Source organism: Enterococcus sp. DIV1279b (assembly GCF_050531515.1).
GTDB classification, from domain to species: domain Bacteria; phylum Bacillota; class Bacilli; order Lactobacillales; family Enterococcaceae; genus Enterococcus_D; species Enterococcus_D casseliflavus.
Map to the genome: position 1 here is coordinate 288358 of NZ_CP172891.1, position 57671 is coordinate 346028.

Sequence of the window (57671 nt, forward strand, 5' to 3'; positions counted from 1 at the left end):
ATTTAAGCCGACCAGCGTGCGCTCTTTGATGAGTGAGCGTTCCATGATCGCAAGTCCTTCCATTAAATTGAAGTAAACCTGTCCCATCGGACCGCGGGTATCGATTTGTTCTGCCAGTGAAACCAGATGAAGCTCTCGCTGTTTTAATAGATCAGTGAGATCGGTCAGCTGTCTGGTGGTTTTCCCTAAACGATGCAGTTCCGTAACGACTAAGGTGTCGCCGGGCTGCATTTGTGCCACCACTGACTCCAATGAATGATTTTCTTCACTTTCTTCCACGCTAAATGTCTCATGGAAAAATTCATGACACCCAAATTCTTCGAGCTTGTTTAATTGTTCACTTGTTGAGTTGTCGGTGATCGTTGAACGAGCATAGCCTATGATTTTCATAAACCCTCCTACCTTTCCCTTTTTATTGAATGTATCATAATTATTTCTTAAATGATAGGGTAATTTGCACAAAAAATAATAAAAATTAAGTCGATTGAAGAAAAATAACGAAAAAAAAGAGAAGCATTATTGCTCCTCTTTTTTGTTTCCTTTATCTAACGTGCTTGGTACTCGGGCCTTCAGGCAATCCGACAATGATCGTATGGACCATATCCAAAAACAGACCGTGTTCAACCACGCCCACTGTAGTATCTAATTCCTGTGCCAACTCAGTAGGAGCGGTGATCGTTTCTAGATGAAGATCGATGATGTAATTGCTACAATCGGTTTTTAACGGTTCGCCTTCTTCATTCAGACGCAGTTTTGGATGGTAGTTTTTCTTCTCGAACAGACGCAACAGCTGTTGGCTGCCGTAAGGGATCACTTCCACTGGCAACGGGAAGGCACCAAGTGTTTCGACCATTTTCGATTCATCAACGATCCACAAGACTTTTTTGGAGTTAGACGCCACAATTTTTTCGAATAAAAGGGCTGCACCGCCGCCTTTGATGCCATGATAATCCTGGCTGATCTCATCTGCACCGTCGATCGTTAGATCCACAGCGTCCACTTCATCGATGGTGCGAATCGGGATACCTAATCCTTCTGCTTGTTTTTTCGATGCCCAAGAAGTTGGGACACCCGTGATCGATAGACCTTCTTCTTTTACACGTCGACCCAGTTCTTCAATCATGTAGTAGGCTGTTGAGCCAGTGCCCAAGCCAACGACCATGCCATCTTTTACATAACTAGCCGCTTCAATGCCGACCATTTCTTTTAGGTTCATTTTCATCCCGCCTTTTTTAAATAAATGCTTTGTCTCTATTATATAGGAAGAAGCGCAAAATTTGCGGATTTTTTCGTAACAGATTTCTTTTGAAAAAAGCTTAGGAGGATACTTGACAGGTAAGAATAAGCATGATATTCTATCAAAGGTGCTTTATCTACAGGTCTCTCGTTGGAGACGTGCTGACTGTCTATCAAAGCATAGTTGATATGAATGCAGAGAATGCATTATTTTTTATCGCAAAAAAAGAACCACCTGGATGTGTGGGACTATAAAGCGAATCAAGGAAGGAGGACAACTAGGGATGCCTACAATTAATCAATTAGTACGTAAACCTCGTAAATCCAAGGTTGAAAAATCAAATTCACCAGCATTGAACAAAGGATATAACAGTTTCAAGAAAGCTCAAACGAATGTTAACTCACCTCAAAAGCGTGGGGTAGCTACTCGTGTGGGAACTATGACACCGAAAAAACCGAACTCAGCTCTACGTAAATATGCGCGTGTTCGTTTGTCAAACTTGATTGAAGTGACAGCTTATATTCCAGGTATCGGACACAACTTACAAGAACACAGCGTGGTCTTGTTACGTGGTGGACGTGTAAAAGACTTACCAGGGGTACGTTACCATATCGTTCGTGGTGCATTGGATACTGCCGGTGTTAACGATCGTAAACAATCTCGTTCTAAATATGGTACAAAACGTCCTAAAGCTTAATCTTTAAGACAAACAGATCAAATGAATCTTATTTAAATCAGAACTGATATCTCGGAAGGAGGAGTTACGGATGCCTCGTAAAGGTCCTGTTGCAAAACGTGATGTTTTACCAGATCCTATTTATAACTCAAAATTAGTAACTCGTTTGATCAACCGTGTAATGGTTGATGGTAAACGCGGTGTTGCTGCAAATATTATCTACAATGCTTTTGGCATTATCAAAGAATCTACAGGAAATGATCCATTGGAAGTTTTCGAACAAGCAATGAAAAACATTATGCCTGTATTGGAAGTTAAAGCTCGCCGTGTCGGTGGTTCTAACTACCAAGTACCAGTAGAAGTACGTCCTGAACGTCGTACAACTCTAGGTCTTCGTTGGGTGGTAAACTACGCTCGTTTGCGTGGCGAACACACAATGGAAGAACGTCTTGCAAAAGAAATCATGGATGCAGCGAACAACACTGGTGCTTCTGTGAAAAAACGCGAAGACACACACAAAATGGCGGAAGCCAACCGCGCATTTGCTCACTATCGTTGGTAAGATCCTCACTGCTTTTTATTGGAAGGTACTGAGACAACCTTAGCTTAAGTTAAGTAAGAATGAGAGGGGAACAACCTAGAATGGCAAGAGAATTTTCGCTAGAAAAAACTCGTAATATCGGGATCATGGCCCACGTTGACGCTGGTAAAACAACGACAACTGAACGTATCCTTTATTACACAGGTAAAATCCATAAAATTGGTGAAACACATGAAGGTGCTTCTCAAATGGACTGGATGGAACAAGAACAAGAACGTGGGATCACAATCACTTCTGCTGCGACAACTGCGCAATGGAAAGAAAACCGCGTAAATATCATCGACACACCAGGACACGTGGACTTCACAATCGAAGTGCAACGTTCATTGCGTGTACTTGATGGTGCTGTAACTGTGTTGGACTCACAATCAGGTGTAGAACCTCAAACAGAAACAGTTTGGCGTCAAGCGACAGATTACCGCGTACCGCGTGTTGTATTCTGTAACAAAATGGACAAAATTGGTGCAGACTTCTTATACTCTGTATCAACTTTACATGATCGTTTACAAGCAAATGCTCACCCAATCCAATTACCAATTGGTGCGGAAGATGACTTTACTGGTATTATCGACTTAGTAAAAATGAAAGCTGAAATCTACACAAATGACTTAGGAACTGAAATCCAAGAGACTGAAATTCCTGAAGAATACGTAGAATTAGCTGAAGAATGGCGCGAAAAATTAATCGAAGCTGTTGCTGATACTGATGAAGAACTAATGATGAAATTCTTGGAAGGTGAAGAAATCACTGAAGAAGAATTGAAAGCTGGTATTCGTCAAGCAACATTGACTGTTGACTTTTTCCCTGTTCTTTGCGGATCTGCCTTTAAAAACAAAGGGGTTCAATTGATGTTGGATGCAGTCATCGACTACTTGCCTTCACCACTTGATGTTCCTGCGATTAAAGGGATCAATCCTAAAACAGACGAAGAAACTGATCGTCCGGCTGACGATGAAGCACCATTTGCTTCATTAGCATTTAAAGTAATGACTGACCCATTCGTAGGCCGTTTGACATTCTTCCGTGTGTATTCAGGTATCTTGAACTCTGGATCATACGTATTGAATGCTTCAAAAGGCAAACGCGAACGTATCGGTCGTATCCTACAAATGCACGCCAACACTCGTGCTGAAATCCAAACAGTATACTCAGGCGATATCGCCGCTGCTGTTGGTTTGAAAGACACAACAACTGGGGATACACTATGTGATGAAAAATCACCAGTAATCCTTGAATCAATCGAATTCCCAGAACCAGTTATCGAAGTCGCTGTTGAGCCTAAATCAAAAGCTGACCAAGATAAAATGGGGGTTGCTTTACAAAAACTTGCTGAAGAAGATCCATCATTCCGTGTGGAAACAAACGCTGAAACAGGCGAAACTGTTATCGCTGGTATGGGAGAACTTCACTTGGACGTCTTAGTTGACCGTATGCGTCGCGAATTTAAAGTTGAAGCAAACGTAGGTGCGCCTCAAGTTTCTTATCGTGAAACATTCCGTGCAGCAACACAAGCGGAAGGTAAATTTGTACGTCAGTCTGGTGGTAAAGGTCAATACGGTCACGTATGGGTCGAATTTACACCAAACGAAGAAGGTAAAGGCTTCGAATTCGAAAACGCGATTGTCGGTGGTGTGGTTCCTCGTGAATACATCCCAGCAGTTGAAAAAGGACTTGAAGACTCAATGGCGAACGGTGTCTTAGCCGGTTACCCATTAGTAGACATCAAAGCAAAACTTTATGATGGTTCATACCATGATGTCGATTCAAGTGAAACTGCCTTCCGTGTTGCAGCTTCTATGGCTTTACGTGCTGCAGCGAAGAAAGCAAACCCAGTAATTCTTGAACCAATGATGAAAGTAGTTATCACTGTACCAGAAGATTACTTAGGTGATGTTATGGGTCACGTAACTGCTCGTCGTGGACGCGTAGAAGGAATGGAAGCACACGGTAACTCACAAATCGTGAACGCAATCGTGCCATTAGCTGAAATGTTCGGTTACGCAACAACACTTCGTTCATCAACACAAGGTCGCGGTACGTTCATGATGACATTTGATCACTATGAAGATGTACCTAAATCTGTTCAAGAAGAAATCATCAAGAAAAACGGCGGCAAAGCTGAATAATTGATGGAAGTATAGGAAATTAAGTAAAAAGCTATATTTTTTTCTGAGTTTCGTGTACAATATTATCGATGATAAGGGATGGGGAGCTGCGGCTCCCTACCTATCAAATATAAAAAATAAACTGCATTTTTAGGAGGAACATTTTAAAATGGCAAAAGAAAAATTTGACCGTTCTAAACCCCACGTAAACATTGGTACGATCGGACACGTTGACCATGGTAAAACTACACTTACAGCTGCTATCACAACTGTATTATCTAAAAAAGGTTTGGCTCAAGCTTCAGCTTACGACCAAATCGATGGCGCTCCAGAAGAACGCGAACGCGGAATCACTATCTCAACTGCTCACGTTGAGTACGAAACTGAAGCACGTCACTATGCTCACGTTGACTGCCCAGGACACGCGGACTACGTTAAAAACATGATCACTGGTGCTGCTCAAATGGACGGCGCGATCTTAGTAGTATCTGCTGCTGATGGTCCTATGCCTCAAACACGTGAACACATCTTGTTATCACGTAACGTTGGTGTACCATACATCGTTGTTTTCTTAAACAAAATGGATATGGTTGATGACGAAGAATTACTAGAATTAGTTGAAATGGAAGTTCGTGACTTATTGTCAGAATATGACTTCCCAGGCGACGATGTTCCTGTAATCGCTGGTTCTGCTTTGAAAGCTCTTGAAGGCGATGCTTCATACGAAGAAAAAATCATGGAATTAATGGCTGCAGTTGACGAATACGTTCCAACTCCAGAACGTGACACTGACAAACCATTCATGATGCCAGTCGAAGACGTATTCTCAATCACTGGACGTGGTACTGTTGCTACAGGCCGTGTTGAACGTGGACAAGTTCGCGTTGGTGACGAAGTTGAAATCGTTGGTATTGCTGAAGAAACTGCTAAAACAACTGTAACTGGTGTTGAAATGTTCCGTAAATTGTTAGACTATGCTGAAGCAGGGGATAACATTGGTGCATTGCTACGTGGTGTTGCTCGTGAAGACATCCAACGTGGACAAGTATTGGCTAAAGCTGGTACAATCACACCTCATACAAAATTTAAAGCTGAAGTTTACGTTTTAACAAAAGAAGAAGGTGGACGTCACACACCATTCTTCACTAACTACCGTCCTCAGTTCTACTTCCGTACAACTGACGTAACTGGTGTTGTTGAATTACCAGAAGGAACTGAAATGGTTATGCCTGGTGATAACGTAACAATCGACGTTGAATTGATCCACCCAATCGCTATCGAAGACGGAACTCGTTTCTCAATTCGTGAAGGCGGACGTACTGTTGGTTCAGGCGTTGTAACTTCAATCCAAGCTTAATTTGATTGATCGAAGAGCAAAAGCGTACGCGCTTTTGCTCTTTTTTTGACTCTTGTAGAAAAAAAGCCGCTCTCTCTAGCGTGGATGAATCCGTTACGGTTCATCGAAGCTAAAGAGAGCGGTGCTTTTTATTTTATTAGATTTTGCTTCTTCAAGAAGGCGTCAAATCCTTGGTCAGGACGATTGCTGTAAAAGCCAGCGAATTTTTCTGACCATGGTTTGGTCTCGCGGGCTTCTCCAAAAGCAGTCATCGTTTGATCGTACGCTTCGATCGCCTCATAAGAATAGTCCTGATAATGGTTGTAATGAATGACCGCTTCTTCTGGCAAGCGAGGTTTGACCTTCATTTCTACGATTGGTTTACCGATGCTCAAGCCAGCCACAGGATAGACATATTCTGGTAAGTACAACAATTCAGCGATTTTGGCGCTGTCTTTGCGGACACTGCCAGAAATGACGGTGCCTAAGCCCAGTGATTCAGCAGCGATCGCACCAGATTGCAAAGCGATGCTGGCATCAGTTGTGGCGATCAATAGTGGCTGATAGCCCTCATCGATTGGATAGGGAGTCTGTTTTTCGTCAGCAACTTTTTTGGTTCGATTTAAATCAGCTAAAAATAGCAGAAAGAGTGAACTTGCTGCGATATGAGGATTGCCAGGATTCCAATCGACCATTTGTTGGCGAATCTGCGGGTCGTCGATCACTAAGATCGAATAGGCTTGCCCGTTCATCCAGCTAGGTGCTTGACGAGCCGCAGTCAAAATCGCGGTTACTTGCTCTTGGCTCAAGCGGTAGTCAGGATCAAATTGTCGGTAAGTGCGGTGGTTGTGTAAAAGCTCAATGGTTTCGTTCATAGGTTTGCTCCTTTAACTGTTGGGTGATTTTTGTGAATCGTTCTTGAAATCGCGGTAAATCATCTTTGGCTAAGCGGGTATAGTTCAAACGCAAGCCATTCGTATCGTTACTGAAAAGAAACGCAGGTGCTACTAAGCAATCGTTCGCCAAAAAGAGTGACCAATCTTTGCGAGTCAATGTGCGGTGACGCCAAGTCAACCACAGGTAAAGACCACCTTTCGTCGACTGCCATTGCCAATCCTCCTGAAATGCCTGCAAGAGTTGGAGTAAGTCTTGCTGGCGCTGGGCCATTTCTGCAAGCAGTGTCCGCTGCTGCTGGTGGTAATCAGAGGAGCGTAAGGCGATGTTGGCAAGGACTTGCGGGAAGATCGTGGTATCGATCGCCATCCGTTTTTTCGCTTGGGCAAATTGGTCGGCTAACGCTTCTGGCACCAAAAGCCAGCCGATTTTGATGGATGATCCTAGTAATTTTGAAAGCGAGCCTAAATAAATGACGGTTTCGGGAGCCATGGATTTTAGCTTGGGCGGTACTTTATCAAAAGCCAACTCGCTAAAAACATCGTCTTCTATGATCGGTACTTGGTAGGTCTGGCAAAGGCGGATGATCGCTTGGCGCCGATGGTCACTCATAGTATGACCCGTTGGATTTTGGAAGGTGGGATTCAGATAAACAAATTTGATCTTCTTTTCCTTCAACACTTTTTCCAATGCCGCAGGCCGCATCCCTTCGCTATCTTGCTTGATCCCGATCAGCTGGACATTCATCGTGGAAAACAAGGGGAGAGAGAACAAGAAAGAAGGGTCCTCTGTCGCGATACAATCCCCCGCATGCAATAAGACTTGCATTAGCAAGGTGATTCCTTGTGTCGATCCAGCAGTGATCACTAGTTTTTGTCCGTTGGTGGGCAAATTGAAGGAATCAGTAAGGTGCTGCAATAAGATTTCTTGCAAAGGTTCATAACCCGTCGGTAATACTTTGGTGCTTTCCTTGCGAATCTCTTCCCAGGTAAAGGCAGGAAACGTGAAATCGGGGATCAGATCGGCAGGTAGATCACCTGTGTACAGATCCAGCACATCCTTCTCGGTGCGCAAATGCTGAATCTGTTGAACGTAAGGGTCTTGCTGCAGATAAGGGCTGCTTAAAGACGAGCGCAAATAAGAAAGTGGCGTTTGGCGGTTCCCCCAACGACCTTCCAATACACGAGAGCCGCTGCCTTGTTTTCGTTCGATCCATCCTAAGCTTTTCAATTCATCTAACGCTTTGACGACGGTGGAACGATTGACGCCAAAAGTCTGGGCGAGGCTGCGCTCTGGCGGCAAACGATCCCCAGGTCCATAGGTTCCCGCTTGGATCTCTTCGATAAAATGAGTCACGATCTGCTGGTAAATCGGTTGTTTCTTCTGTTTGTCGATACTTGATGAAGCCATCCTGCACCACCTTTTTCAATTGGATGGTTTAAAAATAAGCCAAATGGCTCTTTTCGTCAAGGGGAAGATTGACTATACTTAGCAAAAAGCACAAGGAGATGAGGAAGATGGAAAAAGTCCTATCAATTGCTGGGTCAGATTCAACCGGGGGTGCCGGTATCGAAGCAGATTTAAAAACATTTCAGGAATATGGTGTCTTTGGTTTTGCCACGATCGCTTCGATCGTCACGATGGACCCGCAAGCAGGTTGGAGCCATGAAGTAACGGCGATGGAAACAGCGCTTGTCGAAAAACAATTGATCGCTGCTTTTGCAGGTGATCCGATGGATGCTCTAAAAACGGGCATGTTAGGCAATGAAGACAATATTGTCCAAGCTGCGCAGATGATCCAACAGCAGCAAGTCAAAAATGTGGTGATCGATCCTGTCATTGCTTGCAAAGGGACTGCAGAAATCTTACAGCCAAAAAGCGTCGATGCCATCATCACGCATTTGTTGCCGTTAGCAGATGTTGTCACCCCTAATTTAGTAGAAGCGGGGATTCTTTCAGGTTTGGGTGATTTGACGAGTGTGGAGGCCATGAAGCAAGCTGCTGAAAAAATCCATGAATTAGGTGCTAAATACGTCGTGATCAAAGGGGGGCATCGCTTGCCAGGAGCAAAAGCCGTTGACCTCGTTTATGATGGGCACTCCTTCCTCTTGTTAGAAAGTGAAAAAATCGCTACCGATTTCAATCACGGGGCAGGCTGCACCTTTTCAGCTGCGATCGCTGCGGGTCTTGCAAAAGGCAAACCCGTCGTGGAAAGCGTTCGGTTAGCGAAAGCCTTTGTCACAGCGGCAATCAAAGAAGGAGTGGTCATCAATCCTTATGTGGGTCATGTGTGGCATGGTGCCTATACCCACGCCCAAGACCGTATGCAGGAGGAAGCGCCGCAATAGCAGGTTTTCTTCTATAATAAATAGGAAATGAAGAAGTGCTTAAAAGAAGCGATCAACGCTTCTTTTTTTGTGTTACGAAACCAAAAAAAAATTTTCTGAAAGAAATGCAAAAGAATCCCGGTTTTTCCATAAAAAAAGCTTGCAATCAATGTTTATCCGTAATATAATCATAAAGGTGCTGTTTACGTAAATACGTAAGTCACACTGGCAGCAAAGAAATTTTCTGCCGGCTACGAAACGAGAGGTTGCGACACGCCCGGACGCTTTGCCATGGACGAGCGTGACGGAAAATTTTCGTGGAGCTATGTCTACTTTTCAAAATAGGCGAAGGAGGGAAAACAATGGCAAAACAAAAAATTCGTATCCGTTTAAAAGCGTATGAACATCGTATTTTAGATCAATCAGCGGATAAAATCGTAGAAACTGCAAAGAGAACTGGAGCTGGCGTATCTGGTCCAATTCCATTACCAACTGAACGCAGCTTGTACACGATCATCCGTGCGACGCACAAATACAAAGATTCACGCGAACAATTCGAAATGCGTACACACAAACGTCTAATCGACATTGTGAATCCAACACCAAAAACTGTTGATGCTTTAATGAAGCTAGACTTGCCAAGCGGTGTTAATATCGAAATCAAACTATAATAATTAAGATGGAGGTGTAATCATGACCAAAGGAATCTTAGGGAAAAAAGTGGGAATGACTCAAATCTTCACTGAATCTGGCGAATTGATTCCAGTAACTGTAGTAGAAGCTACACCAAACGTAGTGCTACAAGTGAAAACAATCGAAAATGACGGCTACGAAGCAATTCAAGTCGGCTACCAAGATATGCGTGAAGTTTTGTCTAACAAACCTGCGAAAGGTCATGTTGCAAAAGCAAACACGGCTCCTAAGCGCTTCATTCGCGAATTCAAGAATGTAGAGCTAGAGGGCTTAGAAGTAGGATCAGAAATCAAAGTTGATATTTTTGAAGCAGGAGACATCATCGATGTAACCGGCACTTCGAAAGGTAAAGGATTCCAAGGCGTTATCAAACGTCACGGACAAAGCCGCGGACCAATGGCTCACGGTTCTCGTTACCACCGTCGTCCTGGATCAATGGGTCCAGTTGCACCTAACCGTGTATTCAAAAACAAACGTCTTGCTGGACGTATGGGCGGAAATCGCATCACGATCCAAAACTTGGAAATCGTACGCGTAGACGCAGAACGCAACGTTATCTTGATCAAAGGTAATGTACCTGGCGCGAAAAAATCATTGATTACAATCAAATCAGCTGTGAAAGCTAAATAAGTAGATAGGAAGAAAGGAGGAACTAAGGAATGCCGAATGTAGCATTATTCAAACAAGATGGAAGCCAAAATGGCGAAATTACATTGAACGAAGAAATCTTCGGAATCGAACCAAATGAATCAGTTGTCTATGATGCAATCATCATGCAACGCGCTTCATTAAGACAAGGAACACACGCTGTGAAAAACCGCAGTGCCGTTCGTGGCGGTGGCCGTAAACCATGGCGCCAAAAAGGAACTGGACGTGCCCGTCAAGGTTCAATCCGTTCACCACAATGGCGTGGAGGTGGCGTAGTCTTCGGACCAACACCACGTTCATATAGCTACAAACTTCCTAAAAAAGTTCGTCGCTTAGCAATGAAATCTGTATTGTCAGAAAAAGTTGCTTCAAATAACTTGGTAGCAGTAGAAGGGTTAAGCTTTGATGCTCCAAAAACAAAAGAATTCAAACAAGTTTTAGCTAACTTGACAATTGACTCTAAAGTATTGGTAGTTTTAGAATCTGAAAACGACTTTGCCGCTTTATCTGCGCGCAACTTGCCAAAAGTTTCTGTAGTTACTGCTGATAACATTAGTGTTTTAGACATCGTTTCTAACGACAAAATGTTAGTGACACAAACTGCTCTTACTCAGATCGAGGAGGTGCTTGCATAATGAACTTACTAGACGTTATTAAACGCCCAGTGATCACTGAAAAATCAATGCTTGCCATGGATGACAAGAAATACACTTTTGAAGTGGACACAAAAGCTAACAAAACTTTAGTAAAACAAGCTGTAGAAGCTGCCTTTGACGGAGTGAAAGTGGCAAACGTGAACATCATCAACGTTCGTCCGAAATTCAAACGCATGGGTAAATATGCAGGATATACAAAAAAACGTCGCAAAGCTGTTGTGACTTTAACTGAAGATTCTAAAGAAATCCAAATTTTCGAAGCTGCTGAATAAGCAACTCACGCATAAACTTTACATGGGAGGGAAAAAGACGTGGCGATTAAAAAGTACAAACCTACCACGAACGGCCGTCGTAATATGACAAGTTCTGATTTCGCTGAAATCACAACTTCAACACCAGAAAAAACATTGTTAGCTCCTTTGAAAAACAATGCTGGTCGTAACAACAACGGACGTATCACGGTTCGTCATCAAGGTGGCGGTCACAAACGTCAATACCGTTTGATCGATTTCAAACGTAACAAAGACAACGTCGTTGCTACGGTTAAAACGATTGAATATGATCCAAACCGTTCTGCTAACATTGCGTTAGTACATTACGAGGATGGAGTAAAAGCATACATCTTAGCACCTAAAGGATTAGAAGTTGGCATGACTGTCGTTTCTGGTCCAGATGCAGATATTAAAGTAGGGAATGCATTACCACTAGAAAACATTCCAGTCGGTACTGTTATCCACAACATCGAAATGAAACCTGGTAAAGGTGGACAATTGATTCGTTCAGCTGGAACAAGTGCTCAAGTACTTGGTAAAGAAGGCAAATACGTATTGATCCGCTTGAACTCTGGTGAAGTACGGATGATCTTAGCATCATGTCGTGCAACAATCGGTTCTGTTGGTAATGAACAACACGAATTGATCAACATCGGTAAAGCCGGTCGTTCTCGTTGGATGCGCAAACGCCCAACTGTACGTGGTAGCGTAATGAACCCTAATGATCACCCACACGGTGGTGGTGAAGGTAAAGCACCAATCGGACGTAAAGCACCAGTTTCTCCTTGGGGACAACCTGCACTTGGTTACAAAACACGTAACAAAAAAGCAAAATCAGACAAACTTATCGTTCGTCGTCGTAAAACTAAGTAATATACTTGACCGTGTGTCGCACATTTTGAGAGGAGGTACACCATGGGTCGTAGTTTGAAAAAAGGACCTTTTGTCGATGACCATTTGATGAAAAAGGTCGAAGCACAAGAAGGCGCTGAAAAGAAAAAAGTGATCAAAACTTGGTCACGTCGTTCTACAATTTTCCCTAATTTTATCGGATTTACAATTGCTGTGTATGATGGACGGAAACATGTACCAGTTTACATCCAAGAAGACATGGTAGGACACAAATTAGGTGAATTTGCACCAACAAGAACTTATCGCGGACATGCTGCCGATGATAAGAAAACAAGACGCTAATTTTGAGGGGAGGATATCCAAAAATGGCAGAACAAATCACATCAGCGAAAGCAACTGCTAAAACAGTCCGCGTTTCTCCTCGTAAATCTCGTCTAGTTATTGACTTAATCAGAGGGAAAAGCGTTGCTGAAGCAATCGCGATCTTAAAGTTCACACCAAATAAAGCAGCTGGAATCATCGAGAAAGTCTTGATGTCAGCTATTGCCAATGCAGAAAATAATTTTGACTTAGATGTTGAAAACTTGATTGTTTCTGAAGCATTCGTAAACGAAGGACCAACGATGAAACGTTTCCGTCCACGTGCGAAAGGTTCAGCTTCACCGATCAACAAACGTACAAGTCATATTACTGTAGTCGTATCAGAAAAATAAGGAGGGACAATCAGTGGGTCAAAAAGTACATCCAATTGGAATGCGTGTAGGCATCATCCGTGACTGGGATGCTAAATGGTATGCTGAAAAAGAGTATGCTGAATTTCTACATGAAGATTTGAAAATCCGTAAATTTATCGCATCTAAACTTGCTGATGCCGCTGTGTCTACAGTTGAGATCGAGCGTGCAGCAAACCGCGTGAATATTTCAATCCACACAGCTAAACCAGGTATGGTTATCGGTAAAGGCGGATCTGAAGTCGAAAACCTAAGAAAAGAATTAAATAGCCTAACTGGCAAACGAGTTCACATCAACATCGTTGAAATCAAAAAACCAGATTTAGATGCTAAATTAGTAGGCGAAGGAATCGCACGTCAATTAGAAAACCGTGTTGCTTTCCGTCGTGCTCAAAAACAAGCGATCCAACGCACAATGCGTTCTGGCGCTAAAGGAATCAAAACACAAGTTTCTGGCCGTCTAAATGGTGCGGATATCGCTCGTTCAGAAGGTTACTCAGAAGGAACCGTTCCACTTCATACATTACGTGCGGACATTGATTACGCATGGGAAGAAGCAGATACAACATACGGAAAACTAGGAGTTAAAGTGTGGATTTATCGTGGAGAAGTTCTTCCAACTAAAAAGAACACTGAGAAAGGAGGGAAATAAACATGTTAGTACCTAAACGTGTAAAACACCGTCGTGAGTTCCGCGGAAAAATGCGTGGCGAAGCGAAAGGCGGAAAAGAAGTAGCATTCGGTGAATACGGCTTACAAGCTGTTGAATCACACTGGATCACAAACCGTCAAATCGAAGCTGCCCGTATCGCAATGACTCGTTATATGAAACGTGGCGGGAAAGTATGGATCAAAATTTTCCCTCACAAATCTTATACTGCCAAAGCTATCGGGGTACGTATGGGTTCTGGTAAAGGGGCTCCTGAAGGATGGGTATCACCAGTTAAACGTGGTAAAATCATGTTTGAAATTGCCGGTGTACCTGAAGAAGTTGCGCGCGAAGCGCTACGTCTTGCTTCTCACAAATTACCAGTGAAAACGAAGATCGTAAAACGTGAGGAAATGGGTGGTGAATCGAATGAAGGTTAAAGAAATCAGAGAATTAACCACTGCCGAAATGCTAGATCAAGAAAAACAATTGAAAGAAGAATTGTTCAATCTTAGATTCCAATTAGCAACAGGTCAATTAGAAAACACTGCACGTATCAAAGAAGTACGTAAATCGATTGCACGCATTAAAACAGTATTGCGTGAACAAGCTAAGTAATAGTGGAAGGAGGCCATTTAGCGTATGACTGAAGAAAGAAATCAACGCAAAGTTTACCAAGGTCGCGTGGTATCAGACAAAATGGATAAAACTATCACTGTTGTCGTTGAAACAAAGAAAAACCACCCTATCTACGGCAAACGTCTGAACTATTCTAAGAAATACAAAGCACACGATGAAAACAACGAAGCAAAAGTTGGCGATATCGTGAAAATTATGGAAACTCGTCCATTATCAGCTACGAAACGTTTCCGTCTAGTAGAGATTGTTGAAAAGGCAGTGATTATCTAATCACACGAGATTTTCCTATATAGATTGTGAATTGCAAAATCTGAAAGGAGGATACACATCGTGATCCAAGCAGAAAGCCGATTAAGAGTGGCGGACAACTCAGGTGCCCGTGAAATTCTAACGATCAAAGTCCTTGGCGGATCTGGTCGTAAAACTGCCAATATTGGTGACGTGATTGTTGCTACGGTTAAACAAGCAACGCCAGGTGGGGTTGTCAAAAAAGGTGACGTCGTTAAAGCCGTTATCGTTCGTACTAAATCAGGAGCTCGTCGTACAGACGGTTCATACATCAAATTCGATGAAAATGCTGCGGTTATTATCCGTGACGATAAGAGCCCTCGTGGAACTCGTATCTTTGGCCCAGTTGCCCGCGAATTGCGTGAAGGCAACTTTATGAAGATCGTTTCCCTAGCACCAGAAGTATTGTAATAGTGATTCTTATCTAAAGGAGGTGCGAAACAAACATGTTTGTTAAAAAAGGCGATAAAGTTAAAGTTATCACTGGTAAAGACAAAAACAAAGAAGGCGTTGTGCTAGCAGCGTTTCCTAAAAAAGACAAAGTCGTTGTTGAAGGTGTCAATGTTGTCAAAAAACACCAAAAACCTTCTCAAACTGCTCCTCAAGGCGGAATCGTTGAAATGGAAGCACCAATTCATGTTTCTAACGTGATGGTGGTTGATCCATCGAACGGTGAAGCTACGCGTGTCGGTTACAAAGAAGTTGACGGCAAAAAAGTCCGCGTTTCTAAGAAAACCGGAGAAGTTCTTGATAAATAATCTGATGAAGGAAGGAGGGGCTAACAGATGAACCGCCTTAAAGAAAAATATTCAAAAGAAGTTGTCCCATCATTAATGGACAAATTTAACTACAGCTCAATCATGGAAGCACCAAAAGTTGATAAAATCGTTATCAACATGGGTGTCGGTGACGCTGTTTCTAATGCTAAAAACTTAGACAAAGCTGTTGAAGAATTACAATTGATCTCAGGTCAAAAACCATTGATCACAAAAGCGAAAAAATCTATCGCAGGATTCCGTTTACGTGAAGGAATGCCAATCGGTGCGAAAGTAACACTACGCGGCGAAAGAATGTATGAATTCTTAGATAAACTAGTAAGTGTGTCATTGCCACGTGTCCGTGACTTCCACGGTGTGAGCAAAAAAGCGTTCGACGGACGCGGAAACTACACTTTAGGTATCAAAGAACAATTGATTTTCCCTGAAGTAGATTATGATTTGATCGACAAAGTACGTGGTATGGATATCGTGATTGTAACAACAGCAAACACAGATGAAGAATCTCGTGAATTGTTGACACAATTAGGCATGCCATTCCAAAAATAAAAAAAGGAGGCGAACTACGTGGCTAAAAAATCAATGATTGCTAAAAACAAACGCCCTGCTAAATTCTCAACGCAAGAATACACTCGTTGTGAACGTTGCGGACGTCCACATTCAGTTTATCGTAAATTTCATCTTTGCCGTATTTGCTTCCGCGAACTTGCCTATAAAGGACAAATTCCCGGCGTGAAGAAAGCTAGCTGGTAAACTATACTCGCATAAAGGAGGTAAATTATCCCATGGTCATGACAGATCCAATTGCAGATTTTCTAACGCGCGTGCGTAACGCAAACATGGTTAAACACGAAAGCCTAGAAGTACCTGCTTCAAAAATCAAACGTGATATCGCTGAAATCTTGAAACGTGAAGGTTTCGTCCGCGATGTTGAATACATTGAAGATGACAAACAAGGCGTGATCCGCGTATTTCTTAAATACGGTAAAAACGGTGAACGTGTTATCACAAACTTAAAACGTATCTCTAAACCAGGCTTGCGTGCTTATGTCAAAGCTGACGAAGTACCAAAAGTATTGAATGGTCTAGGAATCGCGATTATCTCAACTTCTGACGGTGTAATCACTGACAAAGAAGCTAGAGCAAAAAATGTTGGCGGCGAAGTAGTCGCTTATGTATGGTAATTTAAAATATTCCACAAGGAGGTGCCTCTAAGTGAGTCGTATCGGTAATAAGATCGTCGTTCTTCCTGCTGGTGTTGAAATCAAGCAAAACGGAAACGACATTACAGTTAAAGGACCTAAAGGTGAATTAACACGTACTTTCTCTTCTGATATCACAATGAATATCGAAGGAAACGAAGTAACATTCACTCGTCCAAATGATAGTAAAGAAATGAAAACTATCCACGGAACTACCCGTGCAAACTTCAACAACATGGTTGTTGGTGTTTCTGAAGGTTTCCAAAAAGCGTTAGAATTAATCGGGGTTGGGTACCGTGCTCAATTACAAGGGAAAAAACTTGTATTGAACGTTGGTTACTCTCATCCAGTTGAAATCGAAGCGCCAGCTGGAATCGAAATCGAAGTTCCTTCAAATACTTCTGTGATCGTTAAAGGATCAGATAAAGAAGTCGTAGGCGAATTGGCTGCCAATATCCGTGGCGTTCGTCCTCCAGAACCTTACAAAGGCAAAGGAATTCGTTATGTTGGCGAATTTGTACGCCGTAAAGAAGGTAAAACTGGTAAATAGTCGTAATTCTTTACGACTAGCAGCTTAGGCTAGCAAAATTAAAAGAGGTGACAAATTGTGATTACAAAACCAGATAAAAACAAGACACGTCAGAAAAGACATCGTCGTGTACGTAACAAAATCTCTGGTACTGCTGAGTGCCCACGCTTAAACGTGTTCCGTTCGAACAAAAACATCTACGCACAAGTAATTGATGACGTAGCGGGTGTGACGCTAGCAAGTGCCTCTGCCTTAGACAAAGAAGTTTCAGGTGCAACAAAAACTGAACAAGCACAAGCTGTCGGTAAATTAGTCGCAGAACGTGCAGCAGCAAAAGGTATTAAAGTAGTAGTCTTTGACCGTGGTGGATACCTTTACCATGGCCGTGTAGCAGCTTTAGCTGAAGCAGCTCGCGAAAATGGACTGGAATTTTAAGAGAAGGAGGAACACCATTCATGGTTTATATTGATCCAAAACATTTGGAATTAGAAGACCGCGTTGTTGCGATCAACCGTGTAACTAAAGTTGTTAAAGGTGGACGTCGTCTACGTTTTGCTGCATTAGTTGTTGTCGGTGACAAAAACGGACACGTAGGTTTCGGTACTGGTAAAGCACAAGAAGTACCAGAAGCAATCCGTAAAGCAATCGAAGACGCGAAGAAAAACTTGGTGGAAGTACCAATGGTTGGTTCTACAATCCCTCACGAAGTTATCGGTGTATTCGGCGGCGGACGCATCCTTATGAAACCTGCTGTAGAAGGTTCTGGGGTAGCTGCTGGTGGACCAGTTCGTGCCGTATTGGAATTAGCTGGGGTAGCTGATATCACATCTAAATCTTTAGGTTCTAACACACCAATCAACGTTGTTCGCGCAACAGTTGAAGGTTTAAAACAATTAAAACGCGCTGAAGAAGTGGCAGCACTTCGCGGCAAATCAGTAGAAGAATTAATCGGTTAAGGAGGACACTATAATGGCTGAATTGAAAATTACTTTAAAACGCAGTATTATCGGACGTCCCCAAAACCAACGTGATACTGTAAAAGCGTTAGGTCTTACAAAGTTGAATTCAACAGTTGTAAAACCTGCTAATGATGCAATCAAAGGCATGGTTAACACTGTTTCTCACTTAGTGGACGTTGAAGAGGTCTAAGGATCAGCAGATCTAGTTTGATTAAGGAGGTGCCAAACCTATGAAACTTCATGAATTAAAACCATCAGAAGGCTCACGCCAAGTACGTAACCGTGTCGGTCGAGGAACTTCATCTGGTAACGGTAAAACAGCTGGACGTGGACAAAAAGGTCAAAAAGCTCGTTCAGGCGGCGGAGTACGTCTAGGATTCGAAGGTGGACAAACACCATTGTTCCGTCGTTTACCAAAACGTGGCTTTACAAATGTGAACCGCAAAGAATATGCAGTCATCAATCTTGATGTCTTGAACCGCTTTGAAGACGGTGCTGAAGTAACACCTGTTGCTTTACACGAAGCTGGAATCGTCAAAGACGAAAAAGCAGGAATCAAAGTATTAGCTAACGGAGAATTAACGAAGAAATTGACTGTGAAAGCAGCTAAATTCTCAAAAGCAGCTGAAGAAGCAATCGTTGCTGCTGGTGGATCAATCGAGGTGATCTAATGATCAGACTATTGAAGGATGCCTTTAAGGTTAAGGATATTAGATCCAGAATATTGTTCACCGTCTTAATCTTGTTTGTCTTTCGTCTGGGAACACATATTACTGTGCCAGGCGTAGACGCAAGTCGCCTAAACACCATCGCAGATCTACCATTTTTAAACATGTTAAACTTGGTAAGTGGTGGCGCCATGCAACAATTTTCGATTTTCTCGATGGGGGTTTCGCCTTACATCACTGCCTCAATTGTTATTCAGTTGTTGCAGATGGATATCGTCCCTAAATTTGTTGAATGGTCGAAGCAAGGTGAAGTGGGTCGTAAGAAACTAAATCAGGCAACACGTTACTTGACGTTGGTATTGGGCTTTGTCCAATCCATGACATTAACGGCTGGATTTAACTATTACACTCAACTCGGGTTTGTAAACAATCCTAATATGGCAACCTATATCGTGATCGGTCTGATTTTAACAGCCGGAACGATGTTAGTCACTTGGTTAGGAGAGCAGATCACCGAGCGTGGTATCGGAAACGGTGTGTCAATGATCATCTTTGCAGGGATCATTTCACGCTTACCAGCAAGCATCAAAGAATTGATTGAAGATTACTTCATTAACGTGGATCAATCGGATATCTGGCTAAATGCTATCTTTATGGCGCTGCTTGTGATCGCTGTGTTGATCGTCATTACTTTAGTAACGTATGTTCAACAAGCAGAACGCAAGATTCCGATCCAATATACAAAACGGGTAGCAGGAGCGCCTACCAGCAGTTACCTTCCTTTGAAAGTAAATGCTGCCGGGGTTATCCCAGTTATCTTTGCCAGTTCTTTTATTACAACACCAAATGCGATCATTCAAGCATTAGGTAGTTCATATAGAGGAGAAACTTGGTACGAAGTGGTGCAAACGATCTTTAGTTACAACACTGTACCGGGTGCGATCATCTATACTGTCTTGATCGTTGCGTTTACTTTCTTCTACGCATTTGTTCAAGTGAACCCTGAGAAATTAGCGGAAAACTTGCAAAAACAAGGAAGTTACATTCCGAGTGTGCGTCCTGGTAAAGGAACCGAAGAATATGTATCACGTTTGTTGATGCGATTAAGCACGGTTGGATCGATCTTTTTAGGATTGGTTGCTTTACTTCCAATCATCGCTCAGATGGCTTGGAATCTACCGCAATCGATCGGTCTAGGTGGAACGAGTCTATTGATCATTATCGGTGTGGCACTTGATACTGCCAAGCAGTTAGAAGGGCTTATGCTGAAACGGAAATATACTGGTTTCATCAATTAAAGTTATTGAAGTGTTGAGGATTTCCTCAACACTATTCAAAAACTTACAGGAGGAATTAGAATGAACTTCATTTTAATGGGATTACCTGGTGCTGGAAAAGGTACTCAGGCAGAACGTATCGTTGCTGAATACGGTCTTCCTCATATTTCAACAGGCGATATGTTTCGGGCTGCGATGGCGAACGAAACAGAACTAGGCCTTAAAGCAAAATCATACATGGATCAAGGCGCATTAGTTCCTGATGAGGTTACAAATGGGATCGTTAAAGAACGTTTAGCTGAACCTGATACCGAGAAAGGTTTCTTATTAGATGGTTTTCCTCGTACATTGGATCAAGCAAAAGCGTTAGATGAGATGCTAGCTGACCTTAACAAAAAACTTGATGCCGTTATTGATATTCATGTTCCTGAAGAAGTTCTTGTAGAACGTTTAGCCGGCCGCTTCATGTGCCGCAATTGTGGGGCAACTTATCATAAATTGTTCAATCCTCCAAAAGAGGAAGGAACATGTGATCGTTGTGGAAGTCATGACTTCTACCAACGTGAAGATGATAAGCCTGAGACGGTCAAAAATCGTCTAGCTGTCAATATCAAAAGCAGTGAACCAATTTTGACTTATTACAAAGACAAAGGGTTATTGCAATCGATTGATGGGGATCGCGACATCGACGCTGTATTCGAAGATGTTCAAAAGATCATTGACTAATCATAGATTGCCCGAGTCCAACTTGCAGCTTAAAACTTTCTCTTGAAATCTTTGACAGGATATGATAGAATATGTCAGTCCGACTTCTACTTTTTATTAAGTAGGAGCATAGTTTGAGAATATCAGGTGGGAACCGAGTTTCCGCCATTTTATCGTGTGAAAATCACAAGTACAAGGAGGTACTGTGCGTGGCAAAAGAAGATATGATTGAAGTCGAAGGTACAGTCGTCGAAACTTTGCCGAATGCAATGTTTAAAGTAGAATTGGAAAACGGACACCAAGTTCTAGCGACCGTTTCTGGTAAGATCCGGATGCACTACATTCGTATTTTACCTGGAGACAAAGTGACGGTGGAATTATCCCCGTATGATCTGAACCGTGGCCGCATTACTTATCGCTTTAAATAATTGTACTCCGTAAAACCACAGGAGGTATTATCATGAAAGTAAGACCATCAGTAAAACCAATGTGCGAACATTGTAAAGTAATTCGTCGTAAAGGACGCGTTATGGTGATTTGCCCAGCAAATCCAAAACATAAACAACGTCAAGGATAATCGGAGGTGTAACAAATATGGCTCGTATTGCAGGAGTAGATATTCCTCGTGATAAACGTGTGGTCGTTTCACTTACTTATATCTATGGTATTGGTAACACGACTGCAAAACAAATTTTAGCTGACGCTGGCGTGTCTGAAGAAGTTCGCGTTCGTGATTTAACGAATGAACAAACAGATGCTATCCGTGCGGAAGTTGATAAATTAAAAGTTGAAGGTGACCTTCGTCGTGAAGTGAACTTAAACATCAAACGATTGATGGAAATCGGTTCTTACCGTGGAATCCGTCATCGCCGTGGATTGCCAGTTCGTGGACAAAACACGAAAAACAATGCACGTACTCGTAAAGGCCCGTCTAAAACAGTCGCAGGCAAGAAAAAATAATTCCTAAGTGAAGGAGGTTAAAACTTCATGGCAGCAAAAAAAGTGAGTCGTAAACGCCGTGTGAAAAAGAATATTGAAGCGGGTATTGCACATATTCACTCAACATTCAATAATACAATCGTAATGATCACTGATACTCATGGTAATGCATTAGCATGGTCATCAGCTGGTTCATTAGGTTTCAAAGGAAGCAAAAAATCTACTCCTTTTGCCGCTCAAATGGCAGCAGAAACAGCTACCAAAGCAGCAATGGAACACGGATTAAGAACTGTTGAAGTAACAGTTAAAGGACCTGGTTCTGGACGTGAAGCAGCAATTCGTTCATTACAAGCAGCAGGTTTGGAAGTGAGTGCGATCCGTGACGTGACTCCAGTCCCTCATAATGGATGCCGCCCTCCAAAACGCCGTCGTGTTTAATGAGTGCTGCTCATTTTGAGTGTAACAAATACGTCATTGAACAAGACACTTTTCGTTTTGAAAGGGGTAATAGATAAGAATGATTGAATTCGAAAAACCAAGAATCGCAAAGATTGATGAAGACAAAGATTATGGCAAGTTCATCGTGGAACCTCTTGAAAGAGGCTACGGAACTACACTAGGAAATTCCCTACGTCGTATTTTATTATCTTCTTTACCTGGTGCGGCAATCACCAATATTCAAATCGATGGAGTTTTACACGAATTCTCAACTGTTAAGGGTGTTCGGGAAGACGTTGCTCAAATCATCTTGAATATTAAAGGTCTTGCATTGAAAATGTACGGGGATGAAGAAAAGACCCTTGAAATTGATATTTCAGGACCTGCTACAGTAACTGCTGGCGATATCATCGTTGATAGTGATGTAGAAATCCTTAACAAAGATATGTATATCTGTACCGTTTCTGAAGGTGCTACGTTCCATGCTCGCTTAACAGTGAAACCTGGCCGCGGCTACGTTCAAGCGGACGAAAACAAAAAAGAAGACATGCCGATCGGCGTTCTTCCAGTCGATTCAATCTATACACCAGTACGTCGTGTCAACTACCAAGTAGAAAACACACGTGTCGGTCGTCGGGATGATTTCGACAAATTAACGATGGAAATATGGACTGATGGCTCAATCGAACCATTGGAAGCAATGAGTTTGTCTGCGAAGATCATGACTGAACATTTAGACATCTTTGTTAACCTAACGGATGAAGCGAAAAACGCTGAAATCATGGTTGAGAAAGAAGAAACACAAAAAGAAAAAATGTTGGAAATGACGATCGAAGAATTAGACTTATCTGTTCGTTCATACAACTGTCTAAAACGTGCAGGAATCAATACTGTACAAGAATTGACAAACAAATCTGAACCAGAAATGATCAAAGTAAGAAACTTAGGCCGTAAATCTCTTGAAGAGGTCAAAGTGAAATTACATGATTTAGGTTTAGGACTACGTAAAGACGATTAAACCGTTTTCGATTACGTTAGTTCGGTTCGTCTGACCGATACAACATTCGAAAGTGAAGGAGGGAAACCACGTGAGTTATCGTAAACTAGGACGCACATCTAGCCAACGTAAAGCGATGTTGCGTGATTTGACAACTGATTTATTCATTAACGAACGTATCGTTACGACTGAAGCTCGTGCGAAAGAAGTTCGTTCAACTGCAGAAAAAATGATCACTTTAGGTAAACGTGGTGATTTGCATGCACGTCGTCAAGCAGCAGCATTCGTTCGTAATGAAGTTGCAAGTGTACGTGAAGAAAACGAAGAAGTAGTTATTGAATCAGCATTACAAAAATTATTCAATGATATCGCTCCTCGTTACACAGATCGCCAAGGTGGATATACTCGTATCTTGAAAACAGAACCAAGACGCGGAGATGCTGCACCAATGGTTATCCTAGAACTTGTTTAAAATCACACTTATCATCACTTTATAGATGTTTACTAAGAGTGTTATGATGTTGGAAGAAACTTTCCGAGTCTAGCTCAGCGCCTACACCTCGATGTATTTCGAGGTGTACGCACTCATCATAAAGTGCTTTTTTTTTACTTTCGATTACCTGTCAAGACAGGTAATGGCAAGTGAAAAAAAGATCTGGAGACAAATCGTGCGTGAATCATTGAAAAACGTGCGCTTTTTTGGTAGTGTTAGAAAGAATTAATCGCAAATGAAGGAGTCTATCATGAAGCCAATCATTGAATTGAATGCTATTACTGTGCGTTATAGCGAAGAAGAGCGTGCCGCGTTAAATAACGTATCCTTTTCCATCAACAAAGGGGAATGGGTGGCGTTGATCGGCCATAACGGCTCTGGTAAATCAACTTTAGCAAAAACCATCAATGGCTTGATCTTGCCACAAGAAGGCAGTGTTTCTGTCGGCGAATTGCCTTTGAATGAAGAAAATATCTGGAATATTCGAAAAATGGTCGGTATGGTCTTTCAAAACCCTGACAATCAATTCGTTGGTTCGACGGTGGAAGATGATGTGGCTTTCGGTTTGGAAAATCAAGGAATCCCGCGAGAAGAAATGCTGGTTCGTGTCAAAGACGCTCTGGAACAAGTACGGATGAGCGAGTTTGCGACCCGGGAACCCGCGCGTCTTTCTGGTGGTCAAAAACAGCGGGTAGCCATTGCTGGCGTAGTTGCATTGCGCCCAGATATCATCATTCTTGATGAAGCCACTAGTATGCTAGATCCAGAAGGTCGTGAAGAAGTGATCGCAACGATCAAAAAAATCAAAGAGAAAAACAATTTGACCGTGCTTTCGATCACCCATGATATCGATGAAGCAGCCAACGCCAATCGGGTGCTGGTGATGCGTCAAGGAAAGCTCGTCCGCGAAGGGACACCAGCAGAGATTTTTTCTGCAGGTCCGGAACTGATTGAGCTAGGCTTAGATCTGCCGTTTCCTGAAAAATTAAAGGCGGCACTAAAACAGCGGGGCGTCACGGTACCGCAAGCGTACTTAACTGAAGAAGGGATGGTGGATTGGCTATGGACATCCGTTTTGAACAAGTAGGATTCACCTACCAACCGCATTCTCCGTTTGAACAGCGGGTTTTGTTCGATATCGATTTAGAGATCAAAGAAGGCTCTTATACCGCCTTAGTCGGTCATACGGGTAGCGGAAAATCTACGTTGTTGCAGCACTTGAATGCATTATTAAAACCAACGACTGGTACGGTCACGATCGGTGAGCGAGTCATCAAACCCGAGACAGACAACAAAAATCTAAAACCGTTACGTAAAAAAGTCGGGATCGTTTTTCAATTTCCTGAATCCCAATTATTTGAGGAAACTGTTGCGAGAGATATCGCTTTTGGACCGAAAAACTTTGGGGTCTCCGAAGAAGCAGCCAAAGGTTTAGCCCAAGAATACATTCAATTGGTAGGTTTAGATGAAAGTTTTCTGCAACGTTCACCATTTGACCTTTCAGGGGGCCAAATGCGCCGTGTAGCGATTGCTGGGGTCTTGGCTATGGAACCAGAAGTTTTGGTCTTAGACGAGCCGACAGCTGGCTTAGATCCACAAGGACGCAAAGAGATGATGGAAATGTTTGATCGCCTGCATCGGGAAAAGAACATGACGATCATTTTAGTGACCCACTTGATGGATGATGTGGCAAACTATGCTGATTATGTCTATGTGTTAGAAAAAGGACGTCTCGTCAAAGCAGGCACGCCGTCCGTTGTGTTTCAAGATACTGCCTGGCTGCAAGAAAAGCAGTTGGGGGTACCGACAGCAACCGCATTTGCGGAGCAACTACAAGCCAGAGGATTGGCATTTGAGCAGTTGCCGCTAACAGCTGATGAGCTGGCGGATGTTTTAGTAGCAAAGGGGGCGACTGCCCATGATGAATAAACTGATTTTCGGTCGTTTTATTCCTGGGGACTCCTTGATCCACCGTTTAGATCCACGAGTCAAATTGATTGCTAGTTTTTATTTTATCGCGATTATCTTTTTGGCGAATAATTGGCAAAGCTATTTATTAGCGGGTGCTTTTACGCTCTTTTGTATCTCCTTTTCAAAAATCGATTTTGGCTTCTTTATTCGAGGCGTGCGTCCTTTGATTTGGCTGATTTTATTTACTGTGGCGTTACAGATTTTATTTACTACCGGCGGCGACGTCTACTGGTCTTGGTGGATCTTTAACATCACAGAATTTGGTGTCCAAAACGGGATTTTTATTTTTTGCCGTTTTGTTTTGATCATTTTCATGTCGACCTTGTTGACGTTAACGACGCCTCCATTAGAGCTTTCAGATGCGATCGAATACATTTTGCGTCCGTTAAAAGCGATCCGTTTCCCTGTCCATGAAATCTCACTGATGCTGTCGATCGCGTTGCGCTTTGTGCCAACCTTGATGGATGAAACAGAAAAAATTATGAATGCTCAGCGTGCCCGCGGGGTCGATTTCGGCGAAGGGGGACTGTTGCAGAAGATGAAGGCGATCGTTCCTTTATTGATTCCTTTATTTGTCAGCAGCTTTAACCGTGCGGAAGATCTAGCTACCGCTATGGAAGCCAGAGGCTATCAAGGCGGCGAAGGGCGTACCAAGTATCGGATTTTACATTGGCATCAACGGGACACATTGGTTGTCATCGTTTTTGTGCTCTTTACAGTAGCGTTAGTGTTCTTAAGAGGATAATCGAAGACCTATGATTGAAGTCAACCCACGAAAGGTTCTTAACGAAGCATCGAGGCTGCTGGCGATCCCAGCGGCTGGTTCGAAAAGGCCTGTCGACCGATCAGACTTTTCTCATAGGCCTTTTTTTGAAAAAATAGAAAGAAACAGGTGATTCAATGGTCCGCTATAAAGCGACGATCGCTTATGATGGCACGAATTTTCAAGGATTTCAACGTCAACCCAATGGCAGAACGGTTCAAGAAGAGATTGAAAAGACATTAACGAAGATGAACAATGGTCAGCCGATTCAGATTCATGGCTCTGGCCGCACCGATGCGGGGGTCCATGCGCAAGGACAAGTGATCCACTTCGATTTCCCTCAAAAGCGCCCACTGGAAAAAATGCGCTTTGGTTTAGATACCCAAACGCCAGAAGATGTTGCGGTAAAATCGGTGGAGATCGTTGACGATACCTTCCATGCCCGCTACTTAGTCGTTGAAAAAACCTACCAGTTTCGAGTAGACATTGGGAAACCTCGCAGTCCTTTCCGTCGCCATTATGCCAGCTATTATCCGTATCCGCTAGATTTGGAAAAAATCCAACGAGCGTTGCCAGATTTTTTAGGCACCCATGACTTTACCAGTTTTTGCGCGACGGGCAGTTCCGTCGATGACAAAACACGGACGATCCATGAGGCGTCCATGGCGGTCAATGACGCTGGAGATGAGTTGATTTTCACCTTTCGCGGCGATGGATTTTTGTACAAGATGATCCGAATCATGGTGGGCACATTGTTAAAAATCGGCAATGGACGACTCGCACCTGACAGTATTCCTGCGATCATTGCGCAAAAAGACCGAAATGCAGCAGGTCCCACAGCTCATCCAGAAGGATTGTATTTGGTTCACGTTGCCTATGAATAAGGAAAAACACAAGCTTCGCTGCTCTTGTCCAAAAAGAGAAAGCGAAAGCTTGTGTTTTTATTTTTTCTCAGGCAAAACAGGGGCAGTTTCTTGCCAATCTTCAGTCCTTTCCGCAGCATTTTTAGGCGCAGCAGTGGTGGGTGTTTTTTCTAAGGTACTGGCAACGACTAAGGCAGCGATCGCTACTAAAAATGCAAAAAGCAAGTAAAGCAGCCAGCTCCAAGCAACGTGATAGCGATTGCCGATGCCTAAAAAGACCATTTGACCGACGGGTCCCCCTAGCATCACAATGGTGGAAAAGATCCCGCTGCTGATGGCGAGATGTTCTTCATCGATCTCACGAATCAGATGTGCCGAAAAGCGAGGATTGATTTTTCCAATCAGATAGCCTTCAGCAAAGAGCAGCACAATCATGAGCCAACGATTATGCAGGAAGAGAAAATTCAAGGTCAATAGACATAAAACGAAGGAGGTATACGCAATCAAGCGAACCAGACCAGTATTTTTGAACCAGTCGGCAGCAAACAAGGCGCCAGCGACCATGCCGATGGAAGTGGCGATGCCTGCCATCGCAACGGTGTTGCCATAAGTGGCAAACCAAAGCGCAAGGTCATCCAACAGCTGGAGATTTAGTAGACCGCTCGTGCTAGCAGCTAAGGTATTGATCAGTAAGGCAAAGAGGATCATCTTTTTAAGAAAAGCTGTACCAGTCAATAATTTAAAGGTTTCCGAGAAATTCTGAAAGAGTGGTGTTGGTGCTTGATTGATTTTCCCAGGCACCGCATAAAAGAGCGAGCGGTTCCAGAAGATCACGATGGCGGCTAAGAAAAACGTCACGGCATTGATCAAACCAAAAGCCGCAAAATTATTATTCAGTAAAATGATCCCCCAAGCACCGATGCCTTGAAAGACGATTTGAACGGTGGTTTGACACGCCATTTGAAAGCCCATGGCACTGTCTAAGGAATCAGCAGGCACAAGACGGCGAACAAAGGGCAGCTGTAACCCAGAACAATAAGCGCCCAAACAATCAGATACAATGTTGATGCCTAGCAAAAGGAAGAAAGACCATAAACTAGGCGGCTGTTGGATCAAAAAAGCGAGTGCCACAAAAAGGACTCCTTGTAATAGTCGACTGCTGATCATCCATTGCACTTTGTTTTTGGTACGATCGGCTAGATAGCCGGTCAGGATCCGTAAGAGATCAGGGATCAGCAGTGCCATGGAGGCTAAGGAAACAGCAAGGGCATTAAAGGGTAATGTACTGGCGTAAACCACGAACACGATATTAAATAAACTCATGCCGATGCCACTGAGTAAGGCGGCGTTGACTAAGGCACGATAGCCTTTGTTTTGTTGATATTCTTTCATCGAAATCATCCTTTCACGTTCTACGTTGTAAAACCAGTATAGGATGCTTTATACTAAGAAGAGAAAATAATCCACTATAGTGGAATTTAAATGTACCAGGAGCGTACCAGAGGTTACTGTCACGAGTGGCTAACAGCTAAAAGAGTGGTATGTAAATAGGGATCGTAGATTTTGTTCCTCAACATTTTATAAGGTTGAATCTAAATTTGAATCTAGATTTGAATCTAAAATAGTAGCATTTAATGGCAGAGCTTCATTCGCAAAGCAAGATTGGTTTGGCGTTTGCAGACTGATCGCTAGGAGGATGGTTATGGAAGAAGGAAAACTGTACCGACAATTGCGCAAAGAGCGCGGCTATACGATCGCTCAAGTGGCGGATGAACAAAACAGTCGCTCGTTTATCAGTAAATTTGAGCAAGGTGCTTCAAGTATCAGTATTCATCGATTGGAACGCTTATTAGAAAATATCCATGTTACGGTGTAGGAGTTTTATTATTTACGTGCGCAGCAAAAAGGCATAAAAAGTCACGACAACCTGATGAGCTTCCCCAGCTATATGACGAGCGAATTTATGGATTTACTGGATCGAATTTTAGGGATCAACAAAGAAGCTTGCTTGAGTAACGTCCACGCCCAGCGAAGCAAAGAAGGGCTGGAGGAAATGCGCAGCGAACTGATCGCCGCTTCCAAACAGCATTCTTTTGTTTTTCTGTACCTTGAGATCACAAAGGAGATACATGAAATCAATCTCTCAGGTCTTAAACCCAATCACTCTTCTGGTGACTACATGGAAAAGCTGCGCACCAAAACTCGCCCCGTCATTTCCTACCTTACGAAAGTAGACAACTGGGGCGTTTATGAGATTTTACTGTTTCGGTATTTTCAATTCTTGTTTCCTGTCGAAACCTCCTATCACTTACTGCAGATCGCTATTTCCCGCACCAAAAAAGAACAAGGCTTGTCCTTGATGCGAGAAATTCAAATGGATTTGATTTTTAGTTGTTTTACGACGTTTGTCAATTTTCGCCGCCTGGAGTGGGCAAAAGAGGTGTTGACCATTGCAGAGGAATTATTGGCAGATCGCGGAGATATGCTAAACAGCACGCATCTTCTTTGCTATCAAGGGTGGTACTGGTATATTTATGGCGATCAAGAAAAAGGACTGTTGAAAATCGACCAAGGGCTTTCGATCTTTCGCGTCTTGAAACAAACCAAAATGGTTAAATTATGGGAGCGATCGTTGCACTCCATCAAGAAAAATGCGGAAGAACCTAACAGTTATCTTATGTTTCGCTAAACGCTCTAAGGGCTAACGGGCTAGGCATTTGGCCCCGCATCGAAGGGGACCTAGTCGGTAGTGGAGGCTAAGGCCACTAGAGCGAACAACTGTGGAACGCCAGCACAAAAAAAGAACCAAACTCACCGATCATTGAGCGACAACCATAAGTCAGCGTTTGCTCTAACTTATGGGGAGCGCCTCAAAAAGACGAGTTGGTTCTTTTTCGATTAGGTTTCTGGTGGTTGATCCATGAGTTGACGTTGGTCGTCTAAAACTTGCTTTTTGGCTACTTGTTTCTGGTAAAACCAAGCAAACAGGATAAACAATGCGATGCAGCCGAAGAACAAGCAAACACCGATAACAAAGCCTTGCGGCAAGAAGGACAGTTCCAAGTGATGGGTGCCACTTGGGATCGTCACACTGATAAAGCCGTCTTGAAAGGCGGTGATTGGAACTTCTTTGCCGTCAAGCGTAGCAGTCCAGCCCTTGTCATAAGGGATGGTCGTTACAAGCTGCTGCTCTTTTTCAGTCGTGATATCGGCTTTGGCACTGCGTTTGCCGACCGTCATAGCGACCCCTCGATCTTGGATCGCATCAATTGCTTGTTGGTAAGCGTTGGTATCCAAGGTCACGACTTGCGGGTTTTGGAAGGAGATTTCAGGCGTTCCGTAGAAGCTGACGGTGAATTGAACCGTCGTATCGGTCTCATAGTGCCCTAAGTCGTAGTATTGACCGTTGATACTGATTTGCGTTTCTCGCTGCTGACCGTTGACTGTCACGGTGGCAGATGAGCTTTCCAATTCCCCAAAGTTGGCAGGGAAAAGACTCAAGTATGCTTGCGAGTTCGCTGGAACCTCCACTTGCCAAGTCACTTCTTTTGCGACATTGCTTTCTTGCTCGGTAAATTTCATATACATGCCGTCATTGGTGATATCTGTATTTTTACTATGGATCACCGTGATCGGCTGAAAGGCAAAATACTCTAAATTTAAATCCGCCAAGCCATTGAAAAGATTTTTCTGGCTCGTCAAGTTGTCATTTTGCGGCTGATCAATCGATTCAATGGTTGGTTCAGCCAAGAAACCTAGCGGTAACGCATTTTGATTCTCATAAAGCTTGTATTCACCAGATTCCCCCACACGTTGAAAGCCGTATTTGGTGAGATTTGGCTTGGAGATATTGTATTTGATCCCTGTAAAAGCATCCATCAGCAAGGTATTATTCGGATAGCGGATATTTAAATTGGTGCCGCGGGACCGAAAGCCCAGCTTATCCAGGTAGCTTGAGGAATTGCGGTTACGGATCGAGGAAAACATGCTGACACCGCTGTAGCCATAATTGATACTGTCGTTAGAAGAAACAGGATCAAGGTTTTCTAATCGGAAAAAGGTATCATTGTCTTCGTTGGCTTGAGTGACTAGTTTTTTGATGTCCGGATAAGGTTCTGTATACAAACTGCGAGAAGCATAGTTCCAATCATTCAAAATTCCGCGAACCATGCCGCTCGTATTGACGGCCATTTCTCCGCAGACGAAGATTAGCATCAAGATCGTCACTCGTTTTTGTGTTAAAAGACCTAATTGCCCGAACCCAATACATAACAAGTAAAGAACAAAGAATACGATCGTTAGCGCAAAAGAAGTAGCGGAAACATATTCATAGGTTCCAGGTCCTTTCAATGCGTAGGAGAGGGCAAACAACACGATCGTAGAAAGACCAATAATGAGAAACAAGCCGCGATCTTTTTGCTGCAGCTGCTCCCACCCGTATCCCGCCAGCATGATCACTAAGAAGGAGAACAAATAGGCATAGCGGAAAAGGAACATATTTGGGGCATGCATCCCGTGCCAAAAAAGATTCATCGGCACGATATAAAAACTGGCGATCAAAACAGCAAACATGCCAGCGTATAAGAATTTATCCTTCAAGCGGATTTTCTTCGAAACAAAATATAAAATACACAACAGCAACGGCAATAAACCGATATAGATGAAGGGAATGGAGCCGTATTTTGTCGTATCGTAAACACCGATCATGTTTTTCATCACGAGATCAAAGACATCGGTGGCTTCGGTTTTAAAGGAAGAAATCGTTGTTAATTCTTCCCCGTTTGAGCGCAAATCCAATAAGGCAGGTAAGATGATTACCATTGAGGCGCCGCCAGCTAACAAGGAGGTGATGCCATATGGGATGATCGCCCCCCGAGCTTGCTTCCAGTTGCGGCCCAACTGAACCAAGAAATACATCACGGAAAAGAGACCGATCATAAAGCCCATGTAAAAACTGGATAAAAATAACAGCAGATAACTGATAAATAACACGACTGGTTTTTTCTTTTTCACTAAACGGTCAATACCTAAAATCACTAGCGGTAGATAGATCATGGCATCAAGCCACATGATCAGTTCCGAATGGGCGGTGATGAAGGACATCAAGGCATAACAGACAGCTAAGGTCACATGCTGCCAACGTTGGATCTTAAAGGTTTGGCTGGCATAAAACCAAAACGCCAAGCCCGCGCTGCCGATCTTGATCAAGGTCAAGAAGTACAACGCATCTGGCATCAGCTGATTTGGGAAAAACAAGACCAGAGGAGTGAAGATCCCGCCTAAGTAATAGGAGATCAGTGCCAGATAATTCAAGCCTAAAGAGGCGTTCCATGTATAAAAGATACTTTGCTTGCCTAAGAGCATATTGCGAAAGCTGGCATGAAAGTTTGAGAATTGTGAAAAGGCATCACTGGCTAAGACACTGCGGCTGCTGCCAGGGTAGATGCCGATGGTCAAATAGATCACTGCCATGATAAGAAACGGCAAGCAGAAACTAGCAAGCATATAAGGCCAATGTTGTTTGGCAAATGTTTTTATTTTCGTCACAAGAAGTCACCTGTTCTTTATCAATTTTTTCTTAGTTTACCACAGGTGAATCGATTAAAAAAACAAAGACCTGTTTTCTTTAATGAAAACCTAAGTGAAAGCGCACCAAAGAAAAAAGGGTACAAAAAAAGCCGTTCAAAACGAACGGCCGAAAAGGTCTAATTATACGCGCTCAACTTTTCCAGATTTCAAAGCACGAGTTGACACCCAAACTTTTTTAGGTTTTCCGTCAATCATAACGCGAACTTTTTGCAAGTTAGGTTTCACAGTACGTTTTGTCGCATTCATTGCGTGAGAACGATTGTTTCCACTTGTAGTTTTACGTCCAGTAAAGTAACAAACTTTAGCCATGTGGTTATTTCCTCCTTTGCCTTGATGTTGGAGCGCTATTTCAGCTCATACCATCTGAATTTATCACAGAAAGGTGAAAAAAGCAAGAGTAATTTTCAAGAAACATTGACTTTTCCCGGTAAACATTGTAAATTAAACAAGGTCGAAATGCAAGACGTTTGGTCAGAAAGCCCCTTTTCATATGTCTCATCCTTTTATTTGCGGTACAGCTATGATAAAATATGTAAGAAGAAAGATGGGTCATGCCCATTGAAGGAGGCTATAAAATGGCTGTAAAAATTCAAACCTCATCAGGTATTATTGAAATCAGCAATGAAGTCATTGCAACAGTGGTCGGAGGCGCAGCAACAGATGTGTTCGGCATTGTTGGTATGGCTAGCAAGAAACAAATCAAAGATAACATCAATGAAATTTTACGAAAAGAAAATTATTCTCGCGGTGTCGTTGTCCGCCAAGAAGAAAACGGCATTGCAGTGGATGTATACACGATCGTCAGCTATGGAACAAAGATTTCCGAAGTTTCCCGCAACGTGCAGGAAAAAGTGAAATACAACTTAGAAACGATGCTAGGTGTATCTGCGAACTCGGTAAATGTATTTGTTCAAGGCGTACGTGTACTGCCAGATTAGGCAAGGGATCCGTTCATGGCGGATGATTTTAAGGAGGACTATCTAAGTGAAGGTAACGAATATCAGCGCAAGTCAGTTTCAAGAAATGGTGCAGGCAGGCGCGGCTCGTCTACAAGTTAATGCAGAGTTTGTCAACTCATTGAATGTGTTTCCTGTTCCAGATGGAGACACTGGGACAAACATGAATCTATCCATGACCAGTGGAGCAAAAGCGGTCGCAGATGCGACTTCAGAAAACGTCGGCGATCTTGCCGCTACACTTTCAAAAGGACTATTGATGGGCGCACGTGGGAATTCTGGCGTCATTTTATCTCAATTATTCCGCGGTTTTTCTAAAGCTATCCCGACCGCAGAAACACTCACTGCACCAGAATTGGCTCAAGCCTTTACTCATGGAGTAGAAACCGCCTATAAAGCAGTCATGAAACCTGTGGAAGGAACCATCTTGACTGTGGCACGCATCGCAGCTGAATATGGCGAGAAAAAAGCACAAACTACCGATGATTGTATCGAAGTGATGAAAGCCGTGGTTCACGGTGCAAAACGTTCATTGGCGAAAACCCCAGATCTATTGCCCGTCTTAAAAGAAGTCGGCGTGGTAGATAGCGGCGGTCAAGGATTGTTGTTCATTTATGAAGGCTTCTTAAATGCGTTGACGGGTGAATACCCAGCCGATGAAATCTTCGAACCTTCCCCAGCGGCTATGGATGAAATGGTCAATGCCGAACATCATCGCAGCGTTCAAGGACACTTAGCGACAGAAGATATCACCTTTGGTTACTGTACAGAAATCATGGTGAAGATCGGTGAAGGTCCGACTGTAGATAGTGAATTTGATTATGAAACATTCCGTAATTACTTAAATGAGTTAGGGGATTCCTTATTAGTGGTCAACGACGATGAGATCATCAAAGTCCATGTCCATACGGAACATCCTGGCGAAGTCATGAATTATGGTCAAAAATTCGGCTCATTGGTGAAAATCAAAGTTGACAACATGCGTCTTCAGCATGAAACGATTTTGGAACACGACCAGCAAGGTGCAAAACCTGCACCAGTGAAACGTCCACGGACACCATTTGCGATCATCGCGATCGCGGCTGGCGAAGGCTTGAAAGAATTGTTCACTAGCCTGGGTGCTTCATATGTCATCAGTGGCGGCCAAACGATGAACCCAAGTACGGAAGACATTTTGTTGGCGATCAATGAAGTTAATGCCGACCAAGTGATCGTTCTACCAAATAACAAAAACATCTTTATGGCTGCACAGCAAGCAGCGGAAGTTTCCGAGATTCCAGTAGCGGTTGTTGAAACACGGACGATCTCACAAGGGATGACAGCGATGCTGGCATTCCACGAGCAATCCACACTAGCTGAAAATCAGCAAGCTATGACCGATGTCTTAGCAAGTGTTGTCAGCGGATCAGTGACTCATGCGATCCGTAATACATCAATTGATGGCATCGAAATCACAGAAGGCGACTTCTTAGGAATGGTCGACGGCAAAATCGTTGTTTCTGTTCCTGATCGTTTCTCTGCTTCCATGACTACCTTAGAAAAAATGATCACAGAAGATACTGAGATCGTCACCATCATTATCGGTGAAGAAGGCAAAGCCAAAGAAGCAGCGAAAATTGAAGAAGCGATCGTTGAGCTGCATCCTGAGATCGAAGTAGAGATCCATCAAGGCGATCAGCCAGTTTATCCGTATCTTTTCTCAGCAGAATAAACAAATTAGGCGGCGGGGGCAAAAATCGTAGATGATTTTTGGCTCCGTCTTTTTCTATGAATGCAGGAATCTCTGCAATAAATAAAATTACTTTGGAAAAGGAGGGTACCTATGCTGAATCAGCCACTTACGGTATTAAAGGGTGTCGGAGAAAAACGCGCCCAAGACTTGGCGAGTTTAGGGATCGAAACCATTGAAGACCTGCTGAAGTATTATCCGTTTCGTTATGAAGACATTCAAGAACGGCAATTAGCGGAGATTCAAGACCAAGAAAAAGTAACGATCAAGGGGATCGTCGTTTCCCCGCCGGTCGTCAATCGCTTTGGCTATAAGAAAAGTCGGTTGCAATTTCGCATGATGCAAGACCACGATGTCTTTAATGTCTCCTTTTTCAATCAGCCTTATTTGAAGGATAAAGTAGAGGTTTCAGAAGAGATCGCCGTCTATGGCAAATGGGACGCCAAACGCAAAGGACTGACGGGGATGAAAATTCTCGGCAGCAAGAGCGCAGAAGACTTTGCCCCCATTTATCATGTCAATAAAGCCGTGCGTCAAAGTGTGTTGATCGAACTGATCAAACAGGCATTCCTTGATTTTGGTGATCAGATCACAGAGATCTTGCCTTTGTCATTGATCGAAAAATATCGCTTGTTGGATCGGAAATCCGCGATGTTTGCGATGCACTTTCCTAAAGATCCCCAAGAGAGTCATCAAGCGAAGCGTCGGGTGATTTTTGAAGAGTTCTTTTTGTTCCAAATGCAGATCCAAGGACTGAAGAAAAGCGAAAAAGCCGAGAAAAACGGTCTAGCGATCGATTATGATGTGCAACGCTTGAAAGAGTTTACTCGTAAACTGCCCTTTGAATTGACGAATGCGCAAAAGCGTGTGACCAATGAAATCTGCCATGACCTGAAAAGTCCGCAGCACATGCAGCGACTCTTGCAAGGAGATGTAGGAAGCGGGAAAACAGTCGTGGCGGCGATCGCCCTTTATGCCACGATGACAGCTGGCTTTCAGGGCGCACTGATGGTGCCGACTGAGATTTTGGCCCAGCAGCACCTAGAAAGCTTGAATCAACTCTTTGACCCCTTAGAAGTGACCACCGCTCTTTTGACAGGCTCGACCAAACCAAAAGAACGGCGAGTCATCTTAGAACAATTAGCAGCCGGGGAGATCGACATCATCGTTGGGACCCATGCGCTGATTCAAGAAGGGGTGGACTTTGCACATCTTGGCTTAGTCATCACCGATGAACAACACCGTTTTGGCGTCAATCAGCGAAAAGTCTTACGGGAAAAAGGCTATCTGCCTGATGTGCTCTTTATGACCGCCACACCGATCCCTCGTACGTTAGCGATCACGGCTTATGGCGAAATGGATGTTTCGGTGATCGATGAAATGCCAGCAGGACGGATTCCTGTAGAGACTCGCTGGGTCCGTCCGCCGCAGTTTGAATCGATCTTAGAGTGGGCGCAAAAAGAATTGGCACAAGGGCATCAGATGTATGTCATCTGTCCTTTGATCGAAGAATCCGAAATGCTGGATGTCAAGAATGCCACGGAGATTTATGAGCAGCTGCAAAGTTACTTTTCTCCTACTTATCAAGTGGGGATGCTGCATGGGAAAATGAAGAATCAAGAAAAAGACAGCATCATGGAAGCTTTCAAAGAAAATCAACTGCAGATCTTGGTTTCCACGACGGTCATCGAAGTAGGGGTCAATGTCCCCAATGCGACAGTGATGCTGATCATTGACGCCGATCGCTTCGGGTTAGCCCAGCTTCATCAATTGCGTGGACGGGTAGGGCGCGGTGCCGATGCTTCTTACTGTATATTGATCGCAAACCCGAAGAATGAGACAGGGGTCGAGCGAATGAAGATCATGACAGAAACCACCAACGGCTTTGTAGTCAGCGAAAAAGATTTGCAGTTGCGAGGACCAGGAGAAGTCTTCGGCAATCGACAATCGGGCTTGCCAGAGTTTGCGGCTGCCGATTTGGTCGCGGATGCCCATATTCTAGAAGTGGCACAAGTCGAAGCTGCCCAGCTTTGGCAAAAAAATGGCTGGCAGCTGTTGCCAGAATTTTCGGCATTGGCAAACTATTTAGCAGCAAAAAAAGCAGACAAACAATTTTTTGATTAAAGAATATGCTATACTGATTGGGAAAATGAAGGGAGTGGCAGCGAGATGCGGATTGCTGTTGATGCAATGGGCGGAGACAACGCCCCAAAAGCGATCGTAGAAGGAGTCATGCTGGCAAAAAAAGACTTTCCAGAGATTGAATTCCTCCTTTACGGAAAAGAAAATGAAATCAAAAAATACATGACGGATGATAAGAATGTCACCATTATCCACACGGATGAAAAAATCAATAGTGATGATGAGCCTGTCAAAGCGATCAGACGAAAAAAAAACGCCTCAATGGTCTTGGCAGCACAAGCGGTCAAAAATGGTGAGGCAGATGCGATTTTTTCAGCTGGAAACACTGGGGCCTTATTAGCGGCTGGTTTGTTTATCGTCGGTCGGATCAAAGGGATCGACCGTCCCGGATTGATGTCCACAATGCCAGTGATCGGCAAAGATGCTGGCTTTGACATGCTGGATCTAGGTGCCAATGCCGACAATAAACCAGAACATTTGGCAAACTATGCCGTCTTAGGGTCCTTTTATGCCCAAAAAGTTCGCGGGATCAATCGACCACGGGTCGGCTTGTTAAATAACGGAACGGAAGAAACCAAAGGCAGTGAATTAACGAAAAAAGCCTTTGAACTGCTTTCGCAAGACCCGACGATCCACTTTATCGGCAATGTCGAGGCTCGGGAATTATTGGATGGTGCAGCTGACGTCGTCGTGACAGATGGCTTTACTGGAAATGCTGTTTTGAAATCGATCGAAGGAACCGCCTTGAATTTGATGGCGCTGTTGAAACAGTCGATTCTCGATTCTGGTGCCAAAGGGAAATTAGGCGCATTATTATTAAAAGATGCGTTGCGGAAAGTGAAAAATGAAATGGATTATGCGAAACACGGCGGTGCCGTATTGTTTGGTTTGAAAGCCCCAGTCATCAAAACCCATGGTGCGACAGGACCAGAAGCGGTGGCGTACACCATCAAGCAGATCCATACGATGTTAGCGACAGATGTCGTGGCACAATTGGTCGCCCATTTTGAAGAAATGCCGACTGACAAAGACGAAACGCAATCATAATGCAATGATTGTAATGAAATTGCAAAAATATCTAGACAAAAAGCATAGAAAGCAGTACAATGTTTGTTAGCCATTCTATGTTTTGTGCAAACGCGTGGAGGTGAAGCCAGTTGACACGAGATGAAGTATTCAAGAAAGTTGCGGTCGTGATCGCCAATCATTTTGAAATTGACGCAGAGAACGTAACGGATACGATGAGCATTAAAGACGACTTGAACGCTGATTCGATCAGTGTGATGGAATTCGTCCTTGAACTAGAAGATGAATTTGGTACCGAGATTTCTGATGAAGATGCCGAGCAGATCGAAACAGTCGGTGGAGCGGTTGATTATATTTCAAGCCATCTTGCTTAAGACAGACATAAGAGCTAAGTCCTAGATGACTTAGCTCTTTCTTTCTCATAATTGATCCGCAGTGATTTTGAGCGGCTTTTCTTTGGTAGTGAAATCTAAAAAACGGTCGTTAAACCTGACATGATGGCGTTGAAAGCATAATGTAAATTTTCTGAAAATTCAGTGTATTAACTTTTCTGGGACTTGCATTATTGGTGGCATTTCTATATAATTATTAAGAATATATTATACAATGTTAAGAAAGCTTTTGGAAATGAAATGCATGTTCCTTCTTTTTTTACATTAAATTGCAAGACATCTTAGAAAGTAGAGAGGGGTATTCGATTGTCCAGAGATAATCAATTACTAGATGTTCAAAACCTTCACACAGGTTTTCGTATTAAAGACGATTACTATGACGCAGTAGATGGTATTTCTTTTACACTGGATCGCAATGAGATCTTAGCGATCGTAGGAGAATCTGGTTGCGGCAAGAGTACGTTAGCTACAACGATCATGGGGCTGCATGACCCAAACAACACGAAAATCACCGGAGAAATCTTATATAAAGATTTAAACTTGTCAAACTTAAACGAAACGCTGTACAACAAAATTCGCGGAAATGATATTGGGATGATTTTCCAAGATCCATTGTCTGCACTGAATCCTTTGATGCGGATCGAAGATCAAATCAAAGAAGGGTTATCCTACCATACGGATATGACCGCCGAACAGCGTCAAGCACGAGCATTAGAATTATTAGAACAAGTGGGGATTCCCAATCCACCGCGAGTAGGACGTCAATACCCTCATGAATTGTCTGGTGGGATGCGTCAGCGGGTCATCATTGCGATCGCGATTGCTTGTAAACCACCAATCATTATTGCGGATGAACCAACGACCGCGTTGGATGTGACGATCCAAGCACAGATCCTTGATCTACTAAAAGATTTGCAAGAAGAAACACAGACGGGGATCATTTTGATCACCCACGATTTAGGTGTCGTAGCAGAGATGGCCGACCGAGTAGCCGTGATGTACGGGGGTCAGTTTGTGGAAGTCGCAACAGCCGAAGAGTTGTTTGCCAATCCAAAACATCCATACACCCGCTCATTGCTTAACTCGATCCCTCAAGAAAATTCACAAGACAGTGAACTGCACGTGATCGAAGGCGTAGTTCCTTCATTGAAAAATATGCCACGGACGGGTTGTCGGTTTGCCGCACGGATTCCTTGGATTCCTGAAAGCGACCACGAAGCAAACCCAGTCTTGCATGAAGTAGCACCTGATCATTTGGTCCGTTGCACATGCTACAAGCATTTTCATTTTAGAGACGAAGAAGGAGAAGTGTAGATGACAGAATTAATTACAATTAAAGATCTGAAAGTCCACTATCCTATTCGCAGCGGATTTTTCAACCGCGTCACAGACCATGTGTATGCCGTTGACGGTGTGGACTTCATCATAGAAAAAGGAAAAACCTACGGATTGGTTGGTGAGTCTGGTTCTGGTAAATCCACGACGGGGAAAGCCATCGTTGGATTAGAAAAAATCACCAGTGGCGAAATCATTTATGATGGGCAAGACGTGACCAAACGTTCCGTCCGCAAAAAAATGAACTACAACAAAGATGTCCAAATGATTTTCCAAGATTCAATGTCCAGCTTGAATCCTAAAAAACGCGTGGTCGACATTATCGCCGAACCATTACGCAACTTTGAACGCTTAAGCGATCAAGAAGAGAAAAAACGAGTGAAAAGCCTTCTGGATATCGTTGGGATGCCAGAAGATGCCCTATACAAATATCCTCACGAGTTCTCTGGTGGACAACGTCAGCGGTTAGGGGTTGCCCGCGCGGTAGCATCCAATCCAAAACTGATCGTCGCCGATGAGCCGGTTTCAGCCCTTGACTTATCCGTGCAAGCGCAGGTGCTGAACTTTATGAAACGGATCCAGCAAGAATTTGGCTTAAGTTTCTTATTCATCTCTCATGACTTAGGGGTCGTAAAACACATGTGTGACAATATCGCCATCATGTACAAAGGCCGCTTCGTTGAGATCGGGACACGGGAAGACATCTATCAAGACCCGCGTCACATCTATACAAAACGTTTATTATCAGCGATTCCTCAAATCGACGTAAAAAATCGCGATGCTCACAAAGAAAACCGCCGCAAGGTCGAGTTGGAATATGTGACCCATCAAAAAGATTACTACGACGAAACTGGCAGAGTGTATGACTTGCGTAAAATCACCGAGTCGCACCAAGTCGCATTGAAAAACGGGGGTGCTGAATAATGTGGAAAACAATTCTACGTCGTTTGTTGTTGATGATCCCGCAAGTCATTATTTTGAGTATCTTGATTTTCTTGATCGCACAAGCAATGCCTGGGGATCCATTTACCGGTTTGATCAATCCAAACCAAGATCCAGCTGTTATTGAGCGGATGCGTGAAGCCGCTGGTTTGAATGACCCATGGTATACCCAGTATTTCCGTTGGATCGGAAATGCCTTAAAAGGGGACTTTGGTCAAAGTTTCATCTTTAAATTACCTGTTTCAACGTTATTAGCAGGACGTATCAGCAATACATTGTGGTTATCTTTATTGACGGTCATTTTGACTTACGTGATTGCCATTCCTTTAGGGATGTGGGCAGGACGTTACCAAAATTCATTGCTTGATAAAGTCGTCGTTGTTTACAACTTCTTCAGTTTCGCCGTACCGTTGTTTATCTTTGCGTTGATCGCATTGTTCATCTTCGGTTACCGATTGGCTTGGTTCCCAACGGGTGGTTCCGTTGCACCGGGGGTCAGCGGCATGGCTGAGTTTTGGAGTCGCTTGTATCACCTACTATTACCGGCGATCACTTCTGCATTATTAGGAACAGCAGTGACGATCCAATACTTGCGAAGTGAAGTCATTGATTCGAAATCATTGGATTTCGTTCGTACCGCTCGTTCAAAAGGGGTACCAACGAATAAAGTCTTCTCACGTCACGTTTTCCGTAATGCATCGTTGCCGATCGCATCACAAATGGGCTACGAGATCACTTCATTGATCGCAGGTTCTGTGGTCATTGAGAAAATCTTCGCTTACCCAGGTGTCGGAAAACTGTTTATCGATAGTATCGTCCAACGGGACTATGCCGTGATCACTTCACTGACATTGATCTTAGGACTAGCGACCTTGATCGGTACGCTGCTATCAGATATCATCATGAGTATTGTCGATCCAAGAATCAGAATCCAGTAATAGGAGGGGATAAATGTGTCTGAAAAGAAAGAAAAAGTACTAAAACAAGAGAGCATCCCGCCTATGGGATTAAAAATGATTTTTCGCGAATTCTTAAAAGATAAAATGGCGATCTTTTCATTAGTTTTGTTAGTCGCAGTTTTATTGTTCGTGTTTATCGGCTCAGCAGTTATCGACCAATCACAAGTGATGCGTGTCAGCATCCTTGATAAATACGCTGTACCCGGCGCGATTTCGCCAAACGGCGGCACCTACCTTTTAGGGGCGGATGAAGGTGGCCGTGATGTTTGGGGACAATTGATCATCGGTGCGCGTAACTCAATCTTGATTGGTTTTTCAATCACGATCATTACGTCGATCGTTGGGGTCGGACTAGGGATCATCTCAGGTTACTATGGTGGCATCATTGATAACATTTTGATGCGTATCGTTGACTTCGTTATGATTTTGCCGATCATGTTGATCATTATCGTTATCGTATCGATCGTACCTCGTTATAACGTTTGGACCTTTATATGGGTCATGAGTGCCTTTTACTGGGTCGGAAAAGCAAGGCTCTTCCGAAGTAAGACCCTTTCAGAAGGCCGTCGCGACTATGTTAGTGCATCGAAAACCCTCGGAACCAATGACTTCGTCATCATGTTCCGCGAAATCATGCCGAACCTTAGCTCATTGATCATCACCAACTTAACAATGAACTTTGCAGCGAATATCGGTATTGAAACGACACTAACATTCTTAGGTTTTGGTCTGCCGACCAATGTTCCAAGTTTGGGAACACTGATCGGATATGCCAGCAGCGGTGATGTGCTGGTCAACAGACAGTGGATCTGGTTACCCGCATCAATTCTAATTTTAGTCTTGATGTTGAGTATCAATTACGTTGGTCAAGCATTTAAGCGTTCAGCGGATGCGCGTCAACGACTAGGATAAACAAGGAGGATACAGGATGAAGAAAAATATTTTTGGTATGGTCACTCTTTTGTCAGTGTTAGCATTGGCAGCTTGTGGCAGCAACGGCGGCGGAACCGATTCTTCTGGTGGCGGCAGCAATGCAGCAAACGATACGGAAGATGTAAGCAACTTCCCAATCGAAGTTAGCAATGATGCAGAGGCAATCGAAGGTGGTACTTTGGATGTTGCAGTAGTGATGGATACGCAATTCCAAGGGTTGTTCCAAACAGAATTTTATCAAGATAACTATGATGCACAATTTATGTTGCCAAGTAATGAAAGTTTATTCGTCAATGACGCTGATTTCAAAATTGTTGACGGCGGGGCTGCAAACCTTGAGCTAGATGAAGACAACAACACAGCAACAATTACTTTACGCGACAACCTGAAATGGTCTGATGGCGAAGATGTTACGGCAGATGATATCATCTTCACTTACGAAGTAATTGGTAACAAAGATTATACTGGTATTCGTTATGATAGTAACTTTACTAACATTGTTGGTATGGAAGATTACCATGATGGTAAAGCTGATACTATTTCTGGTATCACCAAAGAAAGTGACAAAGTCGTTAAAATTCAATACAAAGAAGTTCACCCTGGTATGATGCAAGCAGGTGGTGGTATTTGGGCTTCAGCATTACCAAAACACGCCTTTGAAGGAATCGAAGTCAAAGATATGGAATCAAGCGATCAAGTTCGTAAAAATCCAATCGTCTTCGGACCTTATGTAATGTCAAATATCGTAGCTGGTGAATCCGTAGAGTACGTTCCAAACGAATACTATTATGGAGATAAGCCAAAACTAGATAAATTATCATTTAAAGCAGTTCCAACTTCATCTATTGTTGAAGCGATGAACGCAAAACAATATGATATGGCTTTATCAATGCCGACAGATACGTATCCTACTTATAAGGATACTGACGGTTATCAAATCTTAGGCCGAACAGATACTGCTTACACTTATTTAGGTTTCAAATTAGGTAAATGGAATGCCGATGAAGGTAAAGTTGAATACAATCCTGATTCAAAAATGGCTGACAAGTCATTGCGTCAAGCAATGGGTTATGCATTAGATAATGATGCTGTCGGAAGCCGTTTCTACAATGGCTTGCGTACAAATGCAACGACATTGATCCCACCAGTATTTGGCTCATTACACAATACAGATGTTGAAGGTTATACTTTAAACATCGACAAAGCAAATCAATTACTTGATGATGCTGGCTACAAAGATGTCGATGGCGACGGTATGCGTGAAGACAAAAATGGTGAGAAATTAACCATTAACTTTGCTTCAATGTCAGGTGGCGAAACAGCACAACCATTAGCAGATTACTACATCCAACAATGGAATGAAATCGGACTTGATGTACAATACACAACAGGTCGCTTGATCGACTTCCAAGCATTCTATGACAAATTGGAAAATGATGATCCTGAGATTGATGTTTACCAAGGTGCATGGAATACTGGTTATGACCCATCACCAATGGGCTTGTATGGACCTAACTCTGCGTTCAACTACACTCGTTTTGAATCAGAAGAAAATACGAAATTGCTAGAAGCAATCGATTCAAAAGATTCGTTTGACGAAGCAAAACGTAAAGAAGCATTTGATGCATGGCAAGAATATGCTGCTGATGAAGCGTTTGTTATCCCAACACTTTACCGTAGTGCGGTGTTACCTGTATCAAATCGCGTCAAAGACTTCACATGGGCTTATGATGTGAATTACAATCCTTGGGCAACAATTTCAGTTACAGCTGAATCTCGTTAATCAATGATCGATGAAAAGACGTCCTTTCCAGGACGTCTTTTTTCTGTTTTTTTTGCGGGTATCTGAGAAAAACAGGCTTTTTTATACAGGAGAAGATTAAGTAAATAAAATTTTATTACAGTCTTTCCAAGAATTTGGAGGAAACATTTCATAATTCGGCAAAAACCAGTATAATAGGGAAGTGTCGATAAACTAATGAAGGAATGTGACAAATGAATACACAATTAACGAAAGAACTAAAAGAAAAGTTTGATATTGTGTTCCATGATGTAGATCTGCTTGAACAAGCGTTTACGCATTCATCTTATGTGAATGAGCACCGCAACTTGCACTTGTCAGATAACGAACGTTTAGAGTTTTTGGGCGATGCTGTCTTAGAGTTGATCGTTTCACGGTATTTGTATCGTGAATTGCCAGATCTGCCCGAAGGTAAGCTGACGAAGCTACGGGCGGCAATCGTTCGCGAAGACAGTTTATCCATGTTTGCCAAAGATTGCCGATTCGATGAATACATTCGTCTAGGCAAAGGGGAAGAAAACTCTGGCGGTCGTAAACGACCTTCTTTGCTTTGTGATCTATTTGAAGCCTTTTTAGGTGCGTTATACTTGGACCAAGGTCTGGAAAGTGTCAGCGGCTTTTTGACGAAAGTTGTCTTTCCAAAAGTAAAAGCAGGTGCTTTTTCCCATGAGATGGATCACAAGACCCGCTTGCAAGAAGTCTTGCAGCGCGGCGGCGATGTTTCCATCAATTATCGTTTGATCAAAGAAGCAGGCCCCGCCCATGAACGGATTTTTTGGACGGAAGTCTATTGCGATGATACCTTGATCGGAAAAGGACAAGGAAAATCGAAGAAATTATCAGAACAGGACGCCGCTGCGAATGCCTTGGCGGATCTTGAACAGTAAGAGAGGACTGGCGGAGTGTATTTAAAACGAATAGAGATTGCCGGCTTTAAATCCTTTGCCGACCGCACAGTCATTGATTTCGAACATCGAGTGACTGCAGTCGTCGGACCAAATGGCAGCGGCAAGAGCAATATTACCGAAGCGATTCGTTGGGTTTTAGGAGAACAATCTGCCAAAAATCTACGTGGTGGCAAAATGCCTGATGTTATTTTTGCAGGTTCTGACACCCGCAGAGCGCTAAATATAGCGGAAGTGACGATCGTTTTAGACAATAGCGATCATTACTTGCCGATGGATTACAGCGAGATCAGCGTGACTCGCCGCTTGAGAAGAACCGGCGAAAGCGACTTTTTCTTAAATAAACAAGCTTGCCGCTTAAAGGATATCCAAGAGTTGTTTATGGACTCTGGGTTGGGGAAAGAATCATTTTCGATCATTTCCCAAGGCAAGGTAGAAGCAATTTTCAGCAGCAAACCAGAAGACCGTCGTGGGATTTTTGAAGAAGCGGCGGGGGTATTGAAATACAAACAGCGGAAAAAGAAAGCCGAGCAAAAATTGTTTGAAACTGAAGACAATTTAAGCCGTCTACAAGATATCATTTATGAACTAGAAGATCAGTTGGTGCCTCTGGCAGCCCAAAGTGAAGCAGCCAACCGCTTTTTAGCGTTAAAAGAAAAATTGACGACGGTCGATGTGGCCTATGCGGTCTTAGAGATCACGAAAGCAAAAGAAGCGTGGGAGACAGCCAAAGCTCAACTGAGTACCTTTAACCAAGAACTGGCGCAGATTTCCGAAAAGATCAACCAAGGGGAACTGTCGTTACATTCTTTGCGGCAACAACGTACTGCTTTTGATGAAACGTTGGAGCGTTTGAATCAGCAGCTTTTAGAGGTCACCGAAGGACTGAAGCAAGCCGAAGGGCAAAAAGAAGTCTTGGATGAACGTTCAAAGCATACGCAAAAAAGCTCTGCCGAATACCAAGAAACTTTAGAGGAAGTCACAGAGCGGGTCACACTTTTAAATGAAGAAAAAACGGAACTGATCGGCTTGCTTTCACAAAAGAATCGTAGTGTGCAGGAAGTTGAAGCAGCGATGCTGGCGTGTCAGCAAGAGCAGGAAAAGTACCAACGTTCAGCAAAAGAAATCATTGAAGAGTTGCGCAGCCAATATGTCGAAGCCATGCAGGAGCAGGCAACGATTGGAAACGAATTGAAATACTTGGAGCGTCAATACCAACAAGAAGCCGCGAAAAATCAAACGGCGCTAAGCAAGCAGACGCAAATGAATACGTCGTTGAAAGAAAAGACGACGGAAGCGCAAATCGTGGAAGAGCAGCTGACGCAGGCTAAAGCGATTTTAGAAGAACAACGCAAGCAATACATCCATCTTCAAGAAAAAGCTCAGACCAACAAAAAACGCTTTGATGAAGAACAAAAGAAAATGTATCAGTTAATGAGTCAAGTGCAGCAGGTACGAGCGAAACAGCGCAGTCTGCAAGACATTCAAGAAAATTATAGCGGCTTTTATCAAGGCGTTCGCTTGATTTTGAAAAACAAACAGCAGATCAGCGGTATCGTTGGCGCAGTAGCGGAGTTGATCGATGTGCCACAAGACTATACCGTGGCGATCGAGACCGCATTAGGCGCCGCTGCACAGCATGTCGTCGTTGAAAATGAGCGGGATGCGCGAGCAGCCATCACGTATTTGAAAGAAAATCGAGGGGGTCGTGCAACCTTCCTACCGCTGACGACCATCAAAGCCCGTCATTTGCCAGATTATGCCCGCAATCAAGCCAAGCAAGTGTCTGGATTTATCGGCGTTGCCAGCGAATTGGTCCAGTCGCCCGAACACGTCCAAACGATTACGGATAACTTGTTAGGCAGTATCTTGATTGCCGAAGACTTGCAAAGTTCTAATGCGTTAGCACGGGCATTGAACTATAGCTATCGGGTCGTTTCTTTAGAAGGGGATGTCATGAATGCTGGAGGTTCCATGACGGGTGGCGCAACGAAGAAAAATGCCGGTAGTTTGTTTAGCCAAAGCAACGAGCTGCAACAATTGACGGCACAAGCGGCGCAACTGGATGAGCGGCTTTTAAAAACGGAAAAGCAAGTCCAGCATTTTGAAGCAGCGACCAAAGAAGCACAAGCAGCATTAGAAGAATTGCGGACGCAAGGAGAACAGGCTCGCATGACGGAGCATGAGCTGCAAAGCCGTTTACAAAATCTTGAGAATGACCTGAGCCGCTTGAAGCAAGAGCAGCAAGTGTTTGATTTTGAACATCGCGAAGTGCAAGCCTTCTTTGAGGAATATGATGAGAAGAAGACGAGCTTGGAAGAACAGCAAAAGAATATTGCAGCGCAATTGGCGAAAATCGACCAAGATATTCATCAAATGAATGCCGAAGAAGACTTGATCGAGGAAAAACGCCAAACCTTAGCACAAGAAAGTGCGCGCTTGCAGGCAGCTTTCGCAGTTCAAAAAGAACAAGTGGCGCATTTGCAGCAAAAAATTGCCGCTACGAATCAAGCATTAGAAGAAAACGAAGCGCGTCAACTCTCCTTAGAACGGCAGTTAGCTGCCTTGACAAGCAACGTCAGCGATCATGAGTTTTCAGAAGAAAGCATTCTTCAGCGAATTGAAGCCTTCACAAAAACCAAGCAGCAGGTAACAGCGGAATTGACGGTGATTCGTGAACAACGTCAAGTCGTTCAACAAGAAATCGGTGCATTAGACGAAGCCCTGAGTGCTGAAAACTTAACGCAAAAAGAAAAGCTGTCAGAAAAAACCGAAGTTGAGATCGAAAAAAATCGCGCAGAATTGGTGATGGATAATCGTTTGTTGTATTTACAAGAAGAATACAATCTCACCTTTGAAAAGGCAGCGCAAGATTTCCCTGAAATCGAGGATGCAGAACAAGCCAAAGTCGACATTCAGGAACTAAAACAAGCGATCGAGCAAATTGGTCCAGTCAATTTAAATGCGATCGAACAATATGAGCAAGTCAATCAACGGCATTTGTTCTTGACGAGTCAGCGAGACGATCTGCTGTCGGCTAAAGCACAGCTGTTTGATACGATGTCTGAAATGGATGAAGAAGTCAAAACCCGTTTCGGCGAAGTCTTCGATGCGATCCGTCTGCAATTCAAACAAGTCTTTCCTAATATGTTTGGCGGCGGTCATGCGGAATTAGTCTTAACAGATCCGAAAGATTTATTGAACACTGGGATTGAGATCGAAGCCCAACCACCGGGCAAGAAATTGCAAAACCTCAGCTTGCTATCAGGGGGCGAACGGGCACTGACTGCGATTGCGTTATTGTTTTCCATTATTCAAGTTCGTCCAGTACCGTTTTGTGTGCTTGACGAAGTGGAAGCAGCATTGGATGAAGCCAATGTCTCTCGTTTCGGTCATTACTTGAGTGCTTTCCAAAATGATACACAGTTTATCGTCGTAACTCACCGTAAAGGAACGATGGAGGCAGCAGATGTGTTATATGGTGTGACCATGCAAGAATCTGGAGTGTCGAAGACCGTGTCCGTGCGCTTAGAAGAAGTGCGTGAAGGCGGTAGTTTTACAGCAGATCAAGCATAGAGGAGGAATGATATGATTAAACTGATTGCGATCGATTTAGATGGAACGTTATTGAATGACAAAAAAGAAGTGACTCCTCGCAACAAAGAGGTACTTGCTCGTGCCAAAGCACAAGGCGTAAAAATCGTCATTTGTACGGGACGTCCATTACGGGCGATCCGTCCGTACTTAGAAGAATTATCGCTGAAAGAACCCGGCGACTATAGCATCACCTTTAACGGCGGTTTGGTTCAAAAAAATGAGACTGGCGAGATCATTGAAAAAGCAGCGATGCAGCTGGCAGATATCCATGAATTGGTTTCAGTGGCGGAAGACTTGAATTTGCCTCTAGACGTGGTATCCGAAGAGGTTGTCTTGAGTTTACCCACTTCAGCAGCGCATCCATCGATTTATGGCTCGTTGAATCCTTTATTGGATTGTCGTCCTTTTGCCGTAGCTGATCTGGATGAATCGATGCTCTATAATAAAGCGGTGATCGCCTACCATCAGGAAGTCTTGGATCCTAAGATCCCTGAGATTTCCTCAGAGATCCGCGAGAAATATGAAATCATCAAAAGCCGGAATAACCTGTTGGAATTTATGCCTAAAGGAATCACCAAAGCCTATGGTATCAGCCTATTGGCGCAAGATTTAGGGATCAAGCAAGAAGAAGTGATGGCGATCGGTGATGAAGAAAATGACTTGCCGATGATTCGCTATGCAGGGATTGGCGTAGCGATGGCCAATGCCGTGCCAATCATTAAAGAAGCGGCTGACGTTGTCACCGTTTCAAACCAAGAAGACGGTGTGGCAGCAGTGATTGAAGAATATGTCTTAAAAGGAGGTGCGTAAGATGGGATTTTTTGACAAAATCAAAAAAGCACTGATTGGAGAAACCAAAGAAGCAGAGCAAGAAATTGACAAACCGTTAGTCGATGCTGACTCACCAGAGGCACAGCGTTCAGAAGAAAGCCAGCCAGCACAAACTCCTGCTGAACAAGGCGCTTCAGAACCAGTGGCACCTGCAGAAACCGCCGACTCCAGTGATTTGGAGGCAGAGCAAGAAACTGCTGAAGTGTCCCTGCAGCAAGAAGCAACGACAGCGAACAAAGGAGAAGAAGCACCAAGTATTCCAGAAGAAGTGGCTAAGGATGTACCATCAGAGGAAACCCCAGCGGCTACACCAATCCTTCAACCAGCGCCAGAAACGGAAAGTGTGCAGGATAAATACACCAAAGGATTGACGAAATCACGGAAAACCTTTGGGCAACGGATGAACGAATTGTTTGCCAACTTCCGTACGGTGGACGAAGACTTCTTCGAAGAAGTGGAAGAAACGCTGATTGGCGCAGACGTCGGCTTTGATGCGGCGATGAAGATCGCGGATGCATTGAGACAAGAAGTCAAACTACGTAATGTGAAGAAAACGGCAGATGTCCAAAATGTCATCATCGAAAAATTGGTTGACCTATATGGGGAAGCGGGTGTCGGTGAAGTTAACGAGTTGAATATGCAGTCGGGGTTGACCGTCATTTTATTTGTTGGCGTGAACGGTGTTGGAAAAACCACCAGCATCGGGAAATTAGCCCATCAATTCAAAGCCGAAGGCAAAAAAGTCTTATTGGCAGCAGCGGATACTTTCCGTGCCGGTGCCATCGATCAATTAGTGGTCTGGGGTGAACGGGCTGGTGTTGAAGTCGTTCGTGGCAATGCAGGAGGCGATCCAGCAGCAGTCGTGTTTGATGCGATGGAGCGCGCAAAACGAGAAAATGCTGACGTTTTATTAGTAGATACCGCGGGTCGTTTGCAAAACAAAGTCAATTTGATGAACGAACTAGAAAAAATCAAACGGATCATTCAACGAGTGGACCCAACGGCCCCTCATGAAGTCCTGCTCGTGTTGGATGCAACAACGGGTCAAAACGCGATGAATCAAGCAAAACAATTTAAAGAAACGACGGATGTTTCTGGTCTCGTCTTAACCAAACTTGATGGAACGGCTAAAGGGGGGATCGTCTTGGCGATCCGTAACGAGCTGCGGCTGCCCGTCAAATTAGTGGGACTCGGAGAAGGCATCAATGATTTAGAACCATTTGATCCAAATGAATTTGTCGTTGGCTTATTCAAAGGCTTGATCAAAGAATAAAAAAACAGAGCCCTGTGTTAGGTGATACACCTACACATGGCTCTCCTTTATTGTTGCTTTTGTGAGATCAAAGGGAAGAGAAAACGGGTCGTCGTCTCTTTCCACGAGCTTGACTTGTGACGTAAAGCTGAGAACACTTGGCGTGGCAAATGTGGGTACAGCGATGCACGACTTTGCCAAAAATCAGGAAAAGCAGTTTGAAGGCTTCGTTTTCTTCTGCGCTGTCTAAAAACTTTGGGAAGTATCAGGCAGAATACAACGAGTTGAACGATGGGGAAAGATTATTTCTTAAGTTCCCCTTGGCGCTCAGTGATCATTTTTTCCAAGTTGTTCAATGTATCGATATCTTTATTGGTTTCGATAAAGTTCGTAATCAAATTCAATAAAGATTGATCAGACAATTCTGCTGCTAAGAAGTCTTCTTGGGTCACATTCGGAGAATACAACCGAGTCAAAACAGTACCGCTGTAGCCGATATCCGCTACTTTCAATAAGTCGTGGTTTTTTAGTTTACGTACGACTGCTTGAATGGTATTCTTGCTTAGATCTTGCTGTTGGACAGCAATGTCATTTGCAGAAAGAGGTTTGTCTGAATTCCAAAAGATATTCATGATTTGACGTTCGCGTTTGGTAAGATTAAGTGGCTTCATTCACTATTCTTCCTTTCAAAAAAGAGTAATATGGACATAATAATTTACTGTTCTATAAGCAGTATACTTTATTTTGAAGGTAAATATCAAATTTATTCAAGTATTTTATAAATTCTTGGTAATTTTAGTAAGAGATATTACAAGTGAGGAGCAAATTTCTGCATTTTTCACCAGTTTTCACTATAATAGATGGAAAGAAATAGCATTTGAGAAAAAATTTAGTAGAAGAACATAGAGGGCAGTCGAATGAAAATAAAAACATTGTTATCACATAAAGAGCTTTTTCCCTATTTATTGAAAGGACGCTACGGGATTGAGCGTGAAGCGCAGCGGGTGCGGCTTGATGGGACGTTTGCAGGTACCGATCATCCTAAAACGTTAGGCAATCGGCGCTTCCATCCGTATATCCAAACGGATTTTTCCGAAAATCAACTGGAACTGATTACGCCCGTCGCTGATTCCGTGGATGAATTGTTCCGTTTTTTAGGGGCGATTCATGATGTGGCGTATCGTTCGATGTCAGCAGAAGAAATGCTCTGGCCATTGAGTATGCCACCGGCTTTACCAGAAAAAGAAGAAGACATCGTCATTGCTAAATTAGATCAATTTGAAGATGTGCTCTATCGCCGCTATTTAGCTAAAACATATGGTCGCCGCAAGCAAATGGTCAGTGGGATTCATTTCAATTTCGAATTTGCGGAAGACTTTTTGCAGCAGCTGTATGCTTTGTCTGAAACGAAGGAAAGCTTCCAGACGTTTAAAACGGCACTTTATTTGAAAGTAACTCGCAATTATTTGCACTATCGCTGGTTTTTGACGTATTTCTTTGGGGCGACTCCTGCTTCAGAAGCCAATTATTTTACGACAGAAAACGGACCGCAAGAACCAGTCCGCAGTATTCGCAATAGCCGCTATGGGTACATGAATCACGAAGACGTCAAGGTATCTTACGCTTCGTTAGAGACCTATCTTGCAGATATTGCCAAATTAGTGGAGACGGGAAAGCTTTCAGAAGAAAAAGAATTTTATGCGCCAGTGCGTCTACGTGGGGGAAAACGGGTCGCAGATTTAGCCTCAGCGGGTATCCGTTATATTGAGTTAAGAAATATTGACATCGATCCCTTTGCCCGCTATGGGATTTCCAAAGAGCAAGTCGCATTCTTGCATTTCTTCTTATTGTTTTTAAGTACAAAAGAAGAAGGCAGCGATGCGGATGCGTGGATCGAAGAGGGCAATCAGAAAAATGATCAGGTCGCATTAGAACATCCGCTTGCACCTTTGACTTATCAGCAAGAAGCGCAAGCGCTGATTACTGAAATGATGGACTTTGCCCAAGCCCTTGAGCTGCCGCATCCACCATTTTTGGATCAGCTTTCAGAAATGCTGGTTGAACCAGAAAGAACCTTCGCGGGACGTCTTTTCTCAGCAAGTCAAGCAACCAGTCAAGCCCAGACAGCAACATTGCTGGGACAAAAGTATCATCAAGCTGCTTGGGAAAAACCGTATCAATTAGCTGGCTTTCGAGCAATGGAATTGTCGACCCAGATTCTCTTGTTCGATGCGATCCAAAAAGGAATCGAAGTGACGGTACTGGATGAAACGGATCAATTCTTGAAATTAGCCGTGAGAGACCACATCGAATATGTTAAAAATGCCAATATGACCAGTAAGGATCAGTACATCGTCCCATTGATCATGGCGAATAAAACGGTCACTAAAAAAATCTTAGCCGAAAATGGCTTTCATGTACCAAGTGGCGCTGAGTTCGCTTCGGCAGAAGAAGCGATCACGTTTTATCCTCAGATTGCCCACAGCGGGTTTGTGGTAAAACCGAAAACCACCAACTATGGGATCGGTATCTCGATTTTCAAAGAAGGTGCCTCTTTAGCGGATTATCAAGCGGCGGTCGCCATTGCCTTTGCGGAAGATGATTCGATCCTCGTTGAGACTTTTTTGTCAGGGACGGAATATCGGTTCTTCGTGATCGATGGGCGAGTCGATGCGATTTTACTACGTATCCCTGCCAATGTCGTGGGTGACGGCAAGCGCACGATCACGGAACTCGTCGCAGAGAAAAATCTCGATCCATTGCGCGGCACCCATCATCGGACCCCATTAGAGCTGATCCAATTAGGGGAACTGGAACAACTGATGTTAAAAGAGCAAGGGTATCAAGTGGATTCAGTACCCGAAGAGGGGCAGATCGTTTATTTGCGAGAAAACTCGAATATCAGTACTGGCGGTGATTCTATCGATGTGACGGATGACTTCAACGATGATTACAAACAAGTAGCAGTCGATGCGGTAGCCGCATTACAAGCATCTATCAGCGGAATCGATCTGATTATTCCAGATAAAACCAAGCCAGCCAATGAACCGGGGGCTTATGGAATCATTGAAGCCAATTTCAACCCAGCGATGCATATGCACGTTTATCCATACAGCGGGAAAGGCCGACGCTTAACTATGTCTGTTTTACGCCTGTTGTTCCCTGAAGTCTTCGAGAGCTGATGGAAGTACAAAAAGCAAAGAACTGCACACTTTGGAAGGAGAGTTCCTTTCAAAGTGTGCAGTTTTTTTTATATCGTTGTTTGATTCCTGATCTGACAGTTAGCATAATAGTTAATCCCCTCGTTTTTTGTCTTTATTTATCAAATAATATTTATTTTAATATGAATACTGGAAAAATAATTGTATTTTTGGTAATCTAAAGAGAGGAAGTTTTAGTTTTTTTATACACGATTAAATAACTATCGTTTTTTGAAGAGCCGCTAAATTAGGTCAGCATGTATAAAAAAGATATGAACATAGATATTGTCTTTCAACTATGCTTTTACATATAACAAAATGAGTAACATCAAAAAAGCGGCAAAGGCAGACGGATTCTCTTAACTTTGTTAGTGACAAAAGAAGTGCAAAGATTGTTTTCAATTGAATCAAAAACGAAAGTTCATCATCGGAAACTGAGTTGAATCGATACTCAATGTTCAAGTTATTTGGAAGTAAGGCAGGTTTTATAGCCGAAACTGATTGTGGTTCGATGAGTGACTCCTAAACATAGGCGCATTGCTTTAAGAATTTGCGGAACGGTCCTTTGGCAGCACCTTATAGGTACACAAAGGATATGGATGATTTTTTCCGATCCCTGCGAATGTTTGACAGTGCTTTGTCGGTTCTTCATTCAGTGTGCAGGCTTTTTTCGTAGGCTTAAATCAATGGTTTTAGTGCTTCCAACCGAGGAATCACTTTTTCTTTAGCCGCTCTTTTCTGTCTTTCAACGGGCTATGATTCACACGAGCCCTTCTGCGTAGATAAGTATACTAAATTTATTATACAGATCCATCCTGAAATTTTAATCAGGTTATGGTGTGTAATAAGTTGAATATAATAGCATTATAAAAAGGAGAGTACGGAATGAAAAAATTTAATGGTAAGATTGTTAAAACGTTGGCATTACTAGCAACAATTTTTACGGCTGGTGCATTATCAAATCAAGTTTCGGCATCAGAAGAAACAGCATCCCCTATTTCCGCAAGCGTATGGGTTGCCAGAACACCCGAACAAATCAAAGCTGATATTACTGGGAATGAATATACGATTGTTTGGGGTGATACACTTAGCGCCATCAGTAAAGCGACAAATATTACGATCGAACGTCTAGCACAATGGAATAATATTTACAATATTGACTTGATTTATGCTGGCAACAAATTAGTGTTTGATGGAAATGTGGTTTCTCTAAAGGATGCAGAGGGTAATACGATTAGTCAAGCAGTGATTCAAGATACTGACAAAATTGATCCGACCAAACCAATTGGGGGAGGAAGCAATACAAATCCTGGAAACAGTAATAATGGATCAAATGTCTCTACAAAACCGACACCTCCAGCAACAGATAACGGATCAGGAGACGGATCAACAAAACCAACGCCGCCTGCAACAGATAATGGATCAGGAGAGGACTCCACAAACCCAACACCACCAGCAACGGATAATGGTTCAGGTGGAGATAATGGTTCCACTAATCCACCAGCTGATCGAGAGTTTGAAGTGACAGTCGTTGCAGAAAATGAAGAAATTACACGCCTCCGTGTCGGACCATTCTTAACTACCGATGAAGTGGCGGCATGGCTGCTTGAAAACTATGTTGGATTAGTTTCAGACCTACAAATCTATCTAGAAGGAAACTATATCTATATTGAGTTCAATATTCCGACACCTGATAATGGAGGCGCGACTGACCGTGAAATTGTAGTTGAAGTTGTCTATGAGAATTCATATTATACTCGTCTACGTGTCGGACCATTCCTAAGTAACGAGGAAGCTACTGCTTGGAAGCATGAAAATTATCCAGAAGTAGTTAAGGGGCATGAAGTTCATTTTGTAGGCGATTATATCTATATTGAATTTGGTGTATTTAATAAAGACGAAGATGATAAAGATGTAGACGGCGGAGATAACGGTTCCGGTGGCGGAGATACAGATGTAGATGGCGGCGAAAATGGCTCTGGTGGCGGAGATACAGATACCGATGGTGGAGAGAATGGCTCTGGTGGCGGAGATACAGATGTAGACGGTGGCGAAGACGGCTCTGGTGGCGGTGACACAGATACCGATGGTGGAGAAGATGGTTCTGGTGGCGGAGATACAGATGTAGATGGCGGAGAAGATGGCTCTGGCGATGGCGAAACAGATGTGAATATTCCAGTCAATCTGGGCAATAGCGGCATTTTTGCAGCTACTAGTGCAGAAGCGAGTGCAAGTGCATATTCTTTATGGGCTGAAGGGAAGTTTTTAGAGTTTACACGCTTTGTTATTCGGCCAGCGCTAAATGCAAATGGAGATCCAATTGGTTTTACAGTTGATTTTTACTAAATAAAAAAGATAAGTTGATTCTTTGATGTATCAAATAAATTAAGAAGAATACAACTTAAAACTAATAAAAACCAGTCAGAAACTGCCTCTGACTGGTTTTTCTTTGAAGAAATCATGAGAAATACGTTAACGTCCTGCTTTATGGTTCGCTTTACTAGCAAACTATTATATCCAGTACTTTCTATCTGCAGGAAGTATCGCGAGCCTTTTTTGGATGTTCTTATCCTTCAAAAGCAGCGATTTCAATCGTTTGTTTTGTTTCTTCCACCTTGAGACCCGTTCGGGCTTCCCACCATTGTTTCATTTCTTTTTCATAAGTGGTAGGAAAACGTTGGATCAAGGTTAATAACGGTACGCCTTGAATCGAGGCGTAGGGAAAGTTTAAAACCAGATTGTACTTCAGTTCCGACAGGAGGCTATAATATTGAAACATCATAAAGTTCATTTCATTCTTATCCTCCAGCAGGAGTACTTTCGGAGCGCGATCCAGCATAAAACCCAAGCTGCGCATCATGAACAATACGCCATCTAGATGGCTGGATTCGATCGTGG

65 protein-coding genes (2 of these 65 only partly in view) are annotated in these 57671 nt (G+C 43.2%); 56 read left to right on the forward strand and 9 right to left on the reverse strand.

Annotated features, from left to right (window positions below):
- Positions 1 to 390: the 5' portion of a recombinase family protein gene (locus IGI71_RS01325; protein ID WP_005226873.1), read on the reverse strand. 192 nt of this gene lie to the left of the window's left edge; the window shows 390 of its 582 coding nt (coding positions 1–390); it begins with the start codon at positions 388 to 390; the stop codon falls past the left edge of the window.
- Between the two features lie 151 nt (positions 391 to 541).
- On the reverse strand, positions 542 to 1216 hold the full coding sequence (gene rpiA / locus IGI71_RS01330; RefSeq protein WP_430616133.1) for a ribose-5-phosphate isomerase RpiA: 675 nt from the start codon (positions 1214 to 1216) through the stop codon (positions 542 to 544).
- Positions 1217 to 1520: 304 nt separating this feature from the next.
- Between rpiA and rpsL the strand changes: the two genes are divergently transcribed.
- The 4 genes from rpsL (at position 1521) to tuf (ending at position 5976) form a co-directional block, all read left to right on the forward strand.
- The gene (gene rpsL, locus IGI71_RS01335) at positions 1521 to 1934 is read left to right on the forward strand and encodes a 30S ribosomal protein S12 (protein WP_003127956.1); all 414 of its coding nucleotides are present in this window, start codon (positions 1521 to 1523) and stop codon (positions 1932 to 1934) included.
- Between the two features lie 70 nt (positions 1935 to 2004).
- Positions 2005 to 2475, forward strand: a complete 471-nt coding sequence (rpsG, locus tag IGI71_RS01340; protein ID WP_003127957.1) for a 30S ribosomal protein S7 — start codon at positions 2005 to 2007, stop codon at positions 2473 to 2475.
- A gap of 80 nt (positions 2476 to 2555) precedes the next feature.
- Complete coding sequence (gene fusA / locus IGI71_RS01345) at positions 2556 to 4640, forward strand: elongation factor G (RefSeq protein ID WP_005226900.1); 2085 nt, start codon at positions 2556 to 2558, stop codon at positions 4638 to 4640.
- Positions 4641 to 4788: 148 nt separating this feature from the next.
- Positions 4789 to 5976 carry an elongation factor Tu gene (gene tuf / locus IGI71_RS01350; RefSeq protein ID WP_005226902.1) on the forward strand — a complete coding sequence of 396 codons (1188 nt, stop codon included), beginning with the start codon at positions 4789 to 4791 and terminating at the stop codon, positions 5974 to 5976.
- Positions 5977 to 6104: 128 nt separating this feature from the next.
- On the opposite strand, the gene IGI71_RS01355 is transcribed toward tuf, so the two are convergent.
- Both IGI71_RS01355 and IGI71_RS01360 read right to left on the reverse strand, forming a co-directional pair.
- Positions 6105 to 6830, reverse strand: a complete 726-nt coding sequence (locus tag IGI71_RS01355; RefSeq protein WP_430616134.1) for a nitroreductase family protein — start codon at positions 6828 to 6830, stop codon at positions 6105 to 6107.
- Entirely contained in the window at positions 6814 to 8259 is a 1446-nt protein-coding gene (locus IGI71_RS01360) for a PLP-dependent aminotransferase family protein (RefSeq protein ID WP_430616136.1), read from the reverse strand. The genes IGI71_RS01355 and IGI71_RS01360 overlap by 17 nt, the downstream gene beginning before the upstream one ends.
- Positions 8260 to 8366: 107 nt before the next feature.
- On the opposite strand from IGI71_RS01360, the gene thiD reads away from it, so the two are divergent.
- The 34 genes from thiD (at position 8367) to truA (ending at position 27205) form a co-directional block, all read left to right on the forward strand.
- On the forward strand, positions 8367 to 9197 hold the full coding sequence (gene thiD, locus IGI71_RS01365; protein ID WP_430616138.1) for a bifunctional hydroxymethylpyrimidine kinase/phosphomethylpyrimidine kinase: 831 nt from the start codon (positions 8367 to 8369) through the stop codon (positions 9195 to 9197).
- Positions 9198 to 9538: 341 nt separating this feature from the next.
- Positions 9539 to 9847 (forward strand): 30S ribosomal protein S10, encoded by a 309-nt coding sequence (gene rpsJ, locus IGI71_RS01370; protein ID WP_003127966.1) that lies wholly within the window; start codon positions 9539 to 9541, stop codon positions 9845 to 9847.
- Between the two features lie 22 nt (positions 9848 to 9869).
- Positions 9870 to 10499 carry a 50S ribosomal protein L3 gene (rplC, locus tag IGI71_RS01375; RefSeq protein WP_003127967.1) on the forward strand — a complete coding sequence of 210 codons (630 nt, stop codon included), beginning with the start codon at positions 9870 to 9872 and terminating at the stop codon, positions 10497 to 10499.
- A gap of 29 nt (positions 10500 to 10528) precedes the next feature.
- Positions 10529 to 11152 carry a 50S ribosomal protein L4 gene (gene rplD / locus IGI71_RS01380; protein WP_005226910.1) on the forward strand — a complete coding sequence of 208 codons (624 nt, stop codon included), beginning with the start codon at positions 10529 to 10531 and terminating at the stop codon, positions 11150 to 11152.
- Complete coding sequence (locus tag IGI71_RS01385; protein WP_005226911.1) at positions 11152 to 11445, forward strand: 50S ribosomal protein L23; 294 nt, start codon at positions 11152 to 11154, stop codon at positions 11443 to 11445. The genes rplD and IGI71_RS01385 overlap by 1 nt, the downstream gene beginning before the upstream one ends.
- 39 nt (positions 11446 to 11484) lie before the next feature.
- Positions 11485 to 12318, forward strand: a complete 834-nt coding sequence (rplB, locus tag IGI71_RS01390) for a 50S ribosomal protein L2 (protein WP_005226912.1) — start codon at positions 11485 to 11487, stop codon at positions 12316 to 12318.
- A gap of 42 nt (positions 12319 to 12360) precedes the next feature.
- Positions 12361 to 12639 (forward strand): 30S ribosomal protein S19, encoded by a 279-nt coding sequence (gene rpsS, locus IGI71_RS01395; RefSeq protein ID WP_005226914.1) that lies wholly within the window; start codon positions 12361 to 12363, stop codon positions 12637 to 12639.
- Between the two features lie 23 nt (positions 12640 to 12662).
- Positions 12663 to 13010, forward strand: a complete 348-nt coding sequence (gene rplV, locus IGI71_RS01400) for a 50S ribosomal protein L22 (RefSeq protein ID WP_003127973.1) — start codon at positions 12663 to 12665, stop codon at positions 13008 to 13010.
- Between the two features lie 13 nt (positions 13011 to 13023).
- A complete protein-coding gene (gene rpsC / locus IGI71_RS01405; protein ID WP_005226916.1) occupies positions 13024 to 13680 on the forward strand; it encodes a 30S ribosomal protein S3 in 657 nt (218 codons plus the stop codon).
- Positions 13681 to 13682: 2 nt separating this feature from the next.
- Positions 13683 to 14117, forward strand: coding sequence for a 50S ribosomal protein L16 (gene rplP, locus IGI71_RS01410; RefSeq protein WP_005226918.1), 435 nt, complete (start codon positions 13683 to 13685; stop codon positions 14115 to 14117).
- Complete coding sequence (rpmC, locus tag IGI71_RS01415) at positions 14107 to 14295, forward strand: 50S ribosomal protein L29 (protein WP_002288664.1); 189 nt, start codon at positions 14107 to 14109, stop codon at positions 14293 to 14295. Before rplP ends, rpmC begins: the two co-directional genes overlap by 11 nt.
- Positions 14296 to 14319: 24 nt before the next feature.
- Positions 14320 to 14586, forward strand: coding sequence for a 30S ribosomal protein S17 (rpsQ, locus tag IGI71_RS01420; protein ID WP_003128005.1), 267 nt, complete (start codon positions 14320 to 14322; stop codon positions 14584 to 14586).
- Positions 14587 to 14646: 60 nt separating this feature from the next.
- A complete protein-coding gene (gene rplN, locus IGI71_RS01425; RefSeq protein ID WP_003128006.1) occupies positions 14647 to 15015 on the forward strand; it encodes a 50S ribosomal protein L14 in 369 nt (122 codons plus the stop codon).
- 35 nt (positions 15016 to 15050) lie between these two features.
- Complete coding sequence (gene rplX, locus IGI71_RS01430; RefSeq protein ID WP_003128007.1) at positions 15051 to 15362, forward strand: 50S ribosomal protein L24; 312 nt, start codon at positions 15051 to 15053, stop codon at positions 15360 to 15362.
- Between the two features lie 27 nt (positions 15363 to 15389).
- Positions 15390 to 15929, forward strand: a complete 540-nt coding sequence (rplE, locus tag IGI71_RS01435; RefSeq protein ID WP_005227088.1) for a 50S ribosomal protein L5 — start codon at positions 15390 to 15392, stop codon at positions 15927 to 15929.
- 18 nt (positions 15930 to 15947) lie between these two features.
- Positions 15948 to 16133 carry a type Z 30S ribosomal protein S14 gene (locus IGI71_RS01440; RefSeq protein WP_003128010.1) on the forward strand — a complete coding sequence of 62 codons (186 nt, stop codon included), beginning with the start codon at positions 15948 to 15950 and terminating at the stop codon, positions 16131 to 16133.
- 32 nt (positions 16134 to 16165) lie between these two features.
- Complete coding sequence (gene rpsH, locus IGI71_RS01445) at positions 16166 to 16564, forward strand: 30S ribosomal protein S8 (protein ID WP_005227093.1); 399 nt, start codon at positions 16166 to 16168, stop codon at positions 16562 to 16564.
- Between the two features lie 31 nt (positions 16565 to 16595).
- Positions 16596 to 17132: a 50S ribosomal protein L6 gene (gene rplF / locus IGI71_RS01450; protein WP_005227095.1), complete on the forward strand. Its 537-nt coding sequence runs from the start codon at positions 16596 to 16598 to the stop codon at positions 17130 to 17132.
- 57 nt (positions 17133 to 17189) lie between these two features.
- A complete protein-coding gene (gene rplR / locus IGI71_RS01455; RefSeq protein ID WP_005227097.1) occupies positions 17190 to 17546 on the forward strand; it encodes a 50S ribosomal protein L18 in 357 nt (118 codons plus the stop codon).
- Between the two features lie 20 nt (positions 17547 to 17566).
- Positions 17567 to 18067 (forward strand): 30S ribosomal protein S5, encoded by a 501-nt coding sequence (gene rpsE, locus IGI71_RS01460; protein WP_003128014.1) that lies wholly within the window; start codon positions 17567 to 17569, stop codon positions 18065 to 18067.
- Positions 18068 to 18080: 13 nt separating this feature from the next.
- Entirely contained in the window at positions 18081 to 18260 is a 180-nt protein-coding gene (rpmD, locus tag IGI71_RS01465) for a 50S ribosomal protein L30 (protein WP_003128015.1), read from the forward strand.
- A 40-nt stretch (positions 18261 to 18300) separates the two neighbouring features.
- On the forward strand, positions 18301 to 18741 hold the full coding sequence (gene rplO / locus IGI71_RS01470; RefSeq protein ID WP_003128016.1) for a 50S ribosomal protein L15: 441 nt from the start codon (positions 18301 to 18303) through the stop codon (positions 18739 to 18741).
- Positions 18741 to 20036 (forward strand): preprotein translocase subunit SecY, encoded by a 1296-nt coding sequence (gene secY / locus IGI71_RS01475; RefSeq protein ID WP_005227099.1) that lies wholly within the window; start codon positions 18741 to 18743, stop codon positions 20034 to 20036. The genes rplO and secY overlap by 1 nt, the downstream gene beginning before the upstream one ends.
- A gap of 60 nt (positions 20037 to 20096) precedes the next feature.
- Complete coding sequence (locus tag IGI71_RS01480) at positions 20097 to 20741, forward strand: adenylate kinase (RefSeq protein WP_005227100.1); 645 nt, start codon at positions 20097 to 20099, stop codon at positions 20739 to 20741.
- A 188-nt stretch (positions 20742 to 20929) separates the two neighbouring features.
- A complete protein-coding gene (gene infA, locus IGI71_RS01485; protein WP_002288695.1) occupies positions 20930 to 21148 on the forward strand; it encodes a translation initiation factor IF-1 in 219 nt (72 codons plus the stop codon).
- 32 nt (positions 21149 to 21180) lie between these two features.
- On the forward strand, positions 21181 to 21297 hold the full coding sequence (gene rpmJ, locus IGI71_RS01490) for a 50S ribosomal protein L36 (RefSeq protein WP_002288710.1): 117 nt from the start codon (positions 21181 to 21183) through the stop codon (positions 21295 to 21297).
- 17 nt (positions 21298 to 21314) lie between these two features.
- Positions 21315 to 21680, forward strand: coding sequence for a 30S ribosomal protein S13 (gene rpsM / locus IGI71_RS01495; protein WP_005227102.1), 366 nt, complete (start codon positions 21315 to 21317; stop codon positions 21678 to 21680).
- A gap of 27 nt (positions 21681 to 21707) precedes the next feature.
- On the forward strand, positions 21708 to 22097 hold the full coding sequence (gene rpsK / locus IGI71_RS01500; protein WP_005227104.1) for a 30S ribosomal protein S11: 390 nt from the start codon (positions 21708 to 21710) through the stop codon (positions 22095 to 22097).
- 79 nt (positions 22098 to 22176) lie between these two features.
- Entirely contained in the window at positions 22177 to 23115 is a 939-nt protein-coding gene (locus IGI71_RS01505; protein WP_008376367.1) for a DNA-directed RNA polymerase subunit alpha, read from the forward strand.
- Between the two features lie 70 nt (positions 23116 to 23185).
- The gene (rplQ, locus tag IGI71_RS01510) at positions 23186 to 23566 is read left to right on the forward strand and encodes a 50S ribosomal protein L17 (RefSeq protein ID WP_003128038.1); all 381 of its coding nucleotides are present in this window, start codon (positions 23186 to 23188) and stop codon (positions 23564 to 23566) included.
- Between the two features lie 271 nt (positions 23567 to 23837).
- Positions 23838 to 24674 (forward strand): energy-coupling factor ABC transporter ATP-binding protein, encoded by an 837-nt coding sequence (locus IGI71_RS01515; protein WP_010748616.1) that lies wholly within the window; start codon positions 23838 to 23840, stop codon positions 24672 to 24674.
- The gene (locus IGI71_RS01520) at positions 24650 to 25516 is read left to right on the forward strand and encodes an energy-coupling factor ABC transporter ATP-binding protein (RefSeq protein WP_430616139.1); all 867 of its coding nucleotides are present in this window, start codon (positions 24650 to 24652) and stop codon (positions 25514 to 25516) included. The genes IGI71_RS01515 and IGI71_RS01520 overlap by 25 nt, the downstream gene beginning before the upstream one ends.
- A complete protein-coding gene (locus IGI71_RS01525; protein ID WP_430616141.1) occupies positions 25506 to 26303 on the forward strand; it encodes an energy-coupling factor transporter transmembrane component T family protein in 798 nt (265 codons plus the stop codon). Before IGI71_RS01520 ends, IGI71_RS01525 begins: the two co-directional genes overlap by 11 nt.
- 155 nt (positions 26304 to 26458) lie before the next feature.
- Complete coding sequence (truA, locus tag IGI71_RS01530; RefSeq protein WP_010748617.1) at positions 26459 to 27205, forward strand: tRNA pseudouridine(38-40) synthase TruA; 747 nt, start codon at positions 26459 to 26461, stop codon at positions 27203 to 27205.
- A gap of 57 nt (positions 27206 to 27262) precedes the next feature.
- Here truA and IGI71_RS01535 read toward each other — a convergent pair whose 3' ends face one another.
- Positions 27263 to 28576: an MFS transporter gene (locus tag IGI71_RS01535; RefSeq protein WP_430616142.1), complete on the reverse strand. Its 1314-nt coding sequence runs from the start codon at positions 28574 to 28576 to the stop codon at positions 27263 to 27265.
- A gap of 310 nt (positions 28577 to 28886) precedes the next feature.
- On the opposite strand from IGI71_RS01535, the gene IGI71_RS01540 reads away from it, so the two are divergent.
- Positions 28887 to 29060: a helix-turn-helix domain-containing protein gene (locus tag IGI71_RS01540; protein ID WP_430616143.1), complete on the forward strand. Its 174-nt coding sequence runs from the start codon at positions 28887 to 28889 to the stop codon at positions 29058 to 29060.
- Between the two features lie 87 nt (positions 29061 to 29147).
- Positions 29148 to 29873, forward strand: a complete 726-nt coding sequence (locus IGI71_RS01545; RefSeq protein WP_430616145.1) for an Rgg/GadR/MutR family transcriptional regulator — start codon at positions 29148 to 29150, stop codon at positions 29871 to 29873.
- Positions 29874 to 30082: 209 nt separating this feature from the next.
- Here IGI71_RS01545 and IGI71_RS01550 read toward each other — a convergent pair whose 3' ends face one another.
- Entirely contained in the window at positions 30083 to 32731 is a 2649-nt protein-coding gene (locus IGI71_RS01550; protein WP_428210844.1) for a YfhO family protein, read from the reverse strand.
- 162 nt (positions 32732 to 32893) lie between these two features.
- Positions 32894 to 33082, reverse strand: coding sequence for a 50S ribosomal protein L28 (gene rpmB, locus IGI71_RS01555; RefSeq protein ID WP_003128045.1), 189 nt, complete (start codon positions 33080 to 33082; stop codon positions 32894 to 32896).
- 266 nt (positions 33083 to 33348) lie between these two features.
- On the opposite strand from rpmB, the gene IGI71_RS01560 reads away from it, so the two are divergent.
- From IGI71_RS01560 to ftsY, 14 genes are all read left to right on the forward strand, one after another.
- A complete protein-coding gene (locus tag IGI71_RS01560; RefSeq protein WP_005227125.1) occupies positions 33349 to 33711 on the forward strand; it encodes an Asp23/Gls24 family envelope stress response protein in 363 nt (120 codons plus the stop codon).
- 46 nt (positions 33712 to 33757) lie between these two features.
- Positions 33758 to 35440, forward strand: coding sequence for a DAK2 domain-containing protein (locus IGI71_RS01565; RefSeq protein WP_005227126.1), 1683 nt, complete (start codon positions 33758 to 33760; stop codon positions 35438 to 35440).
- Between the two features lie 111 nt (positions 35441 to 35551).
- A complete protein-coding gene (recG, locus tag IGI71_RS01570; RefSeq protein WP_015508817.1) occupies positions 35552 to 37582 on the forward strand; it encodes an ATP-dependent DNA helicase RecG in 2031 nt (676 codons plus the stop codon).
- Between the two features lie 45 nt (positions 37583 to 37627).
- Positions 37628 to 38647, forward strand: a complete 1020-nt coding sequence (plsX, locus tag IGI71_RS01575) for a phosphate acyltransferase PlsX (RefSeq protein WP_010748622.1) — start codon at positions 37628 to 37630, stop codon at positions 38645 to 38647.
- Between the two features lie 110 nt (positions 38648 to 38757).
- Positions 38758 to 39000 (forward strand): acyl carrier protein, encoded by a 243-nt coding sequence (acpP, locus tag IGI71_RS01580; RefSeq protein WP_005227129.1) that lies wholly within the window; start codon positions 38758 to 38760, stop codon positions 38998 to 39000.
- Between the two features lie 324 nt (positions 39001 to 39324).
- Entirely contained in the window at positions 39325 to 40332 is a 1008-nt protein-coding gene (locus tag IGI71_RS01585; RefSeq protein WP_005227130.1) for an ABC transporter ATP-binding protein, read from the forward strand.
- The gene (locus IGI71_RS01590; protein ID WP_005227131.1) at positions 40333 to 41277 is read left to right on the forward strand and encodes an ABC transporter ATP-binding protein; all 945 of its coding nucleotides are present in this window, start codon (positions 40333 to 40335) and stop codon (positions 41275 to 41277) included.
- Positions 41277 to 42233, forward strand: a complete 957-nt coding sequence (gene opp4B / locus IGI71_RS01595) for an oligopeptide ABC transporter permease (protein WP_005227132.1) — start codon at positions 41277 to 41279, stop codon at positions 42231 to 42233. Before IGI71_RS01590 ends, opp4B begins: the two co-directional genes overlap by 1 nt.
- Before the next feature lie 63 nt (positions 42234 to 42296).
- Positions 42297 to 43166 carry an ABC transporter permease gene (locus IGI71_RS01600; RefSeq protein ID WP_153883525.1) on the forward strand — a complete coding sequence of 290 codons (870 nt, stop codon included), beginning with the start codon at positions 42297 to 42299 and terminating at the stop codon, positions 43164 to 43166.
- 16 nt (positions 43167 to 43182) lie between these two features.
- Positions 43183 to 44970, forward strand: coding sequence for an oligopeptide ABC transporter substrate-binding protein (locus IGI71_RS01605; RefSeq protein ID WP_010748623.1), 1788 nt, complete (start codon positions 43183 to 43185; stop codon positions 44968 to 44970).
- A 212-nt stretch (positions 44971 to 45182) separates the two neighbouring features.
- On the forward strand, positions 45183 to 45875 hold the full coding sequence (gene rnc, locus IGI71_RS01610; protein WP_005227136.1) for a ribonuclease III: 693 nt from the start codon (positions 45183 to 45185) through the stop codon (positions 45873 to 45875).
- A 15-nt stretch (positions 45876 to 45890) separates the two neighbouring features.
- Entirely contained in the window at positions 45891 to 49469 is a 3579-nt protein-coding gene (smc, locus tag IGI71_RS01615) for a chromosome segregation protein SMC (protein ID WP_010748624.1), read from the forward strand.
- A gap of 12 nt (positions 49470 to 49481) precedes the next feature.
- Positions 49482 to 50300, forward strand: coding sequence for a Cof-type HAD-IIB family hydrolase (locus IGI71_RS01620; protein ID WP_010748625.1), 819 nt, complete (start codon positions 49482 to 49484; stop codon positions 50298 to 50300).
- Position 50301: 1 nt separating this feature from the next.
- Positions 50302 to 51594: a signal recognition particle-docking protein FtsY gene (gene ftsY, locus IGI71_RS01625; RefSeq protein ID WP_010748626.1), complete on the forward strand. Its 1293-nt coding sequence runs from the start codon at positions 50302 to 50304 to the stop codon at positions 51592 to 51594.
- A gap of 281 nt (positions 51595 to 51875) precedes the next feature.
- Here ftsY and IGI71_RS01630 read toward each other — a convergent pair whose 3' ends face one another.
- On the reverse strand, positions 51876 to 52244 hold the full coding sequence (locus IGI71_RS01630) for a BlaI/MecI/CopY family transcriptional regulator (protein ID WP_005227140.1): 369 nt from the start codon (positions 52242 to 52244) through the stop codon (positions 51876 to 51878).
- Positions 52245 to 52490: 246 nt separating this feature from the next.
- Between IGI71_RS01630 and gshAB the strand changes: the two genes are divergently transcribed.
- Both gshAB and IGI71_RS01640 read left to right on the forward strand, forming a co-directional pair.
- Complete coding sequence (gene gshAB, locus IGI71_RS01635; RefSeq protein ID WP_430616150.1) at positions 52491 to 54755, forward strand: bifunctional glutamate--cysteine ligase GshA/glutathione synthetase GshB; 2265 nt, start codon at positions 52491 to 52493, stop codon at positions 54753 to 54755.
- A gap of 903 nt (positions 54756 to 55658) precedes the next feature.
- Entirely contained in the window at positions 55659 to 57119 is a 1461-nt protein-coding gene (locus IGI71_RS01640) for a LysM peptidoglycan-binding domain-containing protein (protein WP_010748628.1), read from the forward strand.
- Positions 57120 to 57339: 220 nt separating this feature from the next.
- On the opposite strand, the gene IGI71_RS01645 is transcribed toward IGI71_RS01640, so the two are convergent.
- On the reverse strand, positions 57340 to 57671 hold the 3' portion of the coding sequence (locus tag IGI71_RS01645) for a hypothetical protein (protein ID WP_010748629.1). The gene runs 88 nt beyond the window's last position; only the last 332 of its 420 coding nucleotides appear in the window; the start codon falls outside the window, past its right edge; its stop codon occupies positions 57340 to 57342.

Excerpts from the sequence above, each read along its gene's own strand:
- rpiA (WP_430616133.1), bottom strand. The coding sequence starts at position 1,216 with ATGAACCTAAAAGAAATGGTCGGCATTGAAGCGGCTAGTTATGTAAAA.
- rpsL (WP_003127956.1), top strand. The coding sequence starts at position 1,521 with ATGCCTACAATTAATCAATTAGTACGTAAACCTCGTAAATCCAAGGTT.
- rpsG (WP_003127957.1), top strand. The coding sequence starts at position 2,005 with ATGCCTCGTAAAGGTCCTGTTGCAAAACGTGATGTTTTACCAGATCCT.
- fusA (WP_005226900.1), top strand. The coding sequence starts at position 2,556 with ATGGCAAGAGAATTTTCGCTAGAAAAAACTCGTAATATCGGGATCATG.
- tuf (WP_005226902.1), top strand. The coding sequence starts at position 4,789 with ATGGCAAAAGAAAAATTTGACCGTTCTAAACCCCACGTAAACATTGGT.
- IGI71_RS01355 (WP_430616134.1), bottom strand. The coding sequence starts at position 6,830 with ATGAACGAAACCATTGAGCTTTTACACAACCACCGCACTTACCGACAA.
- IGI71_RS01360 (WP_430616136.1), bottom strand. The coding sequence starts at position 8,259 with ATGGCTTCATCAAGTATCGACAAACAGAAGAAACAACCGATTTACCAG.
- thiD (WP_430616138.1), top strand. The coding sequence starts at position 8,367 with ATGGAAAAAGTCCTATCAATTGCTGGGTCAGATTCAACCGGGGGTGCC.
- rpsJ (WP_003127966.1), top strand. The coding sequence starts at position 9,539 with ATGGCAAAACAAAAAATTCGTATCCGTTTAAAAGCGTATGAACATCGT.
- rplC (WP_003127967.1), top strand. The coding sequence starts at position 9,870 with ATGACCAAAGGAATCTTAGGGAAAAAAGTGGGAATGACTCAAATCTTC.
- rplD (WP_005226910.1), top strand. The coding sequence starts at position 10,529 with ATGCCGAATGTAGCATTATTCAAACAAGATGGAAGCCAAAATGGCGAA.
- IGI71_RS01385 (WP_005226911.1), top strand. The coding sequence starts at position 11,152 with ATGAACTTACTAGACGTTATTAAACGCCCAGTGATCACTGAAAAATCA.
- rpsS (WP_005226914.1), top strand. The coding sequence starts at position 12,361 with ATGGGTCGTAGTTTGAAAAAAGGACCTTTTGTCGATGACCATTTGATG.
- rplV (WP_003127973.1), top strand. The coding sequence starts at position 12,663 with ATGGCAGAACAAATCACATCAGCGAAAGCAACTGCTAAAACAGTCCGC.
- rplP (WP_005226918.1), top strand. The coding sequence starts at position 13,683 with ATGTTAGTACCTAAACGTGTAAAACACCGTCGTGAGTTCCGCGGAAAA.
- rpmC (WP_002288664.1), top strand. The coding sequence starts at position 14,107 with ATGAAGGTTAAAGAAATCAGAGAATTAACCACTGCCGAAATGCTAGAT.
- rpsQ (WP_003128005.1), top strand. The coding sequence starts at position 14,320 with ATGACTGAAGAAAGAAATCAACGCAAAGTTTACCAAGGTCGCGTGGTA.
- rplX (WP_003128007.1), top strand. The coding sequence starts at position 15,051 with ATGTTTGTTAAAAAAGGCGATAAAGTTAAAGTTATCACTGGTAAAGAC.
- rplE (WP_005227088.1), top strand. The coding sequence starts at position 15,390 with ATGAACCGCCTTAAAGAAAAATATTCAAAAGAAGTTGTCCCATCATTA.
- rpsH (WP_005227093.1), top strand. The coding sequence starts at position 16,166 with ATGGTCATGACAGATCCAATTGCAGATTTTCTAACGCGCGTGCGTAAC.
- rpsE (WP_003128014.1), top strand. The coding sequence starts at position 17,567 with ATGGTTTATATTGATCCAAAACATTTGGAATTAGAAGACCGCGTTGTT.
- rpmD (WP_003128015.1), top strand. The coding sequence starts at position 18,081 with ATGGCTGAATTGAAAATTACTTTAAAACGCAGTATTATCGGACGTCCC.
- rplO (WP_003128016.1), top strand. The coding sequence starts at position 18,301 with ATGAAACTTCATGAATTAAAACCATCAGAAGGCTCACGCCAAGTACGT.
- secY (WP_005227099.1), top strand. The coding sequence starts at position 18,741 with ATGATCAGACTATTGAAGGATGCCTTTAAGGTTAAGGATATTAGATCC.
- IGI71_RS01480 (WP_005227100.1), top strand. The coding sequence starts at position 20,097 with ATGAACTTCATTTTAATGGGATTACCTGGTGCTGGAAAAGGTACTCAG.
- rpmJ (WP_002288710.1), top strand. The coding sequence starts at position 21,181 with ATGAAAGTAAGACCATCAGTAAAACCAATGTGCGAACATTGTAAAGTA.
- rpsM (WP_005227102.1), top strand. The coding sequence starts at position 21,315 with ATGGCTCGTATTGCAGGAGTAGATATTCCTCGTGATAAACGTGTGGTC.
- rpsK (WP_005227104.1), top strand. The coding sequence starts at position 21,708 with ATGGCAGCAAAAAAAGTGAGTCGTAAACGCCGTGTGAAAAAGAATATT.
- IGI71_RS01505 (WP_008376367.1), top strand. The coding sequence starts at position 22,177 with ATGATTGAATTCGAAAAACCAAGAATCGCAAAGATTGATGAAGACAAA.
- IGI71_RS01515 (WP_010748616.1), top strand. The coding sequence starts at position 23,838 with ATGAAGCCAATCATTGAATTGAATGCTATTACTGTGCGTTATAGCGAA.
- IGI71_RS01520 (WP_430616139.1), top strand. The coding sequence starts at position 24,650 with ATGGACATCCGTTTTGAACAAGTAGGATTCACCTACCAACCGCATTCT.
- IGI71_RS01525 (WP_430616141.1), top strand. The coding sequence starts at position 25,506 with ATGATGAATAAACTGATTTTCGGTCGTTTTATTCCTGGGGACTCCTTG.
- truA (WP_010748617.1), top strand. The coding sequence starts at position 26,459 with ATGGTCCGCTATAAAGCGACGATCGCTTATGATGGCACGAATTTTCAA.
- IGI71_RS01535 (WP_430616142.1), bottom strand. The coding sequence starts at position 28,576 with ATGAAAGAATATCAACAAAACAAAGGCTATCGTGCCTTAGTCAACGCC.
- IGI71_RS01540 (WP_430616143.1), top strand. The coding sequence starts at position 28,887 with ATGGAAGAAGGAAAACTGTACCGACAATTGCGCAAAGAGCGCGGCTAT.
- IGI71_RS01545 (WP_430616145.1), top strand. The coding sequence starts at position 29,148 with ATGGATTTACTGGATCGAATTTTAGGGATCAACAAAGAAGCTTGCTTG.
- rpmB (WP_003128045.1), bottom strand. The coding sequence starts at position 33,082 with ATGGCTAAAGTTTGTTACTTTACTGGACGTAAAACTACAAGTGGAAAC.
- IGI71_RS01560 (WP_005227125.1), top strand. The coding sequence starts at position 33,349 with ATGGCTGTAAAAATTCAAACCTCATCAGGTATTATTGAAATCAGCAAT.
- recG (WP_015508817.1), top strand. The coding sequence starts at position 35,552 with ATGCTGAATCAGCCACTTACGGTATTAAAGGGTGTCGGAGAAAAACGC.
- plsX (WP_010748622.1), top strand. The coding sequence starts at position 37,628 with ATGCGGATTGCTGTTGATGCAATGGGCGGAGACAACGCCCCAAAAGCG.
- IGI71_RS01590 (WP_005227131.1), top strand. The coding sequence starts at position 40,333 with ATGACAGAATTAATTACAATTAAAGATCTGAAAGTCCACTATCCTATT.
- opp4B (WP_005227132.1), top strand. The coding sequence starts at position 41,277 with ATGTGGAAAACAATTCTACGTCGTTTGTTGTTGATGATCCCGCAAGTC.
- IGI71_RS01600 (WP_153883525.1), top strand. The coding sequence starts at position 42,297 with ATGGGATTAAAAATGATTTTTCGCGAATTCTTAAAAGATAAAATGGCG.
- IGI71_RS01605 (WP_010748623.1), top strand. The coding sequence starts at position 43,183 with ATGAAGAAAAATATTTTTGGTATGGTCACTCTTTTGTCAGTGTTAGCA.
- rnc (WP_005227136.1), top strand. The coding sequence starts at position 45,183 with ATGAATACACAATTAACGAAAGAACTAAAAGAAAAGTTTGATATTGTG.
- IGI71_RS01620 (WP_010748625.1), top strand. The coding sequence starts at position 49,482 with ATGATTAAACTGATTGCGATCGATTTAGATGGAACGTTATTGAATGAC.
- ftsY (WP_010748626.1), top strand. The coding sequence starts at position 50,302 with ATGGGATTTTTTGACAAAATCAAAAAAGCACTGATTGGAGAAACCAAA.
- IGI71_RS01630 (WP_005227140.1), bottom strand. The coding sequence starts at position 52,244 with ATGAAGCCACTTAATCTTACCAAACGCGAACGTCAAATCATGAATATC.
- gshAB (WP_430616150.1), top strand. The coding sequence starts at position 52,491 with ATGAAAATAAAAACATTGTTATCACATAAAGAGCTTTTTCCCTATTTA.
- IGI71_RS01640 (WP_010748628.1), top strand. The coding sequence starts at position 55,659 with ATGAAAAAATTTAATGGTAAGATTGTTAAAACGTTGGCATTACTAGCA.